We start from the raw sequence: 56,744 nt of genomic DNA, 5'->3' as shown, positions 1-56,744 counted from the left end.
CGAGACCGTGCCGGGAGCCAGCCTCGTCGTGGTGCCGGAGGCCTCCCACCAGGTCCCCGTGGCGGCCCCGCAGCAGGTCGCCGACGCGTTGACGACGTTCATGGATCGGGTGCTGCGTCCCAGGCGGGGCCAGGCCGACGACTGACGGCCCGGCCGTGGCCGCCCGGACTGGTCAGGACTGGAGCCGGGCGAGCCAGGCCTCCACGTCGTCGGGGTGACGGGGCAGACCCGCGGACAGGTTCACGGGATCCCCGTCGGTGATGAGGATGTCGTCCTCGATGCGGACCCCGATACCGCGGTACTCCTCGGGGACCAGCAGGTCCGTCGACTTGAAGTACAGCCCCGGCTCCACCGTGATGACCATGCCGGCCTGCAGCGTCGAGTCCCGGTACAGCTCACGCCTGGCGTGGGCGCAGTCGTGGACGTCGAGGCCCAGGTGGTGCGACGTGCCGTGGACCATCCAGCGGCGGTGCTGGCCGCCGTCCTCGGACAGGGACTCCTCGACGCTGCACGGCAGCACACCGAGTTCGGCGAGGAACTCCGCGATGACGCGGATGGCGGCCCGGTGGGTCGCGGTGAAGTCGTTCCCGGCGCGGCAGGCCTCGATCCCCGCGGTCTGGGCCGCCAGCACGGCCTCGTAGACGCGCCGCTGGGCCGGGGAGAACCGGCCGCTGAGCGGCATGGTGCGGGTGACGTCGGCGGTGTAGAGGGAGTTCACCTCCACCCCGGCGTCCATGAGGAGCAGGGCACCCGAGTCGAGGTCGCCGTCGTTGCGGATCCAGTGGAGGGTGTTGGCATTGTCCCCTCCCGCGACGATGGAGTCGTAGCCGACGGCGTTGCCCAGATGACGCGCGTGGAGCCCGAAGATGCCCTCGACCCACCGTTCACCGCGGGGCTTCGAAGCGGCGTTGGGAAGCTCCCGCGCCACGGCCTCGAAGCCGATGCGGGTGGCCTCGCAGGCCCGGCGCAGCTCGTCGATCTCGAACTGATCCTTGATGAGACGCAGTTCCGAGAGGGTCTGCAGCAGCTCGTCGTCGCGTTCCGCGACAGAGCCGCGCAGCCGGTCGACGACCCCGGTCACGCCCGGGTCGGACTCCCGCACCACCAGGAGATCGGCCGCCCCCTGCAGGTCGGTCTCCAGATCACGGATGTCCCGGCACTCCAGGCCGGTGCGGGCCGACATCTCCTCGAGGGAGTCGCGCTGGCCGACCCACATCTCGCCGTAGCGGCTGGAGGCGTAGAACTCCTCGTCGGTGCGGGGGCAGCGGGGCCGGAAGTACAGCACCGTCGCCTCCGGGGACACCACGACGACCGCGTCGGGCTCCCGGTCCTCTCCGAGGCCGGTCACCCACGCGAAGGTGGAGTGGGGGCGGAAGCGGTAGTCGCAGTCGTTGGAACGCACCTTGTAGGGGCCGGCCGGGATGACGAGGGTCGCACCGGGGAACGCCTCCCGCAGCCTGTCCTGGCGGGCGGCGGTCCAGTCGGCCGCGGGGAGCCGCTCAGGCGGGGTGTCGCTGTAGGGGGCCCAGTCGGCGACGATGAACTTCTTGAATGCCTCCGAGAAGGGGGATTTCCGGTTGTCGGTGCGGTCCTTGGCTTCGTCCGCGGTCAGCTCCTGCTCGTTCATGGCTGCCGAGTGTAATGACCCGGTAGATTGGCGCTGAAATCCGTTGGAAGGACCAGCATGCTCGCCGACCCCGCTGATCAGCAGCGCCTCCTCATTCTCGCCGATCTGGATGCCGAGTACGGCAGGCTCCAGCACGCGGCGCGGTCCCTGCCGCAGCACGCACGGATCGCGGAGCAGATGAAGCAACGCCAGGTCATCGTCGAGGACCTGACCCGCGCGACCACGAGGGTCGACGACCACGCCGTCGCCCTGAAACGCGCCGAGTCGGACCTGGTGCCGGTCAGGGCCCGGCTCGAGCGCGAGGAGAAGCGGGTTGCGGATGGTTCCGTCACCGATCCGAAGGTGCTGCGTGGGCTGACCCAGGAGGTGGAGCGCATCCGCAAGCGCATCGAGGAGCTGGAGGACGCCCAGCTCGAGGTGATGGATCTGCTGGATGCGGCGACGGCCGAGCGCGACGACCTGGCGCAGCGGAAGGCCGCCCTCGAGGAGCGGATCCGCGGGGACGTGGCGACGCGCGATGCCGAGGTCGGCAGGTTGAGCGCCCAGGCGAAGGGGGTGGCCGAGGAGCGCGGGGCGGAGGCGAAGCGGGTCCCGGCGGCGCTGCTCTCCCTCTACGAGAGGCTGCGGGAGCACAGCGGACTCGGGGCGGCGAAGCTGCACCGGGGGCGCTGTGGCGGCTGCCAGCTGCAGGTCAACGTCGCCGATCTCGACACCTACCGCAAGGCGCCGGCGAACGAGGTGCTGCGTTGCGTGGAATGTGACCGGATCCTGGTCCGGACCGCGGATTCGGGGCTCTGATGCCCAGCCGTCGACTGCGGTTGACCGAGGTCCCGGACGAACTCGTCGAGGGGATCCATCGGCTGCAGCGTTCCCTGGAGGTGCGGGCCGAGTTCCCCGCCGAGGCGTTGGAGCAGGCGGCGGGACTGAGGCGCGACCAGCCCGGATTCCCCGGCCACGAGGACCGCACCGACATCGAGTTCGTCACGATCGACCCCGCCTCGTCGAAGGACCTCGACCAGGCGGTGTGCATCGAACGGCGCGGGGACGGGTACCGGGTCCACTACGCCATCGCGGATGTCGGCGCCTGGGTGGAGCCGGGCTCCCCGTTGGACGTCGAGGCGCGGCTCCGCGGTGAGACCCTCTACGCGCCGGGGGCGCGGGTGCCCCTCCACCCGGCGGACCTGGCGGAGAACGCCGGCTCCCTCCTTGCCGACGACCGGCCGCGGCCCGCGATCCTGTGGACCCACCACCTGGCCGCCGACGGCACCGCGACGGCCGTCGAGGTGTCGAGGGCGATGGTGCGGTCCCGCGCGAAGCTGTCCTACGAGTCGGTGGCGCAGGACCTCGCGGCGGGGCGGACCCATCCCAGCGTCGCGCTGCTGCCGGAGGTGGGGAGGCTCAGGCTGCGGCTCGAGGCCGAACGCGGCGGGATCTCCCTCAACCTCCCGGAGCAGGAGATCGTGGCCGAGGGAAACACCTGGAGCACCCGCTTCCGGACCCTCTCCCCGGTGGAGGATTTCAACGCCCAGATCTCCCTGATGACGGGCATGGCCGCCGCCGACCTCATGCTCGGGGCCCGGGTCGGGATCCTGCGCACCCTCCCGACGGCGGGGGAGCGTGAGATCGACCGGTTGCGCATCACCGCGCGGACCCTCGGCGTGCCGTGGCCCGAGGAGATGGACTACCCGCAGTTCGTGCGCGGTCTCGATCCCGCCGATCCGCGGCAACTGGCCGTGATGGTGCGCTGCACCTCGCTGTTCCGGGGAGCCGGCTACCAGGCCTTCGACGGTGAGCTGCCCGACGGGTATCTCGGTCACGCCGCCCTGGCCACGGAGTACACCCACGTCACGGCCCCGCTGCGCCGTCTCGTGGATCGGTTCAGCTCCGAGATCTGTGTCTGTCTCTCCCAGGGTGAGCCGATCCCCGACTGGGTGAAGGAGGCGCTCCCGGAGGTTCCGGAACTGATGGCAGTCAGTGGTCGCCGCGCCAAGGCGTGGGAACGTGGGGTCGTCGACCTGGCCGAGGCCCTGGTGCTGCAACCCCTCGTGGGTCGGGTCTTCAATGCGGTGCTGACCGATGTCAGCCCGAGAACCGGACTCGGCACCTTCCAGATCGCGGACCCCGCCGTCGAGGCCCGATTGCCCGCCAAGGGGCGCAAGCCGGGGACCGAGCTGCGGGTGCGGCTCGACAAGGTTGACCTGCGCGACGGCGAGATCCAGTTCTCCCACCCGAACTGACCCTGCGGACACGCGATAGACTCGGTCGTGGACGAGTCGGCCGGATGACCGCGGCCCGGGCAACCGGGCTGAGGAAAGTCCGGACTCCGCAGAGCAGGGTGGTGGGTAACGCCCACCCGGGGTGACCCGCGGGACAGTGCCACAGAGAACAGACCGCCCGGCTCAGGCCGGGTAAGGGTGAAACGGTGGTGTAAGAGACCACCAGCGTCCCAGGTGACTGGGACGGCTCGGTAAACCCCACCCGGAGCAAGACCAAGAAGGCCGGTCCGCCGGCCGCGGACGCCGTTGGAGCGCTGCTCGCGCGAGGCGCCCGGGTAGGTTGCACGAGCCCGTCGGCAACGGCGGGCCTCAGATGGATGGTCATCGACAACAGAATCCGGCTTACAGGCCGACTCGTCCCCACGACGGAAGGCACAGGCGTTCGTTAGGGGTCAGATATCCGTTTTGGCAACGCAGTTTGCCGATGTTGTGAATCGTCTCGAAATGTTCCAGAACATTCTGAGTCGCAGGCCCCGAGAGGCCCCAGATCGAGGCCCTCGGCGGTGCATGGGCGATGGAGGTGGGGACCGGGATCTGTCGCTGGGTGAGGCCAGCCAGCTGCTGTGCCGTGGTGGTCTGGGCAGTTGCGTAGACCTGAATCGTTTCTCCGCTGGTGGAGCCGGACCGCGAGCATCGCGAGCCTTCCGTGTCGAGACCTCCGCAAGGGTTCCTGCGGACTCTCACCGGGTCTCGACACGGGTCCCTTCACTTCGTTTCGGGTCCCGGCTCGACCAGCGGGAGGAGCGGAGTCCCCTCAGTTCGACCAGTGGGGGCTGGGTGGAGCAGAGGTGTTCAGTGGAGGGCGTATTGGACCCATTCCCAGGCCTCGGACTCGACTGGTCTGGTCTCCGGGGGTTCTGGTGGGTCGAGCCAGGGCGGGGGTGGCTCTTCCGGTCTTGGTTCTGGTTTCGGAGTGGAGAGGCAGATGGTGCCGCCGGTGGTGTGGACGAGATACTCGAACCCTGCGGGGGAGCGCCAGTGGAACCAGCCGGGTGCTGGTCGGGTGAGTGTCCAGCCGCCGAAGGTCTTTGCCCGATGTGACTTAGAGGGCGCGCGGATAGGCGAATCTACTGCGGTCGCCCCGGTGACCCCCTGGCTGCGGACCTCCTCGAACGCACGATCCAGTGCGCTCTTCGTTGTCCGCCTTGCCATGAGGGCACCGTGCCGATCCTCGCAACGATCCCCCTATCCGCGCACCCTCCCGCACCGTCCCGATCTTCTCCAAGGCCGCTTCGGGGGAGATCTGCAGGATTCAGCCGAGTTCGTGGGCGAGGAATTCACCCACCGATGGGGTACCGTCCCCGCCGGGCTCGAGGAACCCTTCGACAGCCTCCGTCACCGCAGCATCGTCGACCTCATAGAGTTCGGCTGCTTTCGCGATGCCGATGATGAGGGCCACCTCCGCCGCCCGGGCGTGGGCGTCGGCCTCGTGGATGGCCAAGTAGGCCTCGGTGAGGGTGGCGGGGAGTGGGTTCATGACCCCATTGTAATCGAATGAGCGTTCTAGTGCAAGGGGTTGGGGAGAACTTTTCCCTCGGTTTCTGTTGGTCGAGCCGGTCCCCGGAACGTAGTGGAGGGGCCGTGTCGAGACCCGGTGAGGGTTCGCTGGGATGGTTGCGGTGGTCTCGACACGAGGCCTGCGGCCTCGGCTCGACCAGCGGAGAGAAGGCCACCCGGATGGCTCGGCCCGCGGAGAGACCTTCAGTCGAGGTCGACCATGGCCCAGCCGTTGACCAGGCCCAACGCCACGCCTCCCCCGGGCACCGCACCCATGTCGTGGACCTCGTCCTCCTCCTTACCCTGAACCGGGTAGCTGATGCTGACCGGGTCGAACCAGCGGCCGCTCGTCAGGTCGAGGACATGGAGCTCTCGGTCGAAGAGGCAGACCCACCTCCGGGCACCCTCGGCGTTCGTGCACGGCAGGACCCGCCACAGGTCAGCTGCCGGAGGATCCACACTGAGCAGAACCTCCCCGTCGGACAACCGACGCGCCTGGAACCGGCCGTCATCCATCACCACCGCGACCGAACCGAACCCATCAGCCTCCGCGAGAACGAAGAATCCGGACGCCTCCCATGCCTCCAACGCCTCACCGGTGAGCAGACTCCGACGCTCCAGACGTCCACCGCTGCACGCCGCGGCCAGGCACGGGGCTCCACCGTCACCAACGAAACCCAGCACCTGCTCGACATCAAAACCGAGGGGCACCACCTCAGTCTCCACCAAGGACATCGTCTCGGCCTCCCATGCGACGACCTCACCGCGCCACGTCACAGCAGCCAGCAGCTCCTTCTCCCCGGGCACAAGGGCGATCTCCTCCAGCCCCGTCACGGGGGACTCCGCCGACGGTTTCACCGCCCGCCCGGTCAATGGGTCGATGACATGGACCCAACCGTCGTCCGTCGCGAAGGCCACCTGCCAACGACCCTCCGTCGCGGGCCGCACCAGCAGGGATTGCAGCCAGACCCCGGGCTCCTTCCGCACCCGGTCCGGCGCGTCACAGCGTTGCTGCCCGGTCCGCAGATTCCAGCACTCGACATCCCCGAAGAACGCACTCACCACGACGTGCGGATCACCGTCGATGACCACGCACTCCAGAAAACTGGACCAGTCCTGAGCCCAGTACGTCGATTCATGAGCCGTCGACCCCAGCGGCTCCCGCACGTCCACACCACTGACCGGATCCAGCACCCGGATCCGCCCCGCCAGATTCATCGTCACCACACACGCGCGGCCATCCAGCACACACGACGAGACACTCGTCACCTCCGTGACGTAGCCGTCCGAAAGCTGTTCCGACGACGCAACCACCGGATCCTGAGCGAAGTACCTGATCCTCACCCCGACAAGGATAAGACGCCGTTTCCAAACGGTGTGTCGTTGGCGGGTGTGGGTGGGGGCGGGGTGAAGGAGTCGTTGTCGTCCCATCGTCGTTTCCCGGTCCGCCTGCCTCGGAGCGGCCCACCTTCTGAGGCATGATGACGCATGCCCACCTCTCGATACCCCCGCCCGGAGCTGATGGCGTACCGGACCTACGGCGGCTGGTCCGTCCAGCGGCCCGAGTTCGGGACCCTCGGGCGCTACAGCCCGGACATGACCCGCCTGCTCGGGGACGGACGGACCTTCGAGCTGCGGCTGCGGCTCGACCGTGCCGCCTACGATCTGCACCGTGAGGCCGGGGTCGATCATGAGACGGCCCTCCACCACGCCCTGCTGTGCCCGTCCTGGGCGGGGCTGCACAACGCGCCCGCATTCGGGCTCTGGGAGATGGAGCTCAAGGCGCCGGCGACCGATCGCGTCGAGATGGTGGCCATGCTGTGGCCCGAGTCGGACGAGGAGTGGCCCGTCGGTGAGATCAACCTCATGGAGGGTCGGGTCGGATCCGGCCGGACGATGACGAACCTCCACTGGGCCGACCCCGACACCAGCCGTCCCGCCCATGATCCGGAGGTGATCCCCGTCGACGTCTCGCAGTGGCACCGCTACCGGGTCGAGGTCCTTCCCGACGCGGTGCGGTGGAGCATCGACGGCGCCCTCGTCCGGGAGCTCCGGACGGAGCACTCGCCCTACACCGTGCCCGTACACATGGTGGTCCAGGCCGGGGTGAACCGGGCGTTTCTCCGGGACTGGCACCCGGACATCGAATGGGAGGAGCGGATCCTGTTCCGCCCCCTCCGCGCGCCCCAGGACAGCCGCGACGGGATGGGGCGGCGCGCCCGCCCGTCGGGGGATTCCTGAGGCCCGATCAGGTCCGGGGGGCGGTGATGATCTCCGCCCCGGAGTCGGTGACGACGATGGTCTGCTCGAACTGGGCGCAGCGGGAACGATCCAGGGTCACCACGGTCCACCCGTCGTCCCACACCTCGGAGTCCTGCTGGCCCAGGGTGAGCATCGGTTCGATGGTGAACGTCATCCCCGGCCGCAGCAGGGTCTCGTAGCGGGGCTCGTCGTAGTGGAGGATCACCAGGCCGGAGTGGAACACGGTGTGCACACCGTGCCCCGTGTAGTCCCGCACCACGCCGTAACCGAACCGTTTCGCGTAGGACTCGATGACGGTGCCGATGACCGAGGTGGTGCGTCCCGGCTTCACCGCCCGGATGGCCCGGTTCATCGCCTCCTGGGTCCGCTCCGTCAGCAGCCGCGACGCCTCGTCCACCTCCCCGCAGAGGAAGGTGTGGCAGTTGTCCCCGTGCACCCCGTTCTTGTAGGCGGTCACGTCGATCTTGACGATGTCGCCATCCTCGAGGGGGCGCGCATCGGGGATGCCGTGACAGATCACCTCGTTGACCGACGTGCAGCAGGACTTCGGGAAGCCCCGGTAGCCCAGCGTCGACGGGTAGGCGCCGTGGTCGAGGATGTATTCGTGGACGATGCGGTCCAGCTGATCGGTCGTGACGCCGGGCGCGACGGCCTTCCCCGCCTCGTGCATGGCCTCGCAGGCGATGGCCCCGGCCTCCCGCATCGCCTCGATGACCTCGGGAGTCTGGACATCGTCACCCCGGTAACGCTCCGGGGACTTCCTGCCCACATAGGGGGGACGCGCGATGTGTGCCGGGACGTCGAGCCTGGGGGACACGGGATGTGGTGCAACGGGGTTCACGCCGCCACAGTGTAGTGGTCGACGACCTCCGCCAGCGCCGAGGCAGCACCGAGACCGGGCAGGAGGGCGGCCCCGGCGAGGCCGTCGCCGAGGGGCTCCCGGAGGTCGATCCCGGGAACGAGACGCTGCATCTCGGTGGTGAAGCTCTCGGCGATGACGGGGTTTCTGAAGACGTTGCCGACGCGGCTGGCCACGGCGTCCGCACCGACGGCGCGCAGTCCCGCCGCCACGGACTCCGCGAGTCTCGCCCCCGCGCGGTGGGAGATGTCGGCGCTGACCGGGTCGGTCGCGGCGTGCTCGGCGACGTGCCGTCCCCAGGCGGCGATCCTGGACACCCGATCCGGTGCGGCCTGGATGGTGAGGTACAGGCCGTCGAGGTCCCCGAACTCCCTCTCGGCGACATCGCTGAGGGAGGTGGCGGGCCCACGGCCATCCCAGGCGCGGAGCACCGCCGACAAGGCCTCACGACCGATCCAGAACCCCGCACCCTCGTCGCCGAGCAGATGGCCCCAGCCGTCGACGCGTCGCACCCCACCAGGCCCCGCGGCCAACGTGACGGCCCCCGTGCCGGCGGCCACCACGGCACCGGAGACGTCGCCGAGGGCGCCGAGATAGCTGGTCACCGAGTCGTGGGCGATGTGGACCGAACGGACCCGCCCCGGCAGCAGATCGGCCAGGGTGCGCGCGGAGTCGGCCGCCCCGAGGCCCGAGGCCCCGATCGAGACGGCCGCGATCGATTCTCCGTCGGCGAGGGTGGCGATGTGTGCCGCGACCTGCGGGAGCAGCGGCTGCGTCGCGACGATGCCCGGCAGTTCGGCTCCGGGACGCGTCGAATCCGCCACCGTGAGCAGGGAACGCACCCCCGTCTGTCCCACGTCCAGGGCGAGCACGTCAATCATCTGACCTCCATCGTCTCCAAGCGGTCCCCGCGATGTCAGGGTCCACGTTCCCGTAGAGGGTACGCGGTGGCGTGGATCGGCAAGGGGATGGCGCTCAGGAGCGCTGCAAGGAGTCGAGGCAGGCGGCGACCTTCTCCTTGCGGGCGGGGTCCTCGATGGGGGCCTGGGTGTGGAAGAGGGTGAAGTGGCCCTCGTTGCCGTCATCGAGCATGAGCACCACGACCTCGTCCCCGCTCACCTCCTGCGTCCCGGGTTCGTTCCAGAAGTTGGCCCGGATCAGCCAGCCGGTCACGCCGTCCTTCGTGACGTGTTCCCGGTCCTCCAACGTCTCGACGCGGCTGAGGGTGCTGTAGTAGTAGGAGGTCGAGAGGCAGGAGACGAGCTGTTGGGCCGCGGTCCGCGCATCGTTGGAGAAGTTCTCCTTGGAGATCTGACCGATGGCTGTGACCGCCACCCAGCTGCCGGTCACGCGGTCGGTCTGTCCGGAACGCTCCGAGGCGAAGTCGATGGACCAGGATCCCCGCGACGACCAGCCCGGCACGCCCCGGTACTTCATGCCCTTCGAGACGTACCACTCGCCCTGGGGGAGCAGGTCGTCGCTCTCGACGATGGGGCACGCCACCGGGCGTCCCAGCCCGTCGGTCGGCTGCGGTGACGTGGGGGTCTCGGAGGGTTCGAGCTCATCCCACTGATCCCCAGAAGGCATGGCGGAGTTCGTGTCCGTGGGCAGGGCGGAGGAACTGTTCCGCCACGGCTGCCACACCATCGCGGCGACGATGACGGTCGCGATGAGGATCCCGGAGATGAGCGGCCACAGCGGTTTCTGGGTGTCCGGGCGGCCTTCACTGCGGTCCGTCCACTGCTGCCCGTCCCAGTAACGGGGCTCGTCGGAGCCCTCCGGGTCCGGGTACCATCCGGGTTCTGCCATGCCGACCATTATGCGGCTGACAGGGGCCGCCCGCTCTCCGCGGGAGGGTTCTGGGGCAGACTGGGCACATGGACAGGCAAACGGAGTACGTCCTGCGTCAGATGGAGGAGCGGGACATCAGGTTCGTCAGGCTCTGGTTCACCGACGTGCTGGGGTCGTTGAAATCCGTGGCGATCGCCCCGGCGGAGGTGGAGGGGGCCATCGCGGAGGGCGTCGGCTTCGACGGTTCCGCGATCGAGGGGTTCGCGCGGGTCTACGAGTCGGACATGGTGGCGCACCCGGACCCGTCGACCTTCCAGCTGCTGCCGTGGCGCCAGGCGGAGCAGGGCACGGCGAGGATGCTGTGCGACATCCAGCTCCCCGACGGGTCGCCGAGTTTCGCCGACCCTCGCTACGTCCTGAAGCGAGCGCTGCGCAAGGCCGCCGACATGGGGTTCACGTTCCACGTCCACCCCGAGATCGAGTTCTTCCTCCTCAGCCAGCTCAACCCCCCGGTGCCCCTCGACGACGGTGGCTACTTCGACCACACCACGATGGGCGACGGCACCGATTTCCGGCGGGACGCGATCACGATGCTGGAGGCGATGGGCATTCCCGTCGAGTTCAGCCACCACGAGGCGGCGCCGGGCCAGCACGAGATCGACCTCCGCCACGCCGACGCCCTCACCATGGCCGATCACATCATGACGTTCCGTGTCGTCATCCGTGAGGTCGCGGTGTCGCAGGGCATCCACGCGACGTTCATGCCGAAGCCGTTCTCCCAGCACCCGGGGTCGGGGATGCACACCCACATGTCGTTGTTCGAGGGCGACACCAACGTCTTCCACGACGGCGCCGACGAGTACCGGTTGTCGCGAACGGCCCGACAGTTCGTCGCGGGGCTGCTGCACCACGCCCCGGAGATCACCGCGGTCACCAACCAGTGGGTGAACTCCTACAAACGACTCATGCACGGCTCGGAGGCACCCACCCACGCCTGCTGGGGCAGATCCAACCGGTCGGCGCTGATCCGGATCCCGCAGTTCTCGCCGGGCAAGGTCAGCTCGGCCCGGGTGGAGTACCGGGCGGCGGACTCGGCCTGCAACCCGTATCTCACCTTCGCCCTCCTGCTGAACGCGGGACTCGCGGGCATCGAGAACGAGTACCCGCTGCAGGAGGAGACCGAGGACGCGGTGTGGGGGCTCTCGGAGCGGGAGCTCAGGGCCCTCGGCATCGAGGCGCTCCCGCGCAGTCTCGACTCCGCCCTGCGGCTCATGGAGAACTCCGAACTCGCGGCCGAGACCCTGGGGGAGCACGTCTTCGAGTACTTCATGCGCAACAAGCGGGCCGAGTTCGAGGCCTACCGGCAGCAGGTGACACCGTGGGAGGTCGAGCGGCACATCACGGTGCTGTGACCGAGGGAACCGGGAGGGGGAACACCTCGGCCAGCCGATGGGTGTGGACGCCCGAGGCATTGGGCCTCGCCGCCTCCCAGGTGGTCCGGCCGACGGTGAGGTCGAGCAGGGTCGTCGCATCCAGCTCCACGACGTTGGGTGGCGTCCCCCGCGTGTGGCGGGGGCCGTCCCCGAAACCGAGTTGGACGGCCGTGAACGGCGGCACCCGCAGCTCGACGGTGCCGCCCGGGTGGAGCGTGGCCAGCCGGGCCGCGACGGCACGACAGGCGGCACCCAGCAGCGGCGCCCCGAGTCGGGGCTCGTGACGGGCTGCCACCAGCAGAACGTCGGTGAGGTCTGGCCGCTTGGCGGCGAGTGCGCAACGGATAGCGGCCTCCACCTCGGTGGCCGCGTCCTCCGGGAGGGCTCGGGCAAGGTCCTCGAGGGCGGTCACGACGCGCGGGTCCGGGCGGAACATGTCCTCAGGATAGGAGATCCCGGCAGCGCCAGCTCAGGGGCGCCCCCGGATAGGCTGGGCCCCGTGAGCAGGGTGACCAGTACCGTCGGTGACTTCGCCCGGCGGGGGTTCGAGACGCCGAGCGCCGCCGCCCGGGTGTGGCAGGAATGGGCCTCCCGCCGCGGCGCGGCTCCTCCCGTCGACCTGGCCGCCTTCGAGGTCGCGGCGGATCGGGACCACGCGCTGGACGCGCTCACCCGCATCGACGATGCCCGTCCCGACCTCATCGACCACATGGTCGCTGAACCGGGCTGGCTCGACCGGGTGTTGCGGGTGGTGGGGGCCTCCTCCATCCTGGCCCGCTTCCTCGCGCGCCGTCCGGAGGAGCTGGAGGCCCTCGCCACGGCCCCCCAGGTGCGCGGCGAGGCGTGGCTGCCGGAACTTCGCGCCCGGATGCGCCGCCCGGACGGAACCCCCGACCCGGATGGCCTGCGCCGCGGCTACCTGGCCGCCCTGACCCGCATCGCCGCCCTGGACCTCACCCATCCCGCGCCGGAGGACATCGTCGACGAGGTCGCCGCCGAGCTGACCCACCTGGCCGATGCGGTGCTGGAGTGCGCCCTCGAATGCGCCCGGCACGAGACCCCCGGACACGAGCAGGTCCGGCTCGCCATCCTGGCGATGGGCAAGGCGGGGGCGGGGGAACTCAACTACGTCTCCGACGTGGACGTCATCCACGTGGCCGAACCCGCCGAGGGGGTCAACCCCGACGAGGCGATGCGGATCGGCGCGCAGCTGGCCGCCGCCCTGGCCCGGATCTGCTCCGCCCACACCGCTGAGGGCACCATCTGGCAGGTCGACGCGGCACTGCGGCCGGAGGGCAAGGCCGGCCCCCTCGTCCGCACCCTCTCCTCCTGCGGCGCCTACTACCGCACCTGGGCGAGGAACTGGGAGTTCCAGGCCCTCCTCAAGGCCCGCCCCGCGGCAGGGGACCGGGAACTGGGGCAGGCCTTCTGCGACCTCGTCGCACCCCTGGTGTGGCAGGCGGCGGAACGCGACGGCTTCCTCGCCGAGGCCAGGGCGATGCGGCAGCGGGTCATCTCCCTCATCCCGGCGAAGGAGAAGGGCCGCGAGATCAAACTCGACGTCGGCGGGTTGCGGGACACCGAGTTCACCACCCAGCTGCTCCAACTCGTCCACGGCCGTGGCGACGACCGACTGCGGGTGAGGGGAACGTTCGACGCGTTGCGGGCCCTCGTCGATCACGGCTACATCGGGCGCGACGACGGACGAGCCATGGCCGAGGCCTACCGGATTCAACGCGTCCTGGAACACCGCGTCCAGCTGCGGCGGCTGCGCCGCACCCACCTCGTGCCGAACGACGAGACCGGATGGAGCCACCTCGCCCGCAGCCTGGGGCGCAGCACCGACGAGGTGCAGGCCGCCTGGCGGTCGTCGGTGCGATCCGTTGAACGACTCCAACGCCGCATCTTCTTCTCCCCCCTGCTCGATGCCGTGAGCGCCATCCCGTCCGAGGAACTGCGTCTGTCGACGACCGCGGCGCAGGATCGGCTCAAGGCCCTCGGCTTCACGGATCCCCGTTCCGCGCTCGGACACATCCAGGCCCTCACCAACGGCACCTCCCGTGCCGTGGAGATCCAACGGCAGCTCATGCCCGTCATGCTGGGATGGTTCGCGGAGGGACCCAACCCCGACTTCGGGCTGCTCGCCTTCCGCCAGCTCTCCGACGCCCTCGGCGCCACCTCCTGGTACCTGCGTGCCCTCAGGGACGAGGGCTGGATGGCCCAACGTCTCGCCCACATCGCCTCATCGAGTCGCTACGTCGTCACCCTCCTCATGCGCGCCCCCGAGATGGTGCAGATGCTCGCCAGCACCGACGACCTCGTGCCGCGTCCCCGCGACCAGCTGCTCCGCGTCATGTCCGGCGCGATCGGCCGGGCCGCCGACCGGGACGTTGCCATCGCCTCCATGCGCGCCCTGCGTCGCTCCGAACTCTGCCGGATCGCCCTCGCCGACGTGCTCGGCACGGCCGAGGTCGAGACGGTCGGCCGGGCCCTGTCGGATCTCGCGGAGGCCACCCTCGAGGCCGGACTCCAACTCGCCCGGGCCGAGATCCAGGCACCCGAGGTCGGGGTGATCGGGATGGGACGCTGGGGCGGGGGAGAGCTCGGCTACTCCTCCGACGGCGATGCCATGTTCGTCATCCCCGACGACGTCGATGCGTCGGGGATCGACGCGGCCACCCGGCTGGTGCGGTCCGCCTGCGACATCGTCGGCCGTCCCGGCCCCGATCCCGCATTCGTCATCGACCCCGACCTGCGCCCGGAGGGCAAGGGGGGACCGCTGGTGCGGACCGTCTCCTCCTACCTCACCTACTACGAACGATGGGTGAGCACATGGGAGGCGCAGGCCCTGCTCAGGGGACGGCCCGTCGCGGGAGAACTGGGACTCGCCCAGCAGGTCCTCGACGGCGTCGAGCCGCTCCGTCATCCCCCGGGAGGCCTGGCCGCGTCGCAACGCGCGGAGATCCGCAGGCTGAAGTCGCGGATGGAACGGGAGCGGATCCCCCGGAACCTGGATCGCGCCCGGCACCTCAAGCTCGGTCCCGGCGGGCTGGCCGATGTGGAGTGGACCGTCCAGCTCCTGCAGCTCGACCATGCCGCCGCCCACGGGGAGCTGCGCACCCCCGCCACCCTGGCTGCCCTCGACGCAGCTTGCCGGGTGGGGGTGCTGACGGCGGAGCAGGGGAGGACCCTGCGTGAGGCCTGGCTCCACGTCAGCCGACTCCGCAACGCCGTCATGCTGACCCGTGGTCGCCCGAGTGACGCCCTCCCCGTGGACTACCGGGAACTCGCCGCCGTCGCCGGCCTGCTTGGGTACCCGCCCACTGAGCATTCGAGGCTTGTCGATGACACAAGGCGGGTGATGCGGTTGGCGTCCCGCGTGGTGGACGAGGTGTTCTGGGGTGGCGGCCGATGACGGTGCGCTAGACTCGGACACGACGCATCCGGGGTCGGTGGAAGTCCGAACCGGCGGTGACAGCCCGCGAACCCGAGGGCCACCTCCTCAGGCGAGAATCTCTCGCCACGGGGACGAGGCCCGACGGCCGATCTGGTGGAAATCCAGAGCCGACAGTCAAAGTCTGGATGAGAGGCTGCGTCGTCGGTGCCGCCCGTGCCACGGGTGTGCCCCGCATGTGGCACCCCGGATCCTGAGGAAAGGACCGGGGTTTCGTGCTTCGTGAACGCAAACAACCGGCGCGGGTCATGGCCCGCGCCGGTCTCTGGTCGGCCTATCCGGCCAGGACCAGGCCGCTCAGCCGAACCGCCCGGTGGCTTCCTCCCCTCATCGCTCTCGCCGTCCTGCTCGTCGGCTGGCGACTGGCCGCCGATCTCGCCCCCGGCAATGTCGTCGCCGATCCCGTCGCCGTGGGGGAGCGGATCCTCCACTGGGTGGGATCCGGGATCGCCTGGCGTTACCTCGCCCCCACGGTGGGGGCCGCCGTGCTGGGTTCGGCCGTGGCCCTCGTCGTCGCCCTGCCGCTTGGATACGCGGTCGCGCATTCGCGTCTCCTCGCGGCCGTTGCGGAGCCGTTCATCGCCTTCTCCCAGACGGTGCCGCTCGTGGCGGTGGCGCCGCTGCTCGTCATGTGGGTGGGCTACGGGACGGTGCCCATCGCCCTGCTCAGTGCCGTGATCGCCTTCTTCCCCATGGTCACCACCACGATCGTCGGTCTGCGGGCCCTCGACATGAGGGTCATCGAGCACGCCTGGCTGGACGGGGCGAACGGCTGGCAGCGGCTCCGCCACGTGGAGGCTCCCATCGCGGCTCCTGCTGTCCTGGCCGGGGTGCGGGGCGGGGTGGTGCTGTCCATGACGGGAGCAATCGTGGGTGAGTTCGTCATGGGTGGGCAGGGGCTGGGCACCCTGCTGACCATCGCACGTGAGGCGGCCGACACGACGGGGGTCTTCGCCGTCGTCGTCCTCATCGCCCTCGCCGCAGCAGGCCTTGCCGCTCTGCTGCCGTTCGCGGAACGATCCAGTGCCCGTCGAGTGGAAGGAATCACGTCATGAGGACAGGACTCAGCCGTCGCGCCCTGCTGGTGGGCTCCGCCGTGGCCAGTGCTGCGGTCATGGGGTGTTCCCGGCCGACCGCGAGGACCGTCATCGGTCTCACCTACATCCCGAATGTGCAGTTCTGCGCGTTCTACCACGCCGTGGCTGCCGGGCTGTTCGCCAAGCACGGGCTCGACGTCGAGCTGCGCCACCACGGGCCTCAGGAGGGCCTGTTCACCGCGCTGGAAGCGGGTGAGGAACAGGTTGTCCTGGCCTCCTGCGACGAGGCCGTCGTCGCGGCCGCCGGGGGCATGGCCGGGCTCAGGGCCTTCGCCACCTGCTACACCACCTACCCCGGCTGTGTGCTGGGCGGACCCAAGGTCCATGCACTTGCCGATCTGGCCGGGCGACGGCTGGGGGTGCCGGGGCGGTACGGCTCATCCTGGTTCACGGCCCTGGCCGCCCTGGCAGAGGCTGGACTGACCGTCGACGACGTGGAGATCGTCGAGATCGGATGGACCCAGGTCGCCGCGTTGAGCTCGGGCCAGGTCGACGCCGTCGTCGGTTTCCTCAGCAACGAGGCCGTGCAGTTGGAGGCGGCCGGGGTTGGGGCCCACGTGCTCACCGTCGTGGATCCCGCCCGTCCCCGCCTGGTCGGCCCCGGGCTCATGACGATGACGGGACGGCTCGACGCCGGCGTGCTGGGGGCGATCTCCCGGGCCGTGGCGGAGGCGGAACGAGAGATCCTCGCCGACCCGACGAAGGGGCTCGTGGCGACGGAGCAGCATGTCCCCACCCTGAGCGGCCCGGAGCAGCGGGCCGTGGCCGAGCGGGTCCTTGCGGCCACCATCGAGCTGTGGTCCGAGAATGGGGAGGTGAACCTCGACGTGGACCCGCAGGAGCTGGCCGGGATGGCCGAGTTCCTCAGGGAGGTCGGGATCATCGAGCAGGTGCCCGCGGAGCTGCACCTCCCCGTCTCCTGACCCGAGGATTTGGCGAGGCCACGGTCGGACGGTACCGTGGCCGTCATGCAGCTGCTCCTGGTCACCCGCGTCTGGGTTGATCTGCGTCTGCAGGCGAGCTGCACCTGTTGAGCCCCTGCTCCAGGTCCCCGTCACGACGACCCGCCCGGGTCGGTGTCGTGCCCATTCCCATGTCATCGCCTCCCAGGAGTTCACCATGTCCTCAACCCAGACCCAACCAGCTCCCAGCACCACCCGTCCCCATCTGCTCGCCAGGTTCAGCACCCAGATCGTGCTGGGCCTGGTCGTCGGCGCCCTCCTCGGCTGGGCTGCCTTTGTCATGGGCCCTGACGGCGAACAGCCCAACTGGCTGACCGCCACTTTGTCCCAGATCGGAACCAGTTACGTCGGGTTGCTCAAGCTGCTCGTCGTGCCGCTGATCCTCACGGCCGTCATCTCCTCCATCGCCCGGCTGCGTGAGGTGACCAACGCCGCCCGGCTCGCCGTGTCCACCCTCGTGTGGTTCGCCATCACCGCCTTCGCCTCCGTCCTCATCGGTCTGCTCGTTGGACTCGTCTCCAGCCCGTGGCTGACCGCTGGGGTGAGTGGCGATGCGGCGGCGGAGCCCAGCCGGGTTGGCTCGTGGACGGCCTTCCTCACCGGCCTCATCCCCACCAACTTCCTCGGCCTCGAGGTCAACCTCAAGACCGTGGGTGACGCGGTGAGTGCCACCGTCGGCTTCAACGCCCTGCAGGTCCTCGTCGTGGCCATCGCCCTCGGGATCGCCGCGTTGAAGGTCGGCAAGCCCGCGGACACCTTCGTCGCCTTCACCGAGTCCGCGCTCGCCGTCGTCCAGAAGGTGCTGTGGTGGGTCATCCGGCTGGCACCCATCGGCACCGGCGCGCTCATCGGCAACGCCGTCGTCTCCTATGGATGGCGCTCCCTGGCCTCCCTCGGGGTCTTCGTCGTCGCCCTCCACGTCGGCCTGCTGCTGGTGTGGCTCGTGGTGTACCCGGTGATCCTGCGGATCCACGGGCTCGGCGTCACCCAGTTCTACCGGAAGATCTGGCCCGCCATCACGCTCGGTTTCGCGACCCGCTCCTCCATGGGGGTGATGCCCGTCACCGAGCGGGTCACGGAACGTGGCCTCGGGGTGCCTCGCAGCTACGCCGCCTTCGCGGTGCCGCTCGGCGCGACCACCAAGATGGACGGGTGCGCGGCCGTCTATCCGGCACTCGCGTCGATCTTCGTCGCCCAGTTCTACGGTGTCGAACTGACCATCACCCACTACCTGCTCATCGTGGCGGTCTCGGTTCTGGGCTCCGCGGCGACGGCGGGCACGACGGGCGCGACGGTGATGCTCACCCTCACCCTGTCCACCCTCGGTCTGCCGCTGGAGGGGGTGGGGCTGCTCATCGCCGTCGACTCGATCATCGACATGTCCCGCACCGCCCTCAACGTCACGGGTCAGGCACTGGTGCCGGCGGTGGTCGCCACCAGGCACGGGATCCTGGACCGCGAGGTCTACGACTCCGCTGCCGACCCCGACGACCCGGAGGTCTGATCCGCCGCCAGCCGGGACGGCCACCAGATCGCGCCGCCGATGTCCAGCCCCAGGGCGGGGACCAGGAGGGTGCGCACGAGGAAGGTGTCGAGCAGGACGCCGAAGGCCACCATGAAGGCGATCTGCAGCAGGAACAGGATGGGCAGCACCGCGAGGGCCGCGAAGGTCGCCGCCAGGACGATGCCCGCGGAGGTGATGACCCCGCCGGTGACGGCCAGGCCCCTCAGGATGCCGTCCCTGGTGCCGTGCTGCAGCGCCTCCTCCCGCACCCGGGTCATGAGGAAGATGTTGTAGTCGATCCCCAGGGCCACGAGGAAGACGAAACCGAACAACGGCACCGACGGGTCGGCGCCCGGCAGGTGGAGGACGTGGTTGAACACGAGGGCCGAGACCCCGACGGCGGTGGCGAAGCTGAGGGCGGTGGTCGCCACCAGCAGGATCGGGGCGAGGACCGACCTGAGCAGCGCGATGAGGATGAGCAGGATCACCACGAGTACCACCACGATGATGACGACCCGGTCCCGCTCCGTCGTCGTCCGGGTGTCGAGGTCGACGGCCGATGCGCCGCCGATCTCGGCCTTCCCGGCGAGCAGGTCCCGCAGTGAACGGATCGTGTCCAGCGCGGCGTCACTGTCGGGGGCGTCGGTCATGGTCGCCAGCAGCATGACCTCCCCGTCGATGACGGTCGGGGTCGGGGCGGGTGATCCCGGGGGCCCCAGGGGCTGGATCCCGTCCGCCGTGACGGGGGCGTTGCCCGACGGCGAGTCCTTCGAGATGACGGCCACCGAGTCGATCCCCGGGGCCTCCAACAGCAGGTCCGCAACCTCCTGGAGCTGCGTCTGGCCGGTCAGGACGTAGGCGGGGGAACCGGATCCGGCGGGGAAGTGCTGCGCCAGTCGTTCCTGGCCCTCGCGGGCATCCGACGCGCCGAGCACGAACTCGCTCACGGGTACGCCCTGGGCCTTGAGGGTGGGGGAGAAGGCAGCGCCGAGGGCGAGCAGGGCGATGCAGGCCAGCCAGACCCGACGGGGGCGGGCGGCCACCCAGGAGCCGATGCGGGCGTAGCCCCCCTTCAGCGATCCCTCGTCCTGGGACTCGGCGCCGTACCTCGGCGTCCTCGGCCAGTAGGCCCTGCGGCCGAGCAGCAGACCGAAGGCAGGGAGCAGTGTGAGAGCCGCGAGCATGGCGAAGGCGATGCCGATGGCGGCGACGGGGCCGAGGGAACGGTTCGAGCCGAGGTCGCTCAGCAGCAGGCACAGCAGACCCGCGATCACGGTGCCCCCCGAGGCCAGGATGGGTTCGAGGGTGCCCTTCCAGGCCGCGCGGGTTGCGGCGAGCCGGTCCTCGTGGCGTTTGAGTTCCTCGTGGTAGCGGGCCGTGTAGAGCAGGCTGTAGTCCGTGGCGGCGCCGATCACGAGGATGAAGAGGATGCCCTGGGTCTGCCCCGTGATGGTGAGCAGCCCCCACTTCGCGAGCCACCAGTTGGTCAACAGGGCGACGGCCAGGGCGAAGACACTGGTGAGCAGCACCACGATGGGCAGGAGCACGGCCCGGTAGACCAGCAGCAGGATCACCAGTACGACGGCGAGGGTGACGATGAGCAGCAGCCCGTCGATGCCGCTGAACGCGGCAGCGAGGTCGCTGGACAGGCCGGCGGGCCCCGTGATGTTGAAGTTCACCCCGTCAGGGAGGCCCTCCTTCAGCTGTGTCCGGAGCAGGGCGACGGAGTCGCCGATCTCCGCGTCCTTGTCGATCCCGACGAAGACCTGGGCGGCCAGACCGTCCTGAGAAGGGATGGGAGGCGAGACGGAGACGACACCCTCCACCTCACCGAGCGCCTCTCCTGCCTCCGCGAGGGCCCCCAACTGCTCGGGGGAGATGGCCTCATCCGCGTGGAGGACGACGAAGGCCGGGACCTGGTCGTCGCCGACGAACTCCCGGTACCTCTCCCCGACGATCGTTGCCTCGGCACTGACGGGGAGGAACGCGGCGGCGTCGTTCTCCGCGACCTCCGACACCCGACCGAAGTAGGGCCCTCCCACGCCCGCTGCTGCGAACCACAGGATCACGATAAGAAGAGGGATCAGGGTTCGTGGCAGACGGGTGCGCATGGAAGAACACTATTGCAGTCGCGACCCTGACGGGGTGAGGTGGGCAGCCATCGGTGACCTCACAGCGCGTAGTAGAGCTCGAACTCGTAAGGATGGGGGCGCATGGCGATGGCCCGGATCTCGGCCCGTTTGAGCTCGATCCAGGTCTCGATGAGATCAGGGGTGAACACGTCCCCGGCCAGCAGGAACTCGTGATCGTCCTCCAGGGCGTCGAGCACGGAGCCGAGGTCGCCCGGCACCGTCTGGACCTGGGCGTGTTCCTCCGGCGGGAGCTCGTAGAGGTCCTTGTCGATGGGCTCCGGTGGTTCGATCCGGTTCTGCACCCCGTCGAGTCCGGCCAGCAGGATCGCCGGGAAGGCCAGGTACGGGTTGCTGGAGGGGTCGGGGCAGCGGAACTCGATGCGTTTGGCCTTCGGGTTCGACCCGGTGATCGGGATGCGGATGCAGGCCGAACGGTTGCGCTGCGAGTACACGAGGTTCACGGGCGCCTCGAAACCGGGGACGAGCCGGTGGTAGGAGTTCACACTGGGGTTGGTGAAGGCCAGCACCGCGGGGGCGTGCCGGAGGATCCCGCCGATGTACCAGCGGGCGAGGTCGGACAGCCCCGCATAGCCGTTCTCGTCGTGGAACAGCGGCTGGCCGCCACTCCACAGCGAGGAGTGACAGTGCATCCCGGAGCCGTTGTCACCGAAGATCGGCTTCGGCATGAACGTTGCGGTCTTGCCCGCCTCCCACGCGGTGTTCTTCACGAGGTACTTGAACTTCATGACGTCGTCAGCGGCTTTCAACATCGTGTCGAAGCGCCAGTTGATCTCCGCCTGCCCGGCGGTGCCGACCTCGTGGTGGGCCCGCTCCACGACGAGGCCGGCGCCCTCCATGTGGCGCACGATGTCGTCACGCAGGTCACCGAAGTGGTCGACGGGGGCGACCGGGAAGTAACCACCCTTGTACTTCACCTTGTAGCCGCGATTGCCGCCGTCCTCGACGCGGCCCGTGTTCCAGGCCCCGGCCTCGGAGTCGATGTGGTAGTAGGACGAGTTCGAGGTGGTGTCGAAGCGGATGTCGTCGAACACGTAGAACTCCGCCTCGGGCGCGAAGAAGGCCGTGTCGGCGATGCCCGTGGAGGTCAGGTAGGCCTCGGCCTTGCGGGCGATGTTGCGCGGGTCGCGGCTGTAGGGCTCCTTCGTCAGCGGATCGTGGACGAAGAAGTTGAGGTTGAGGGTCCGCGAGCGCCGGAACGGGTCCACGAAGGCTGTGGTGGGGTCGGGCAGCAGCGCCATGTCCGACTCGTGGATCTTCTGGAAACCGGCGATGGAGGAGCCGTCGAAGCTCAGACCCTCGGTGAACACCTCGGGCCCGAAGGATCCCGCGGGAACGGTGAAGTGCTGCATCACGCCGGGCAGATCACAGAACCGGCAGTCGATGGTCTCGATGCCCTCCTCCTTGACGTAGGTCAGGAGTTCCTCGGCGCTTTGGAACATGTTTCCTCCAGATCGGATGGGCGGCTGGGCTTCACCCTAGCGTCGTGCAGTGGGATCATCCCTGCATGATCGTAACCGGGACCGTGCCTGATGGCGCAGTCCGAACTGGTCCCCGGGCCGGTTAGAGGGTGCGCGGATAGGGGGATCGTCACGAGGATCGTCACGGTGGCCTTCTGGCGAGGCGGACGACGAGGAGCGCACTGGATTGTGCGTTCGAGGAGGACAACGCGGCCAGGGGGTTCACCGGGGCGACCGCAGTGGATGCGCCTATCCGCGCACCCTCTTAGTGCTCGCCGGTGAGGCTGCGTTGGATCACCGGGCCGAGGAGGTCGACGACCTCCTCGGAGCTGAGCCGGGCCAGCGGTTCGACGCCGACGAGGTGTCGCGCCACGATCATCCCGATGAGGTGACTGCCGACGAGGGCGGCCCGGCGACTCGCCTCGGGTTCCGGCAGGTCGAGCTGCCGCGCCATCGGGGCGAGGATGGTCCTGGTGACCCATGGGCGCAGGGGGGAGCGTGAGTCGGACAGGGCACGTCGGATGAGAGCCCTCAGGGCTGGTGCGGCGGGGGAGGTCCAGATGCGTTCCATCACCCTCACCACCGTCACGCCCCAGTCCTCCCGGGGCTGGGTGGTGACCTGGGCCACGACCGCCGCCGGGTCGACCCCCTCGGCCATCACTGCGTCGAAGAGGCCCTCCTTGGAGCCGAAGTAGTGATGGATGAGAGCGGCGTCGACCCCGGCACGGGCGGCGATGGCTCGGGTTGAGACCGCGTTGAACGATCGGGAGGCGAACAGCTCGGCCGCCGCATCCCGGATCCTCCGCCTGGTCCGCTCCGACTTCGAGTCCTCCCGGGGGCTCATCGGGTCCTCCGGGGCATGGATGCCGCGGCGAGGCCGAGGGCCACGAGTGCTGCTGCGGTCAGCGCCGCGAGACGCGTCCAGGAGTCGGTTCCGAGGGTCGGCTCGTCGAGGAGCTCGCGGACGACATCCACCGCCCACGTCATGGGTAACCATCCCGCGATGGCGTCGAGCAGGTGGGGCATCTGCTCCCGGGGTACCAGCAGTCCGCACAGGAACACCTGCGGGGTGATGAACACGGGCATGAACTGCACCGCCTGGAACTCGGTGCGGGCGAATGCGGAGGCGAGGAGCCCGAACGAGACCCCGATGATCCCCGACAGCAACGCCAGCACGAGGAACGCCCAGACCGGGCCCTCGATGTGCACCTCGAGGGGGCCGAGGAGGACGGTCACGAGCATGCCGGCCTGGAGCACGGCCAGCGTCCCGAACACCAGCGCGTAGGAGGCCACGAGGTTCCAGCGGTGCAGCGGGGTGGTGAGGATCCGTTCCAGGGTGCCGGAGACCCGCTCCCGCAGCATCGTGACGGAGGTGATGACGAACATGAGGAACATCGGGATCACCGCGAGCATGATCGGTCCGATGGTTTGGAACGGCGTGGCGCCGTCGGGAGCTGGGGGAACGTCGACGAACACCTGGTGGAGCAGGAGCAGCAACAGGGGTGGCACGACGAGGATGAGGCCGACCGCGCGAGGGTCCCCCCTCAGCTGGGAGCTGATCCTGGCCGTGGTCGCGAGCGCCGCCGGACGGGTAAGGGTCCTGGTCATGCGGCCTCCTCGATGAGGGCGAGGAAGGCCTCCTCCGGTGAGGAGGTCCCGGTCCGCTCCTGCAACCGGGCGATCGGCTCGTGGGCGAGGAAGCGGCCGTCACGCATGAACAGCACCGCGTCGCAGCGTCGTGCCTCGTCCATGACGTGGCTGGAGACGAGCAGGGTCGTTCCCGCGTCCGCCAGCTCGCGGAAGAGGGTCCACAGGGCCTCCCGGGTGAGGGGGTCGAGACCGACGGTGGGTTCGTCGAGGATCAGCACCTCCGGGTCGCCGACCAGGGCGCAGGCCAGGGAGGCGCGGCTGGCCTGGCCTCCCGAGAGGCGATCGACGCGGCGCCCCTCGTGCCCGCTGAGCCGGACCCGCTCGATGGCGTGGGCGGCCGCGTCGCGTCCCGCCCCGACGAGCCGGGCGAAGTAGCGGACGTTGGCCAGGACGGTGGCGTCGCCGTAGATGCTCACCGCTTGCGAGGTGTAGGCGACCCGGCGTCGGAGCTCCCAATGGCCGACGGGAAGTCCGAGGACGCGGGCATCACCGGAGGCGATGCGCTGCACCCCCATGAGGGTGCGCATGAGCGTGGTCTTGCCGCAGCCGGAGGGTCCGATGAGGCCGGTGATCGAGCCCCTCTGGAGGGCGAGGTCGAGGTCGTGCAGGACGGTGACGCGCCCTCGGGTCACCGTCAGTGCGGTCGTCTCCACCACCGCACACTGATTTTTCATCATGTGATGAATTCTACGCCGGTGGTGATCCGGGACGCGGTGGGGGAGGATGGGGGCCATGATGACCGAACCACGACTTCGTCCCCTGCGGGCCACGGATGCGGCCCGGGTGCTGGAGGCCTTCGCCGAGGCGGACATGGCCCGGCAGGGGGACGTCACCGACCTGCCGGGTGCGGAGCGTTACATCGAAGGCCTCAGCAAGGCTCACCGTGCCTTCGCCTTCGTCGATGAGGCCGATCAGCTGCTCGGTGTGGTGGCACTCCTCGTCGACGACGCCAACCGCAGCGGCTGGTTCTTCTACTGGACCCATCCCGAGGGTCGCGGCCGGGGATGGACCGGACGTGCCGCCGCCACCGTCGCCTCCTTGGCGCTCACCGACTGGGGGCTGGAACGACTCGAACTCGGCTACCGCGCCAACAACCCCGCCTCGGGTGGGGTGGCCCGGGCCGCAGGCTTCGTTCAGGAAGGACTCGAACGTGGCAAGTTCCTGATCGACGGCGAGCGCGTCGACGTCGTCACGTGCGCCCGCCTGCTGAGTGACCCCGAGCCGGACACCCTCCTCCTGCACTTCGCCTGAATCGCCGCAGGGCATTCCTCGCATTCCCGGCGGGTTCAGGCGGTGTCCGCAACAACGGTTGTGTAGGTTGATGAAGCAAGAGTGAGTTCACTCCTGTCCGAAGCCCTCCTTGAGTGATGCCTGCAGGAAAGCCTCCACTGTCTCGGGGGTTGGCTCGAGTTTCCTCCCATCGATCATTCTCCCGCGAGCCACACGTCTGGCGCCTTCGAAGAACTCGATCTCGGGCCCGAGGTGCTCAAACTCTGCTTGGTAGTGGACGGCGTCCCAGGCTACAACCCTGACCAGGACGGTTTTGCCCAGAGGAATGGCGTCAGGATCATCGAGAGGGAGTTCTTGGGGGTCGAGCGCAACCAAGTAGCAGGATGTCTGAATTGGCGGCACGCTCAACTGGCTCACTGCAGGGTTGCGTGGCGACCGTCTGCGTCCCCCCTCGTCCTGTTTCAAGAATCTCACGTGCGCCAGAAATGAGTCAGCGATGGACAACTTCAATCCCTCCTTGGAGCGCTTGGTTCGGGGCCTCCAGTTGCTTCAGGAACAGTGATAACTCCTGACTCAAAGTGCTAGGCATCAATGGTGTACCCAAAGTGGGTTCCGTTGAGGGTGGAGCGAGGAACCGGAGTCCTTGCTATGGCCTCACAAGAGCTTCTCCAACGAGGGCCTCGGCACTATCTCCTCCATCTTTAAGTCCAAGCGGCTTTGCCGCATGCTGAGGTGGGTTTCTACTGGCTCGCTCCTGCGGATGGTTCTTTGTGCCCATGGAGGCCAATGAATCGTCAGATGAAGCAACCCACTGGCGTCCGAACTCAACATTGGCTCCCCTTCTCATCGAGGATACCCGGTCAGGCGGGGATGATGTGGGCCGGTGGTTGGTAGAAGTCCTCGCGCCAAGGATCCAGCCCGACCGCCTCCGCGTAGGCGCGAAGCATGTCGTTGGTGAAACGCTCGTCCTGGTGGGGGTGGTCGTAGCGGGCGATGTCCTCGAAGGGCTGAGGCTCACCATGGTGATCGAAGGTCCACGATCCGGCGGGGCACTCGACGGTCGCCACCCGTCGAAGGATGCCGGTGGGCGCTTCGGGGCCGAGGACGAAGAAGTGTCGTGAACCCCGCGTCTCATGTTGCTGGGCCCAGGGCGGGATGGATCTGACCGCGTAGCCGCGGATCTGAAGCCGACGGGCGAGGTCGGCGGCGATGGGGACGACTCCCTCTCCCGCAGGAGTGTTGTCGAACAGGGCTGTCCATCCGGGAATGGCGGTTGCGGTGACGAGAACATGGGTCGCGCCCAGGGCGTGGGGCGGTTCCAATGGGAGGATCAGGTCGCGCAGGTCCCCGGTGGGGATGGTGCGGGTCCGCCGGTTGAACCAACCCCGCTGGTGGCGGGGGAGGGCGTGGAGGACCTGCTCGAGGGGCGTGCGTAGGAACCCGATGGTATGGGTGAGGGGCTCGAGTTCGCCGCCGAGAAGCCGTGGCGGATCCGCGTTGCCGCCGTGGTCGTCGCGGTTGGGCGGGGGATCAGGCCAGAACAGCAACCGGTGTTTGGGGATCTCGAAGAAGTGGCCCAGTTGGATGATCCTCAACGTGTCCTCCGGCGATGGGGTGACCTCGTGGTCGTACAGCGCGTCGAGCAGGAACTCGAGAGCCAACCCCGCCTCGCCATGTTGGACAAGATCTTGGATCTCTGAAGCGGCCCCTGGAGGTAGTGCAGTTTCGGCTCGCCTGGTCAATTCAAGTATTGCCTCGGCTGCCTCGGTGTAATTCTTGAACTCCATTATATTTCGTGATAGTTGTCAGTCGTGCGACGGTCGACGAAATAGTCGCTCATCTTTGAATGCTTCCCAGAGCGCCATCTTGTTTCATGGCGACCGTAGAGGTTTATTCAGGGATCGATGAAGCTCCTAACCAGAGCCACCTTGGCCGCCCGCCTGAATTAGCTTCATAGATCTCGTCAGGTTCGTCACTAACGTCAGTGATCAGGGGGACGGGAACCGCATCCAAGGCTTGGAGGGGGTGTGGGTGTTGTGTCATCAGTTGGGGAGTCCGAGTTTGGTGCGGGCCTCGGTGAGGGAGTAGGTGTGGTGGGGTTGTTCTCCGTTGGTGATCAGGTAGTAGGGGGCGGTGTAGAAGTTTTCGTCCCAGGGGTGGAGGCCGACGGCTTCGGTGTAGGTGATGAGTGTCTGTTCGGTGAAGCGGTCAACTTTGCGGCGTCGTGTGTATGTGTCGAGGTCTTCGTAGGGTTGGGTGGGGCCGTGGAGGTGGAACTCCCACTTTCCTGGGTAGTTCTCGACGAGGTCTATGCATCGTACTTGGCCTAGTTCGGATTCTGGGCCGAGGACGTGGAACTGTCGAGCGCCGAGGGGGGAGCCGTTTGAGGCTGGGGGGATGTCGGCGATGAGGTAGCCGCGGGTTTTCATGGTTCGTGCCATGTATGCGGTGAGCTGGCCGATGCCTTGGCCGGTGGCGTGTCCGTCGAACAGTGCGGTCCAGCCTTCGAGTTTGGTTCCGGTCAGCAGGGTTCGTGGTCTGACGGTGGTGGTCAAGGGTTGGAGGTGGAGGAGGTTGTCGGTGAGGCTGCCTTGGAGTTGGGTGGCTTTCCCGCCGAAATGGACTCGTCGGAAGAAGGCGGTCATGCCCTTCGCCACCTGTTTTGCGGTGGCTTGGAGGAAGCCGATCGAGTACGTGAGTGGGGCGTATCTGTCGTCGAGTAAGGTCGTCAAGGTTCTCATCCTAGTCTACGGTCCAAAGATAGACGGTGCCATCAGGGTCGTTTGCCAATATGCGATTGGCGTGACCGGGCCCTCTGGTCGATACGTTCGTGTCGACTTCTTCGTAGTATCTTCGCCCATGCCAAGTGTACTGAAGGTCTGGACGGTTCTGGCCGACGCGCTCAGCATTTACGTTCACTTGATGTTGGTCGACGCGAACGTCTGTAGCGCCTCGTGCTTGAAGGTCCGCAACCCGTGCTTGGGCCCACGCGTTCTGTGTGGAACTCCTGCTGATGTCGCGAGGTAGGGGAAGGGGCGCTGGGGGGCGGGGGTCTAGCCCTATATCCCGGCTGTTGCGGGTAGCAGTTGTGGTGGTGCGTATCTGTGCTGTCGCACCACGGAATTCAGTGGGAGGTTGAGGAGTGGGACTGGCCGGGCGAGCCATCGCGCCGCCAGCGAAGCCGCTGACGGCTCCGTCGCGGAGGCCTCGCCAGGCGCCGTCCCAGAAGCTGCCTCCAGTGACGGCGCTTGCGACTCCTCCGGTGATGAAGCCGGATGCCCCGCCTGCTGTGGCGCCTGCGGCGCCTTGGATGAGTCGTTGTGCGATCGGTGAGTTGCCGAATCGGGACAGGGCGTTGCTGGCGGCGGGGCCGATGAGTCCACCGGCCGCTGCGCCGATCCCGCCGCCGAGGCCGCCAAAGACTCCACTGAGCCCGACCTGTTTCCAGTCGATGGGGTAACCGGTGCAGGCCTGGTCGATGAGGTTGCCTCCTGCTCCCAGCGCCGCGCCGATTGCGATCGCGGCCCCGATGCCTGCCGGGCCGCCGACAACCGCCAATCCGACGCCTGCGACGATGGCCAGCGCGGTGCCCCATTTGGGGGAGTTGGCTTTGCGGTAGGCGTCGAGTTGTTCTGTGGTGAGGGGTTGGAGACCAGAGGGGTCGTGGAGGTTGACGGGGTTGTTGCCGGCGTAGCTGTAGGGGTTGCCGGCCCAGGCGGCTCCGGTGATCGGTGGGAGGGGGTCGGGGGAGAGGAAGCTACGGCTGTTGGGGTCGAGGATGCGGGCGCCGAGCCATTCCATTCCTGCGATGTGGATTTCGCCGCGTGGTCCCAGGTCGATCCCCGCACCCAAGGTCGCCTGGGCGATCGGGGGGAGGTAGGGGTTGTGCGGTTGGGTGTCTCGGTCGGGGCGCCACGACGGCTGCAGCCAGCCTGTTGACTGGTGGGCTGTCAGTGGTCCGGCGGTGATGATGGCGTCGTCGCCGACCTGTAGCGGTCCGCCGTCAACGTGGTCGAAGAAGAGCTGCTCGTTGTCGACGCGGGCAAGTTGGCCGAGTGCGTCGACGACGGTGGTGGTGCGGTGAACCTGGTCGCCGTGGTGGTCGGTGATGGTGGCGAGCCGCCACAGCCCCGTCCATTCGAAGTCGCGGCGGCTGCCGTCGCTGTGCTTCTGGGTGGTGCGGCGCCCTGAGTGGTCGTAGGTGTAGGTGATGGTTGCCTCGCCGCTGGCGGCCTTGAGCAGCTGTCCTGCAGCGTTGTAGGTGCGTTCCCACGTGATGCCGTCGACCTGTTCGGTGACCAGTCGACCGGCGAGGTCGTAGGTCCAGGTGTTGACCCCGGTGGGGGTGGTGGCCTCGACCATCTGGGCGGCGTCGTCGTAGCGGTACCGGGTCCGGGTGCCGTCGATGGTCACCGAGGTGAGCTGTCCGTCGTCGTTGTACTCCATGGTGGCTGTGCCGTGACGGCCGCCACCGGTGGCGCTGTGGCTGGTGATGAATCCGCCGCTGTAGCCCCACTCGTGGATCAGGTCACCGGCGGCGGCCCTGGTCACCCGGCCCACCTCGTCGCGGTCCAGAACCGCAGTGGCCAATCCGGGATGCTCCACCGCCACCACGTCCCCGGCGGAGTCGCGTCGGTAGGCCGTGACCGCACCGTTGGGGGCGACGATCTGGGTGGTGAACCCGTCGGCGTCGTAGCTCCACCGGGTGCTGTGGTTGCCTCGATCATGCTGGACCAGCAGGCCACGCGGGTCGAAGACCATGCTGTGTGTGACGGGACGTGCCGGGTCGGAGAAGTCCTCGACGGTGCGGCGACGTGTCGCCGGGTCGCGGGAAATGCGGGAGAAAAGTGCTCCGTCAACGGTGGTGCTGGTTTCCAGACCCGCCTCGTCGTAAGCCGTTTCGACGATGTGACCATCGGCGTCGACGCTGTTGATCAATCGCCCGGCCCGGTCGTAGGTCCACTGGTTGGTGGCCCCCAGCGGATCGGTGGTGCTGGTGCAGCGGTTCATCGCGTCGAAGGTGTGACGGGTCACACCACCCAGCGCGTCGGTGACGGTGACGGCGCGACCATTGGCGTCATGGTCGTAGCGGGTCACCCCGCCGTTCCCGGCGACGGCGGCGACCAGCTGATCGGCCTCGTCGTAGCGGAACTGCCGCAGCCCGTTCTTCGGGTCCTTCGTCTCGACGACCCGTCCGGCCAGGTCGTAGACCCACCGGAAGGAGCCCGCGCCGGGGGAGAACCGGGCCGTGAGGCGGCCACACTCGTCGTAGCGGCTCCAGCCCTTCTCCCCCGTGGGCCACAGCTCCGCCACCAGCTGCGAATCGACGTCGTAGTCCAATTCGGTGCGGAATCCCAACTCGTTGCGAATCCCTGCGACGCGGCCGCATCGGTCGTAGTCGTAGCGTAGTGACGCTCCCGAGGGGCGGCGGATCCTCACCGGCCGGCCAGCCGGGTCACGTTCGATGAGGGTACTGCCACCGGCCGCATCCACGTACTCGACCGGGCGGCCGCTGCGGTCGTACCGCGTCACCACCTCGGAGCCGTCCGGCAGCACGGTGGCCACCTCGCGCCCCCACTTGTCCAGCTTGACGGTGCTCGAGGAATGGGCATCACCGACGGTGATCTCACCCGCGCTCATGTTGTGGCGTTGGAACGCCCGCACCCCCGTCGGGTCGACGGTTTCGTTCAGCCGGCCGAACTGGTCGTAGTGGCGCTGCCAGACTCCACCGGTGGGATCAATCGTCTGCCGCAGCCTCGACATCGCGTCGTGGCAGAACTCCCACGTGGCTCCGTCCGGCAGCTGGACCCGGCTGACGTTGCCGAGGTCGTCGAACTCCTGGGTGACACGACGCCCCAACGGGTCGATCGTGGCGCTCAGTTCACCATGCGTGCCGTATTCCATCGTGGTGCGGGCACCCAACGGATTCACCAGGGCGGTCAACCGGCCCCCGGTGCTGTACTCATAGCTCCAGCGGGCTCCATCGGGGTCGACCCGGGCGATGAGCAGTCCGGCCTCGTTGTGGATGAACCGGGTGGTGGCCCCTGAGGGCTTGATCATCTCCAATGCCCGACCCGAGGCATCCCGCACGATCCGGGTGGTGTTGCCGTCGGCATCGGTGGAGGAGATCAGGTCGCCGCGGGAGTCGTAGCCGAACTGCATGGTCACACCGGTGGGGTCGGTCACCTCCAGCAGCAGACCGGCGTCCCACACCATCCGGGTGTGGCCGCCCTCACCGTCGATGATCTCGCACGGCTGCTGCTGCTCGCCCCTGTAGGACATGCTGGTCCGGGTGACCTCGACGTCATCCTCGACAGAGATGATCTCGGTCAACCGATCCAACTCGTCGTACACCAAATCAGTTCTTGCGCCCGTGGGTGATTGTTCGGTGGTCAGCCGGCCCCGCTCATCAAAGGCCCGAGCCGTCACCCGGCCCTCCGGATCCGTCGCGAGCACCTGATTGCCCCACTGGTCATACGCCATGCTGGAGCGGTTCCCATCCGAATCCGTGATCCCGACCAGACGACCCCGGGCATCCGCCAACCACGTGTTCGACCTGGTCCCGTCGGTATCGGAGACCACCGTCACCCTGCCCGGCAGATACGCAAACCGCGTGACCCGGCCGAACGGTGAGATCTGGGAGACCACCCTGCCCTTGTCGTCGTAGGTGTTACGGACCTCGACCACCCCGTCGGCGTCGATCACGGCACCAATGAGGCCGTTGTCACCCCACTCATAGCGACGCGACCCGAGCGGGCCGGTCGCCTCCACCAGGCGTCCATCCTCGTAGCGGTAGGTGACCTGACGCCCGTCGTCGGCCTCGACCTTGACGATCCGGTCCGCCTCCCAGTGCACCCGCAGCTCGTGGCCACGGATGTGGCGGATCCGACCCAAGCGGTCGCCGTCGTAGGAGAACTCGACGGCGGCGCCGTCGGTGAGGGTGAACGAGGTGGGGCGTCCGGCTCCGGAGAAACACCACTGGGCGCCGGTGTTGTTGGCGACGGTGTAGCCCTGGTCGTTGGCCGACAGCCAGTAGTTCTCGTGCTCGGCGCGGTCGAAACCGTCGCCCAGCCGCGGGAAGAACACCTCGCGGCCATCCAGCATGGTCCATGTGGCACCGTCGTCGGCCACACGCAACCCGCACCCGTCGAAGGAGGCCCAGCCGGGGCCGTGCCCGCCGACCTTCGGGCTCAGCGACGAGTACGACCGGGCCCAGCCCAACAGTGAGGTCGCCCCCTCGAAACGCAGATCCTCTTCGTTCTCGACGAAGTTACCGGTGGCGGTGTTGACCGGATCATTTGCATAACCCGATGTGGGAGGATTCCCGATCGCCTGCACATCCGGGATCGTCAATTCAGGACGCTGCTCGGAGATCCCATGTGCGGCGAGACTCTGGGCGATGGCGTCATTCGACACCGTCGACACGACCCCACTGCCCCCAGCGGCCTCGAAATTCGCGGCGACGATGTCGGTGCGGGTGCAGTCGGTGTCGTTCGAGGTGATGTAGGTGCTGAACCCCGTCAGAACCGGCTCACACGACAGCTGCCCCCACTGGCACGACGCCCGGAATGACTCGACCAGCCCCTGCAATGTCGCCGGAGTGTCACGGATGGTGTCCGTGGCGGCCCGCTCCTCCTTGGTGAAACTGCGCAGATCATCCGGCAGGGCCGAACTGAGCCCGGTGTTCTTGTTCCCCACGAACGGTTTCCGCTCCCCCTGCGAGGGCGACGGGTAGGTCTTGTTCATCTGAGGGATCGGCTCAATCCTCGGCGGCCGGGCTTCCCCATGGAACAGGTGGAGGACGTCAACCGTCTCGAAGAACTTCTCCACATCCGATCGGGCATCCCGCTGCCGCTTCCACTCCCGGGCCGCGTTGATCCGCTCCTGCTCCGCCTTGGCGTCGGCCTCCAGGTCCCGCACCCCCTGGGCGACATCACGTAACCGCGAGGCCAGCAGCGTCGCATCCCGGTTGGCCGTCTCGATGTTGTGGGCCCACAACTCGGAGTAATAGCCCTGGAAGTGGGTGCCATGGGTGTTCTTGCGGGCGTTGCGAGGGGCGATCTGGTTCTCGACGGCGGTGGCGGCGGCATCGAGCTTCGATGCCAAATCCTGACTCACCTCGAAATCCCACACCACGTCCTTCCCGGCATTCAAATCATCCAAGCTGTAATCACCCATGACCACTCCAGACAGTAGTTCCCGACGCCAGTCAGGCCAGCATAACTCCGGCCGTGGTCGGCCCCGAACCCCCTGCCAGGAAGACGACAGCATGGGGCAGGTTCGGTGCTGGTGGCGATGGCTGCCTCCTCTCGGGGTGCCTACTCGGCGGCCTCCAACCAGGCGTCCTCGAGGGTGGCCTTGGTCTCCAGCGCGCTCCGCAGGTCGGCATCGAGAGTGGCCAGCTTCTCGTAGTCCGTGGCGGCCTGGGCCATCTCGGTGTGGAGTTTCTCGATACGCTGCTCGACCTTGGTCAGCTGTGACTCGATGCGGGCCAGTTCCTTCTTCCGTGCCCTGGCGGCTGCGGCATCGGATCTGGGTTTCACCGTCGGTGCAGTGGGGGAGGGGGCCTCCGTGGTGGCGCGTTTCCGTCGCTCCAGGTACTCCTCGACGCCACCGGGCAGCAGGACGCAGGAGCCATCACCGAGCAGGGCGTAGGAGTGGTCCGTGACCCGCTCCAGGAAGTAACGGTCGTGGCTGACGACGATGAGGGTGCCCGGCCAGGTGTCGAGGTGGTCCTCGATGACGGTGAGGGTGTCGATGTCGAGGTCGTTGGTGGGCTCGTCGAGGATGAGGACGTTGGGCTCCTCCAGCAACAGCCGCAGGAACTGCAACCGTCGACGTTCCCCGCCGGAGAGATCCCCGATCCGGGCCATGAGCTTGTCCCCGCTGAAACCGAACTCCTCCAGCAGGTTGCTGGCGGAGGCGTCGCGACCCGTGGCGAGCTTCGTCTGCTGCTTCAGCCGCGTCACCGACTGCAGCACCCGGTCGTCATCGTCGAGCTCACCGACGCTCTGCGACAGGTAGCCGATCCGCAGCGTGACGCCCCGCTTGATCTTGCCTCCCTGGACCTCCCTCACCCCGGCGAGGAGGTCCAGCAGGGTGGTCTTGCCGGCGCCGTTGACGCCGACGAGCCCGATCCGGTCGCCGGGGCCGATCGACCAGGTCAGCCGATCCAACAGCACGCGGTCGCCGACCCGGTGGTCGACGTTGATGAGGTCGAAGACGTCCTTGCCGAGCCGGGAGACCGCGAACTTCTCCAGGGCGAGCTTGTCGCGGGGCGGGGGGACGTCGCTGATGAGCGCCTCGGCGGCATCGATGCGGAACTTCGGTTTCGAGGTGCGGGCGGGCGCCCCGCGACGCAGCCACGCCAGTTCCTTGCGGGCGAGGTTTCGGCGCCGCGCCTCGGCGGCAGCTGCCTGGCGCTGCCTCTCGACCCGGGCCAGCACGTAGGCCGCGTAGCCGCCGTCATAGGCGTCGACGACTCCGTCGTGGACCTCCCAGATCCGGGTGCACACGGCGTCGAGGAACCAGCGGTCGTGACTGACGACGAGCATCGCGAGACCCGCCCTCGTGCGGGAGCGGAGGTGCTCGGCGAGGAAGGCGATGGCCTCCACGTCGAGGTGGTTGGTGGGTTCGTCGAGGACGATGAGGTCGTGCTCGCCGAGGAGCACCTCGACGAGGCCGACCCGGCGTCGCTCGCCACCCGAGAGGGTCTCGATGGGGCGGTCGAGATCGACCCCGGACAGCAGCGCCTCGACGATGGCGCGGCGATCCGCCTGCGCGGCCCAGGTGTGGTCGGCGGCCCCGTCGAGCACCAACTCACGGATGGTCTCGCCCGGGGTGCCCGCCTGGTGCTGGGTCAGCACGCCGATGGAGGCCGACTTCGCCACGGTCACACGGCCTGAGTCGGGGAGGAGGTCCCCGGTGAGGATCCGCAGCAGCGTCGTCTTGCCGTCCCCGTTGCGGCCGACGACCCCGATCACCTCGCCGGCACCCAGACCGAGACTCACCCCGTCGAGCAGGGTACGGGTCCCGAAGGCGTGCGAGACGTTCTCGAGATTGACCAGGTTCGCCACGAATCAGCGACCGCGCATCGCCTGACGGGCACCCTTCATGGCACCCTTGCCGGTCGGCATGGGGCCCTTCGGCATCGGCAGCTTCGGGCGCATCGCATCCAGGGCCTTGAGACGGGACTCGACCTCCACGACCTTCGCGTCGTTCATGGCCTTCGGCAGCTTCTTGATCTCATCGGCCAGCTTGTCCAGGGGCACCTGGCCGCCGCCCTTGCCGACGACGAAGGTGACGACGTTGACGCCGTAGGCGACCTGCTCGTGCTTCCTCTTCTCCGAGGCGAGCAGCGTCTTCAGGTGCTTGGGGTCACCCTCCCCGATGAGGACGAGGCCGCCCGGGCCGATGGCGCGGTGCACCACGTCCGCCGAGTCGCGGTTGCGGGTGGCCGCCACGACGGCGGTGTACTTCCACTTCTTGCCGAGCATCTGCATCGCCAGCTCGGCCGATCCCACCTGGCCGTCGTAGCGGGCGAAGGCGGCGCGCTTGGCCCGCCGCACGAAGATCCACATCGCGACCGTCAGGCCGACCATGAAGCCCATGATCCCCCACAGGATCGGGGCGTGGAGGAGGAAACCGATGACCAGCAACACCACGAACGGCACCGCGGCAGCGGCCAGCAGCACCCACGGCAGTTTCGGGTCGTGCTTGCGGGTGAGCTTGTAGGTCTCGCGGATCTGCCTGATCTGTCCCCAGTCCGCGGGGTCGTTGGAGTTCTTGCGACGGAGCTTCTCGGCCCTGGCCTGCTCCTTCTGCTTGCGCGCGAGCTCCTTGGCCCTCTCACTACGTGCCATCACTTGACCTCGGTCTTCCGCGCAGCCTTCGTGCGCTCTTCCATTGCCGTCCTGTACAGCCGGCCCGCGCGGTACGAGGAACGCACGAGCGGCCCGGACAACACGCCAGAATATCCGATCTCCCTCGCCTCCTCCGCGAGCTCGTCGAACTCCTGGGGCGGCACCCAGCGGGCGATCGGGTGGAGGGTGGGGCCGGGGCGGAGGTACTGGGTGATGGTGATGAGTTCGGTGCCCGCGTCGTACAGGTCCTGCAGGGCCTGGGAGATCTCCTCCCGGGTCTCGCCCATCCCGAGGATGAGGTTGGACTTCGTCACGAGCCCCGCCTCACGACTCATGGTGAGGACCTCGAGGGAACGCTCGTAGCGGAACCCGGGACGGATGCGCTTGAAGATGCGCGGCACCGTCTCGACGTTGTGGGCGAACACCTCGGGACGGGTGTCGAGGACCTGGGAGACGAGGTCAGGTTTGCCGGAGAAGTCGGGCGCGAGCATCTCCACTCCGACCCCCGGGTTGACGGCGTGGATCTGGCGGATCGTCTCCGCGTACAACCAGGCGCCCTCGTCGGGAAGGTCGTCACGGCACACCCCGGTCACCGTGGCGTAGCGCAGCCCCATCCGCTTCACCGACGCCGCGACCCGCATCGGCTCGGCGGGGTCGTAGCCCTCCGGCTTGGCGGACGTGATCTGGCAGAAGTCGCAGCGACGAGTGCACTGGTCGCCGCCGATGAGGAACGTGGACTCGCGGTCCTCCCAGCACTCGAAGATGTTGGGGCAGTTCGCCTCCCGGCAGACGGTGTGCAGGTCGGCGGTCTCGACGATCTCGTGCAGATCCTTGAAGTTGGGGCCGGTGCGGGCGGTGGTGCGGATCCACTCCGGCTTCCGTTCGATCGGGGTCTCCGCGTTCTTGGCCTCGATGCGGAGAAGCCGGCGCCCGTCAGGGTGTACTGCAGTCACCTGCGCGATCCTACCTGTTCCAGCAGCGGCTCCAGGTGACGACGCAGGTGGGGTTCGAGGTCGTGTGCCACCTGCGCGACGTCCCAGGCGCCGGGACGCTCCTCCGCCAGCGAGGTGACGCCCGCGTCGCTGATCCCGCAGGGGATGATGTTGCCGAAGGCCCCTCCGTTCGGCAGCACGTTGAGGGCGAAACCGTGCATCGTCGTGCGGCGCGCCACCCGGATGCCGATGGCGCAGATCTTCCGCTCCGGGCGTCCGTCGGTGGCGGGGAACCACACCCCGGTGCGGCCCTCGATGCGCACCGCCGACAGGCCCTCCTCCTCGAGGAAGTCGATGACGGCCGCCTCGAACCGTCGCACGGGCTCAACCACCCCCACGCCCTCCGGAAGCCTCAGGATCGGGTAGCCGGTGAGCTGCCCGGGACCGTGCCAGGTGATCCTCCCGCCCCGATCCACGTCGATGACCGGGGTGCCGTCGAAGGGGCGCTCCACCGGGAGGGTGGCCCGGCCGGCGGTGTAGACGGGGTGGTGCTCCAACAGGATGACGTGACCGGGACGTTCCCCACGCGACACCGCGGCGTGGATCCCCCGTTGCAGCTCCCACGCCTCCTCGTAGTCGCTGAGGAAGCGATCGGGACCCAGACCGCGGTACTCGAATGTCAGCACCCGCGACATGGTACGCGCCCCTGACCGACCCCGACGGAGACCCCGCGCAGGGCCTGTGCACAATTGGCCCCATGACCAGAATCGTCGAACGTGACCGCTGCCCGGGCCTGCTGCGCCCCTACCGCACCGTGGACGGGAACATGATCCGGCTGCGGTTGCCCGGCGGCCTGGTCAGCTCCGCCCAGCTGATGGAGGTGGCCGAGCTGGCCCGTGCGTTCGCGAACTCCGAGGTGCAGATCACCAGCCGGAACAACCTCCAGATCCGTGCCCTGCCGGACCCGATTCCGTGCGAGTTCACCGAGGCGGCCTTCGCGACGGGGCTGATGCCCTCCCCGGCCCATGAGCGGATCCGCACGGTGGTGTGCTCCCCGCTGACCTCGATCGCCCCCGTGCACGCGGATCTGTCACAGCTGGTGCGCGCCCTGGACGCCGCGATCATCGCGGATCCGGAGCTGCCGGGACTGCCCGGACGTTTCCTCTTCGCCCTCGACGACGGTTCCGACGACGTGCTGGGGGAGGACTTCGACCTCGGCTACCGGGCGCTGCCGGACGGGCAGGCGGTGGTCTTCGTCGGGGGCTGTCCGGAGGGCCGACGCATCGCGGCCGAGGATGCCGTGTCGACCCTGTTGGAGCTGGCCCACCGGTTCCTCGCCGTCGCGGAGGCCGGGGAGAAACCCGCCTGGCACATCCGCGAGCTGCCGAACCCTGCCGATCTGCTCGACGGCATCGGGCAGCCCTGTGACCTCCGACGCCCCGCCTCGGAGCACCCCTTGCCGTTCGGGGCCGTTGCAGGGGCCGCCCACGTCGGGATCCCCCTGGGCATGCTGGACCGGGCCCAGGCGGCGACGATCCACCACCTCGCCCCCGAGTGCGGCAGCGGTCAGGTCGTGGTCACCCCGTGGCGTTCCGTGCTGATCCCGGGAGCCGCCGACCGGCTCGACGAACTGGCTGCAGCGGGGCTGGTCACCAGCACCGGTTCCGTGTGGCAGACCCTGACCGCCTGCTACGGCAAGCCCTGCAACAACGCACTCGTGGACACCCGGGACATCGCCTGGGCCGTGGCGAGTCAGCACCCGGAGGCCTTTCCGGAACTCGTCCACCTGTCAGGCTGCGACCGGGTGTGCGGGGAACCGGGGGGTGAGCACGTCGGCCTCGTCGCGCCCAGGGACGCGGCAGCGGTGCTCGAGGCTGTCGTAGGGTGACCCGCATGACCACGCGCCCCACCCGCCGCTACGAGTACGTCACCAACGGTTCCGCCATCTACACCGAGTCCTTCCGTCGGATCCGTGAGGGGGCCGATCTCAGCGCCTTCTCACCGGAAGAGGCGCAGGTGGCGGTGCGGATGATCCACGCGGCCGGTGATCTCGACCTGCCGTCGGCCATCGCCTTCCACCCCGATCTCGTCGACGCGGCGCGGCGGGCCCTGCGCTCCGGGGCCCCGATCTTCGTCGACGCCCATATGATCGACTCGGGCATCACCCGGCGACGGCTGCCCGCCGACAACGAGGTCCGTTGCCTGCTCCGCGACGACCGCGCCACGGCGCTGGCGACTCAGTGGGGCACCACGAGATCCGCGGCGGCCGTGTCCCTGTGGGGTGAGGCGCTGGCCGGCGCGGTCGTCGCCATCGGCAACGCGCCGACCGCGCTGTTCCACCTTCTCGAGATCATCGCGGACGGTGGCCCGCGGCCTGCGGCGATCATCGGGGTGCCCGTCGGGTTCGTGGGTTCCGCGGAGTCGAAGCAGGCCCTCGTCGACAGCGAGCTCGGGGTGCCGTGGCTCGTCGTCCACGGCAACCGCGGCGGGTCCGCCATGGCCGCGTCAGCCGTCAACGCGCTCGCCAGCGAGTCCGAGCTGTGAGCGGGATCCTCTGGTCGCTGGGTGTCGGCCCGGGCGACCCGGAACTCCTGACCCTCAAGGCCGCCCGGCTGCTGGGGGAGGTGCGCGCGGTGGCGTGTTTCAGCGGTCCCGGCCGCCCGTCGAACGCGTTGCGAATCGTCCAGGATCACGTGAGGGTGCCGGTGGTGACCTTCGAGTACCCGGTGACGACGGGAACGACGCAGCATCCCTTCGGCTACGACGGGGCGATGACGGAGTTCTACGACGCCGCGGCGGTCCAGCTGCGGGAGCTGCTCGCCGAGGGGGACGTGGCGCTGCTGGCGGAGGGGGACCCGCTGTTCTACTCCACCAACATGTACCTGTTGGACCGGCTCGCGGATCTGGACTGCCGGGTGGTGCCGGGGGTGACCTCGGTGCAGGGGGCCACCGCGGCGGCGGCCAGGTCGCTGTGCCGCCACGAGGACGTCGTGACGATCCTGCCGGGCACCCTGCCGGAGGCGGAGCTGGCGTGGCGTCTCGCCCAGACCGAGGCCGCCGTCGTCATGAAGCTGGGCCGTAACTTCCCGAAGGTGCGGGCCGCGCTCGCCGCCGCCGGGCTGCTGGAGCGGGCCGTCTACGTCGAGCGGGCCACCTGGGACGCCGAACGGGTGCTCCCCGTCACCGAGGTGGATCCGGGCAGCGTGCCCTACTTCGCCCTCGTTCTGGTACCCGGCGAGGACCGCCGTGCCGACGACGCCGGGCGACACATCGCCCCCGAGGCGGTTCCTGCGGCACGGGGCGACACCGTCGTGCACGTCGTCGGGCTGGGGCCGGGGCCCGACCGGTGGCTGAGCCCCGAGGCCAGCCAGGTGCTGGCGGAGGTCGACGACGTGTTCGGTTACGCGCCCTACGTGCGTCGAGTGCCCGCCCGGCCGGGGCTCACCCTCCACCCCTCCGGCAACACCGTCGAGGTCGAACGTGCCCGGGAGGCCCTCGATGCCGCCCTCACCGGGCGTCGGGTCGCAATCGTCTCAGGCGGTGACGCCGGGGTGTTCGCGATGGCGGCGGCGACGTTCGAGGCCGCCCAGGACGAGCGGTACGCCCGGGTCGGGATCCGTGTCGTCCCGGGCATCACGGCGGCCCAGGCCGCATCGGCCCTCGCCGGGGCGCCCCTCGGTGGGGACTTCGCCTGCGTCTCCCTGTCGGACCGGCTCAAGCCCTGGCAGGTCGTCGAGGACCGGCTCAGGCATCTGAGCCGGGCGGACATGGCGGTGGCGATCTACAACCCCAGGTCCAACGCCCGCCCCCAGCAGCTCCACGACGCCAGGCGCATCCTGCTCGAGGAACGCGACCCACGGACGATCGTCGTGCTCGCCCGTGACGTGGGACGCGGGGAGGAATCGGTGACGGTGACCACGCTGGCGGAGTTCGATCCCGATGTGGTGGACATGAAGACCCTCGTCATCATCGGTTCCTCGACCACGAGGCGGACCCCGGACGACAGGGTCTGGACCCCGCGGTTCGTCACGGCTGCACAGAATCCGGGCATGACCTCCTGAGGCTGCTGAGCTGCGATACGCTCACCGCAAGCGTGGGTTCGTCACGAGGAACCCGGTGTGAATCCGGGGCTGTCGCGCAACTGTGAGCCAACCCCGGCGAGCCAGGAACTCGTCCCGCGCACCTCAGGCGAGGCGCCGGACCTCGCAGAAGGAGTGCATCATGCACATTGCCGAGGGGTTCCTACCCCCGATCCAGGCCGCGGCATGGTTCGCGGCATCCGCCCCCTTCGTCATCCACGGCGCGACGGCGGTCGTCAAGCAGGTCCGCAAGGACCCCGAGTCGAAGCTGCTGCTCGCCGCCGCCGGGGCCTTCACCTTTGCCCTGTCCGCCGTGAAACTGCCCTCGGTGACGGGTTCGTCGTCCCACCCGACCGGGACCGGGGCCGGCGCAATCCTGTTCCGCCCGCCCGTCATGGCATTCCTCGGCACGATCGTGCTGTTGTTCCAGGCGATCCTGCTCGCTCATGGCGGTCTGACGACGCTCGGCGCGAACGTGTTCTCCATGGCGATCGCCGGTCCGTGGTGCGGCTACCTCATGTGGGTGCTGTTCCGGAGGGTCAACAAGATGCTCGCGGTCTTCATGGCCATGGCGATCGCGGACCTGTCGACCTACGTCGTGACGTCCTTCCAACTCGCGATCGCCTACCCGGGTGCCGAGGGTGACTTCATGGCCTCCTTGGCCAAGTTCGCCTCCGTGTTCGCCCTCACCCAGATCCCCCTCGCCATCGCGGAGGGTGTGCTCGGGGTGCTCCTGTTCGCCTTCCTCACGAGGGTGGCGGGTCCGGAGCTGACCCGACTCGGTGTGTTCACGAAGAAGGAGATGGAGGTCGCGGCATGAGGCTCGGCAAGTGGGGCGTCCTCGGCGCCGTCGTCATCCTGGTGGTGCTCTTCTGCATCCCGTTCTACACCGCACCCAAGGACTCCGAGTTCGGGGGCACGGATGCCTCCGTCACCGAGTTCCTCGAGGAACAGGGGGCCGAACCCTGGTTCCAACCCATCGCGCCCCCCGCCGGTGGTGAGATCGAGTCCGGGCTCTTCGCGATGCAGGCCGCCATCGGTTCCGGAATCTTCTTCTACGCGCTGGGCAGGCTGTCCGGCAAGCGTCGGGCGGAGAAGGAACTGAACCAGGCTCCCCTTGAGGGTTAGCGGCATCGACGAGGCCGCCTGGGGTAGCCCGTGGCGGCACATTCCCGTGGGGGCCAAGGCCGGCTTGACGATCGCGCTGGTGCTGGTGGCGCTCGTGGCCCGGCCCTGGCCCACCGCCGTTCTCATCCTGGGGCTGTGCCTCGTGACGCTGGCGGCGGCGCGGATCCCCGCCCGGTTCGTCGCGGTGGCGCTCAGCGCCCCGGGGACATTCATCGTCGTGGGTGCAGTCTCCGCGATGGTCACCGTCGGTGACTTCGCAGGACCCGGGTGGCGTCTCGGCCCGCTCGGGATCCGTGCCGACGATGTCTGGCTGGGGCTGGGACTGATGCTGCGCGCCCTCGCGGGCACCTCGGCGATCCTCGTGCTCGCCATGACCACCCCGATGGTGGACCTCCTGGCCTGGTTGCGGCGGCTCCGGGTGCCCGATCCACTCATCGAGGTGGCTTCACTGATGTACCGGATGATCTTCACGGCGTGGAACTCCCTGCTCCAAGTGCGTCACGCACAGCGGCAACGACTGGGCGGGACCGGGTCGCTGCGACGACGGCTCGGGGAGACGAGTCAACTCGTCGGGGCGGTCGCGGTGCGAACCTGGCTGGGGTCGAAACGTCTCGCCGATGGGCTCGCCATCCGTGGGCACGAGTCGGCCTTGGCGACGCTGCCGCCGCGTCGGCGGAGTCGTCCGCTGCCTTGGTGGAGCGTTGTCACTGTTGGTGTGATCGTGGGGGTGGCGTGGTGGACACGGTGAGGATGCAGGCCTGTGGGCTCGTCGCCGGATTCGAGGGGCACGAGGTGCTCCGCGGCCTCGACCTCGTGGTCCCGGCAGGGGCGAGGCTCGCGCTGCTGGGGGCCAACGGCTCGGGCAAGACCACCCTGCTGCGCTGCCTCGCCGGGGCCCACCGTCCCGGCGCCGGTCAGGTGCTGCTCGACGGTGAGCCGCTCCGTTTCGACCGGTCGGGACTGAGGGCCCACCGTCGTCGGGTGCAGCTGGTCCTCCAGGACCCCGATGACCAGCTGTTCTCCGCGGATGTCCGGCAGGACGTCAGTTTCGGACCCCTCAACCTGGGGCTCACCGAGTCGGAGGCCGCCTCCGCGACGGACGCGGCCCTCGAGGCCCTCGGCATCACCCATCTGGCCGACCGCCCCACCCATCAGCTCAGCTACGGGGAACGCAAACGTGTGGTCATCGCGGGCGCCCTGGCGATGCACGTCGACGTCCTGCTCCTTGATGAACCCACGGCCGGGCTCGACCCCGCCGGTGTCGAGGCCCTCCTGGCGACGCTGCGTCAGGTCAACGAGGCCGGGACCACCCTGATCCTCTCCACCCATGAGGTGGACAACGCCCTCGCGTTCGCCACCGACGCCGCGGTCATGACCGACGGGACGCTGCGGCAGGGCAGCGTCGTCGACCTGCTCCGTGACGAGGACCTGCTGGCCCGCGCCCGACTGCGGCAGCCGATCCTCCTGGCGCTGGCCAACGAACTCGGCTGGGAGACCCCCGCCACGACCGTCACCGAGGCGGCTGCTCGACTCAGGCCTCCGGACGCCTGAGGGCAGGAAGGGAGTCCTCGTCGACGGGGCGGAATCCGGTGAGCCGGGTGAGGGGGTTCTCCCATCGCTTGCCCCGGTGCGCCTTCACCGCGGCCACGATCGTCAGGGCGGCCCAGGTCAGACCCCACACCACCCGCGGCGCGCCGAGGCCCAGCCAGCCCAGCAGCATCGTCGCGACGAAGATCCCCACCGAGAGCAGCTGGAAGTTCAACGCGTCGGTGGAGGCGCGGCGAGCGGGGCTGCCCGGTTGGGAGGCCAGGTGGGCCACGCCGGGCAGGATCGGTCCCGAGATCAGACCGGACAGGTGGATGAGGGCGCTCGCGGGATGGTCCTGATTCCTGACGGGTGCGGGGGTCGCTGCGGGAACGGGGGCGGCGGGGAGCCCCTCGAGGGCCAGCCGGAGCTGCGCATGGCCTGTGGCGGTGAGGATGAGGTCGAGCCGTCGCTCCAACTCGGGCTCGTCGATCCGCCCGTCCACGAAGGCCTGCTGCACCCGGTCGACGGCGACGTTGATGGTGCTCTCATGGAGGATCTCGATCATGGATCCAGCGTGCTCCCGTCGCGGGCCGCGCCGCCTCGGGGAACGGCCCGGAGAGACCCCGGATCAGGCCCCGGGGCCTCCCCGATCCGTCAGCGTTGCTGACCCTCGACGACGGAGCGCAGGTCGGCCTCCGCCCGGGCCGAGACGGGCAGATCCTCGATGCCGATGATCCCGAGGAAGGAGGTCTCGTAGCGGCCCTCCACCTCCACCCGGATGGTGGTGCCGGAGGTGAGTTCCGCCGACGCCGTCAACCCCGTCGCGGAGGCGTAGGCGGTGGCTGCCCGGCGGGCGGCCACCGGGTCGAGGATCATCCTTCCGGAGTCGATGCGGACCTGCTGGCCACCCGCCCGTGCCGCCTGGGCCGCGATGGCCCGGGCCTCCGCGGCCCGGCCCGCGTGCCCGGCGAGATCGACCCCGAGCCCCACGGCGACGATGAACCCGATGAGGGACACGGCCGCCCACACGGCGATCGCGCCACGTTCATCAACCCGGCGTGACATGGCGTCCCTCAGTGGGTCGGGGCGCACCGGGAGCTGTACAGGTGGGACTCCACGAAGTCCTCGGCCCTCAGCGCCTCGCCCACGAGGATGATCGCGGCCTGCCGCAGCCCTGAGGCCACCGCAGCCTCGTGCATACCGTCGACGGTGGTGCGCAGCACCGTCTGATCCGGCTGGGTGGCGTTGCCGACGATGACGACGGGGCAGTCCGCGCCGTAGTGGGGGAGCAGCTGCTCCCGCAGCCGCTGGGTGTGGCGGATCGCCAGGTGGATGGCCAGCGTCGCCCGAGAGGCCGCGAGGTGCTCCAGCCGCTCCGTCCCCGGCATCGCCGTCGAGTCCTTCTGCGCCCGGGTGAGGATGACCGTCTGCGCCACCTCCGGGACGGTGAGCTCCCGGCCGAGGAGGGCCGCGGCCGCGGCATAGGCGGGCACCCCGGGCGTGACGTCCCACGGCACCCCGGCCGCATCCAGACGGCGGGTCTGCTCGGCGATGGCCGAGTAGATCGACGGGTCACCCGAGCACAACCGGGCGACATCCTTGCCCTCGCGGTGGGCCCTCACCAGGTGTTCGGTGATGGCGTCGAGGTTGAGGTGCTGCGTGTCGATCCGCTCCGCGTCGGGGGAGCAGTGGGCGAGCACCTGGTCGATGTAGGTGCCGGCGTACAGACACACCTGGGAGGATCGGATCAGCTCCGCCCCACGCAGGGTGAGCAGGTCGGCGGCTCCGGGGCCCGCGCCGATGAAGTGGACGGTCATGGATGCTCCTTCTCAGGACTGTTTCGTGAGGCTGTAGCTGGTGACGTAACGACTGGGTTGCCAGCCGCGGAAGGACCCGAGCGGCCGGGCGTACTCCATGTGCATGCGGATGAGCTCGCCGCCGTGCTCCGCGTGCAACTCGGCCAGCAACGTCTCGGTCTCCAGGGTCACGGAGTGCACGACGAGTCGGCCGCCGGGGGAGAGGGCGGCGAGCGCGGTGGCGACGGAGGACCGGTTGCAGCCGCCGCCGAAGAACACCGCGTCCGGGCGGGGCAGGCTCGGGTCCTCCAGCAGTGAGTGGGCGTCGCCGACCCGGACCTCGAGGCGGTCGGCCACCCCCAGACGGGTGGCGTTGCCCCTGGCCCTGGCGGCTCGGTCGCCGCGTTTCTCGAAGCCGACCGCCCTGGCGCGGGCAGCGGCACGACACCAGGAGATGGCGATGCTGCCCGAACCGAGGCCCACATCCCACAGAACCTGTCCCGGGGCGGGGGCGAGGGCCGCCAGGGCGACGAGCCGCAACGGCTGCCGGGTGAGCTGGCCGTCGTTGGTGAAGGCGTGATCCGGCAGCAGCGGTCCCGGCACCACCGCCCCGAGGGGCCGGGAGAACTCGACGGCGACGACGTTGAGGCGCGGCAACTGCGGGGTGAGCGCCGTGAGCTCCGTCGCCGTGAACTCCGCGCGGCTCTCCCGCTCGGTCCCCAGGTCACCGAGCACGGTGAGTCGGGACTCCCCCCAACCCTCGGCGGTGAGGATGCGGGCCAGCTCGGCCGGGGTGTGCTCGTCGGCGGACAGGACCAGCAGCCTCTCCCCCGGAGCGGCGAACGCGAGGACACGGTGCGGATCGCGCCCGACGAGGGACAGCCAGGACGTGCTCTCCGCCGACCACAGCATGCGGGCCCTGGCCAGGGTTTCCGACGAGAGCCCGGGGTGGACGCGGATCCGCTCGGCGCCGAGTTCCTCGATGAGAGTCGTCGCGACCCCGGACAGCAGGGGATCCCCTGAGGCGAGGACCACGACCTCGTCGCCGAGACCCTCGAAGAGGGGACGCAGCCCGCTGCGCAACGGCTTCGGCCACGGGACTCCACGGTCCGGGTCGGACAGCATGGCCAGATGACGGGCTCCACCCACCACCACCGGGGCCGAAAGCACCAGATCACGCAGCGGGGCAGGAAGGTCGGCCAGGCCCGTGGCGGGGACTCCAACGACATCGATCACGGTCGGCAGCCTATCCCGTGTCGCCACCCCCGTTTCCGGGTGTGGAAGAATGACCCCGTCGGGTGAGGAATGCGGTGTGAATCCGCAGCGGTCCCGCCACTGTGAACCCCAAGGGGTGAGCCAGGTCATCCGCCCGGCCGAAACTGTCGTGGGCGCGGACCCACAGGAAGGCTCAGATGAAGTTCCCATTCACGGCGGTCCTCGGGGCCGACGACATGGCCCGTGCCCTGATCCTGGCCAGCATCTCCCCGGAGATCGGCGGCGTCCTGGTGCGTGGCGAGAAGGGGACCGCGAAATCCACCATCGTGCGCGGTCTGACGGAGGTGCTGCCGGAGCAGCGCGTCCTGGTCGGGTGCCGGTTCCGGTGCGACCCGGATCATCTCGACGCCGACTGCATGGACCTCGACGTCGCCGGTCGGGAGGTGGCCACGGTGGCGGTGCCGCTGGTGGAGCTCCCGGTGGGTGCGTCCGAGGACCGGGTCACCGGGTCGCTCGACCTGCAGGCCGCGCTCGGCAAGGGGGAGACCGCCTTCGAGCCGGGGCTGCTCGCCGCCGCCCACCGCGGCATCCTCTACGTCGACGAGGTGAACCTCCTCCACGACCATCTGGTGGACCTGCTGCTCGATGCCGCGGCCATGGGACGCAACACCGTCGAGCGTGACGGGGTGTCGGTCTCCCATGCGGCCCGGTTCATGCTCGTGGGCACGATGAACCCCGAGGAGGGGGAACTGCGTCCCCAGCTGCTGGACCGGTTCGGGCTCACCGTCGAGGTCCACGCCCCCCGCGACCCGCAGACCCGAGTGGGGATCGTGCGTCGCCGGATGGCCTTCGACGCCGATGCCGCGGGGTTCAGGGCGACCTACGCCGAGCAGCAGGAGGCCCTCGCCCGGAGGATCGCCGCCGCCCAGCGTCTCGTCGGGCAGGTCGAATTGAGCGATGCGATGCTCGCGAAGATCGCGGAGGTGTGTGCGGCCTTCGACGTCGACGGCATGCGCGCCGACATCGTCACGGCACGGGCGGCCGTCGCCAATGCCGCCTGGGAGGGACGCTCACGGGTGACGAAGGCGGACATCCGGGTCGCGGCCCTGCTGTCCCTCCCGCATCGCCGTCGCCGCAAGCCCTTCGACGCCCCCGGACTGGACGAGGAACTCCTCGATCAGCTGCTGGGCGACGACGAGCCGGAACCTGAGCCCGAACCGCCGACGGATCCCGACCAGGGGCCGGATGAGGACTCCCCGCGCCCCGGCGACGCCACCCCGGAGCAGCCGTCGGAGCCTCCCGCCCCCGAAACGCCGGAGCCCCCGGAACCGCAGGATCCCGGTCGATCCGACACCCCGGAGCCCCCGGAACCGACCGGGCTCGCCCCCGTGGGGCTCGCCACGGCGGACGCCCCGTTCCGTCCCCGGGTGCTGCGTGCCAGGGGGCTCGGCGAGGGCACGCCGGGGCGCCGCTCCCGAGCGCTGACCAGTCACGGCCGCGTCGTCGGGGTGGATCCCAGGGCGAGGGCCGGGGCGTGGCACGTGCCCGCCACGATCAAGGCCGCGGCTCCCAGGCAGGCGGAGCGGGGCAAACGCGTCGGGCAGCCGCTGCGCATCCAGGGCGACGACGTGCGTCGCGCCAGACGCGAGGGGCGTGAGTCGAATCTCGTGCTGTTCGTCGTCGACGCGTCCGGATCGATGGGGGCCAGGCGGCGCATGGCGGCCGTGAAGACGGCGATCCTCTCCCTGCTGCTCGACGCGTACCAGCGCCGTGACAAGGTGGGCATGGTCACCTTCCGTGGTGAGGGCGCCGAACTCGCACTGCCCCCCACCACCTCGGTGGAGGCGGCGGCCGCCCGGCTCGACGAGCTGCCGCACGGCGGCCGGACCCCGCTTGCGGAGGGACTCGAGTGCGCCGCCCAGGTGCTCGCCACCGAGGCCGTGAAGGATCCGACGAGGCGTCCCATCGTCGTGCTGCTCAGCGACGGACGGGCCACAGCGGGCAAGGGCGCCTTGGCGCGCTCCCGTGCCGCCGCCGACGCGCTGGCGATGCAGGGGCTCGACTGCGTCGTCATCGACTGCGAGTCCGGCCCCATGCGGCTCGGCCTCGCCGGGGATCTGGCCGCGCGTCTCGGCGCGGAACTGGTCCCGATGGCTGAACTCGATCCCGCCGCGATCACCGACGTGGTCCGCGGCCAGTACCAGGAGGTTGCGTGATGGCACAGGGAACCCCGACGACGGTGCCGGACGACGGTCTCACCACGAGGCAGCGACGCAACCGGCCGCTCGTCATCGTCAACCAGGGCGAGGGCAAGGGCAAGTCAACGGCCGCCTTCGGGCTGGCGCTGCGTGCCTGGAACCAGGGATGGAGCATCGGGGTGTTCCAATTCGTGAAGTCCGCCAAGTGGCGGATCGGCGAGCAGAGCGCCCTGGAGGCCCTCGGCAGGCTCCACGACAGCACCGGCGAGGGCGGCGCCGTCGAGTGGAACAAGATGGGATCCGGCTGGTCCTGGACCCGCAAGGCCGCCGACGAGGACCCCGCCGAGGCCGCCCGTGACGGCTGGGCCGAGGTGAGACGTCGCCTCGCGGAACAGACCCACACCCTCTACATCCTCGACGAGTTCACCTACCCCATGGAATGGGGGTGGATCGATCCCGAGGAGGTGGCCCGGGTGCTGGCGGAGCGACCCGGCTTCCAGCACGTCGTCATCACCGGCAGGCGCTGTCCCGAACCGATCCTCGAGGTGGCGCAGCTCGTGACCAACATGACCAAGATCAAGCATCCCTTCGACGAGGGCCAGAAGGGCCAGAAGGGCATCGAGTGGTGACCCTGCCCCGGTTCGTGGTGGCCGCGGCCGCCTCAGGTCAGGGAAAGACCACCATCACCACCGGGATCATCGCCGCCCTGGCAGCGCGAGGGGTGACCGTCCAGGGCTTCAAGGTCGGCCCCGACTTCATCGACCCCGGATACCACGCCATGGCCTCCGGGCGGGTCGGTCGCAACCTCGACCCCTTCCTGACCGGCGAGGAGCGCATCGCCCCGCTGCTCGCCCACGGGGCCGGCGGCGCGGACATCAGCGTCATCGAGGGGGTCATGGGGCTCTTCGACGGCCAGCTCGGCACGTTCGGACTCGGCTCCACGGCCCACGTCGCCGCGCTGACCTCCTCGCCGATCGTCCTGTGTCTCGACGCCTCCGCCACCTCCCGGTCCATCGCGGCCGTCGCGCTCGGGCTGACCCACTACGATCCGTCGCTGCGGTTCGCCGGCGTCATCGTCAACAAGGTCGCCACGCCCCGGCACCGCGCTGAGGTCCTCTCCGCTCTTGACGGGCTGGGCCTGCCGATCCTGGGGGTGCTGCCCCGGGACGCCGCCATCGAGGCACCCTCACGGCACCTCGGCCTCGTCCCCGTCGAGGAACGGGGTGACGCCGAGGCGACCATGCGTCGTCTCGCCGAGCAGGTGGCGGCCCACATCGACCTCGACGCCCTCATCGAGGCGGCCGGGACGGCGCTGGAGCTGGACGTCGAGCCCTGGCGCCCGCACGCGGTGGTCACCCCACCCTCACCGCGACGCCCCGTCGTGGCGGTGGCGGGCGGACGGGCCTTCACCTTCCGTTACGCCGAGACCGTGGAACTGCTGGAGGCGGCGGGCTGCCGCCCCGTGATCTTCGACCCCGCGGTGGACCAGCAGCTGCCGGAGGGGACCGCGGGCATCTATCTCGGGGGTGGCTTCCCTGAAGTGCACGCCGCGGCCATCAGTTCCCGGGAGAGCCTGCTGGCCGACATCCGTGCCCACATCGCCGCGGGGGTCCCCGTCGTCGCGGAGTGCGCCGGAATGCTCTACCTGTCGCGCAGCGTCGACGGTTCCCCGATGGTCGGCGCCGTCCCGGGGGTCGCGGCGATGGGGCCCCGTCTCACCCTCGGGTACCGCCGGGCCACGGCGGTCACGGACGGCTTTTATGCCCGGGAGGGGGAGGAGATCACCGGGCACGAGTTCCACCGCACCACCACACAGTTTCCCCCGGGCGACCCCGGTGGCTGGGCGTGGACCGGACCGAACGGCTCCTGGGTCGACGGTTGGGCCAGCGGGAACGTCCACGCCTCCTACCTGCACGTCCACTGGGCCGGGCAACCGCACCTGGCCCAGCGATTCGCCGACGCTGTCCACGCGTTCCGGGGAGTGGTCCCCTCGGTGGAGTCGGCGGCGGCCCCGCAGCGAGCCGTCGAACCGGACCTCCACCACCACGGCGACGCCGAGCTGAGCCCCGGCGTGGTGGACCTGGCCGTGAACGTGCGACTCCCCGAACCCCCGAGCTGGCTGCTGGCGCGGATCCAGGCGACCCCGCTGGCCCCCTACCCGGACAGCCGCGAGGCGACTGCCACCCTCGCCACCTGGCACGGCGTCGATGAGGAGAGCGTGCTGCCGGTCGCCGGGGTGGCCGAGGCGTTCACCCTCATCGCGCGGGGACTCACGTACCGGCATCCCGTCGTCGTCCACCCGCAGTTCACCGAACCCGAGGCGGCATTGCGGGCGGCCGGTGCCGTCCCGCAACGGGTCCTCACCTGGCCGGAGGACGGGTTCCGGCTCCATGCCGACCGGATCCCGCCCGGTGCTGACCTCGTGATGATCGGCAACCCGACGAACCCCACGGGGGTGCTGCATCCGGCCGAGACGATCCGGCGGATCTGCCGACCCGGCCGGGTCGTCGTCGTGGACGAGGCCTTCATGGATGCGGTGCCGGGGGAGTCCGAGTCGATGCTCGTCGGCGGGCTGACGGGGGTGCTCGTGCTGCGGTCGCTGACCAAGACGTGGGGGCTGGCGGGGCTGCGGGTCGGCTGTGTCATCGGGGATGCGGATCTGGTCGCCCAACTGCGGCGGGTGCAGACCCCATGGGCGGTGAGCTCCCCGGCTCTGGCGGCCATGACCGCCGTGTGCTCGACGGAGGCCCACGACGAGGTCTCCCGGTGGCGGGAGCAGCTGGGTCGTGATCGTGACGCACTCGTCGATGGGCTTCGCGGCCTCGGGCTCCACGTGGTGGACTCCGCAGCCCCCTTCCTCCTGGTGAAGGGGCCGGTCGGGCTGCGCGAGAGGGTGAGGGCGCGTGGTCTGGGGCTTCGGAGGGGTGATACCTTCCCGGGGCTGGGTGAGGGCTGGTTCCGGGTGCGGATTCCCGGAGCCGAACTCCGCACCCGATTGCTTGACGTCGTGAAGGAGGAACTGGCATGAGCGGACGCGTGGTCCTGGTGGGAGCCGGGCCGGGTGATCCCGATCTCATCACCGTCGCCGGTCTGAAGGCGCTGCGTGAGGCGGACGTGGTGGTCACGGATCGGCTGGTTCCCCTGGAGTTGTTGACGGAGGTCCGTGAGGGTGCGGAGGTGATCCACGTCGGGAAGATCCCGCGCGGCGAGTTCACCCCCCAGGAGACCATCAACCAACTGCTCGTGGATCACGCCCTGGCCGGGCGCCACGTCGTGCGGTTCAAGGGCGGCGACCCGTTCGTCTTCGGGCGTGGTTTCGAGGAGTGGCAGGCCTGCGAACGGGCCGGGATCCCGGTGACCTACATCCCGGGGATCTCCTCCTCGATCGCCGGTGCCGGGCTCGCGGGCATCCCCGTCACCCATCGGGGTGCGGTGCAGGGCTACACCGTCGTCAGCGGGCATGTGCCGCCGTCGGATCCCCGGTGCGACATCGACTGGGACCACCTCGCCACGTCGGGGCTGACGATTGTGGTCATGATGGGGGTGCAGAACCTACCGGTCATCGCGCAGCACCTCGTGGGTGCCGGGCTCGCCGCCGACACCCCGGCCGCCATCATCGAGAACGCCGGCCTGCCGTCGATGCGGGTGCTCCGTGCCCCGATCACCGAGCTGCCGCAGGTCGCCGAGGAGGCGAAGGTCCAACCGCCCGCGGTGACGATCATCGGGCAGGTCGCGGGTCTGTCGGGCTGATCGGCGGGGGGTTCCGCTTCAGCCGCCCTTGACCGCGCCGGTGTTTCGGTTCGCCGGCCCTATTCCGGTTTCGCCTGTCTTGTCCCGGGTTCGCCTGTGTTGGGTGTGGCTGCCTGCCTTGACGGCGCGGCGGTACCACGGAGGAAGGAGGAACCGAGGGAACCAGATGAGACTTCCAACGAGGAAGATGATTCCGCTGATCAGCCAGATGATGCTGGCCGCCTGCATGAGGACCTTGGGGGCGTCACACACATCATCGCCTCCCTCGACTCGTCAGGTGCAGGACACTACGAGGCCCCACCGACGAGGAGAACGCCTCGCGCGAGTCGCAAACGAGGGATGCTGTCCGTCGGATGGGCGACGGGCTGCCCCGGCGTGGTGTCAGACCCCCGTGGCCTCGACCCGCAAGGGCACATGGCAGACGTCCTCGCCGACGACCAACTCACCGCAGGCCACACGTGAACCGCTGAGGAAACCCTCGAGAAGGCCCTGATGCACGGCGCACACCAGGGGCAGGAGCTCCGGATCGACGTTGTTGCGGAACGGGCAGCGCAGGAAGCACAGGGTCCCCTCGTCCTGGAAGGCCGTGAACCCCCGTTGTCCGAGTAGGGTCACCAGATCCGTGATGGTCTCCTCCGGCTGCTGCTCGGCTGAGGAGTCCCTCGAGGCCAGGCGGCGTCCCCACAGCTGCCCGGCCTGTTTGGCCGACTCCTCCGGTTCCGGGGCGGTTTCCCTGATCTGGCCCAACAGGGTCTCGGTCAGTTCGACGAAATGGGTGTGCTGCAACTCCGGGGCCCGGGTCGTCGCATGGTAGAGCGTCGGTGGGCGTCCGGGACCCTCCGTCGCCGCCGGGCCTCGGGCGGCGTAACCGGAGGAGACGAGGGCCTCGAGGTGGAAACGTGAGGAGTTCGGGTGCAGGTCGAGCCGCCCCGCGACCTCGGTGATGGTCACCGGTGCCGCGGAGGTCTGGAGCACGGCCAGCACCTTGGCGCGCGTTGGTCCCAGCCCATGGGCGAGTCTCGTCACGGGTCCATTGTTGCAAGTCGGGGGCCATGTAGCATTTTCACCATGCGCTTGGTGAAATTGCTCGACGCTCACGGTCGTGTCGCCGAGGACCTGCGGGTGTCGCTCACCGATCGCTGCAACCTCCGGTGCACCTACTGCATGCCCGCGGAAGGAATGCAGTGGTTGCCCACGGAGCAGACGCTGACCGACGACGAGGTGATCCGACTGATCCGGGTGGCGGTGTCACGCCTCGGGGTCCGGAGTGTCCGATTCACCGGCGGTGAACCCTTGTTGCGAGGAGGGCTGGAGGACATCGTCGCCGCGACCAGCGCGATGCACGGCCCCGACGGAAGGCCGGAGGTCTCGCTGACCACCAACGGACTCGGCCTGGACAAACGGATCGACGGCCTGGTCCGCGCCGGACTGGACAGGGTCAACATCTCCGTCGACTCCCTGGACCCGGTCCGCTACGCCCGGCTGACCCGGCGCGATCGGCTGCCGGACCTGATGCGCAGCATCGAGGCCATCGAACGGAAGGGGCTTCGCCCCCTGAAACTGAACTCGGTCATCATGCGCGGACTCAATGAGGACGACATCCTCCCGCTCGCCCTGTTCGCCCTGCAGCGGGGCCATGAACTGCGTTTCATCGAGCAGATGCCCATCGGGCCGAGGGATGGCTGGCGCCGTGAGGACATGGTGGCCGCCGAGGAGATCCTGGCGGTCCTGGGGGGCCGGTTCGCGATGGTCCCGGAGGGCGGGTCCCGGGGGAGTTCGCCCGCCGAGATCTGGCGGGTTGAGCCCGATGCCGAACAGCCGGGCGGGAGGCTGGGGGTGATCGCCTCGGTCACCAACCCTTTCTGCGGGGCGTGTGACCGCACCCGGATCACATCGGACGGTCAGGTGAGGACCTGCCTCTTCGCCCGGACGGAGACCGACCTGCGGGGAATCCTGCGTGGTGGTGGCGGTGACGACGACATCGTCGCCGCCTGGGTGGGGGCCCACCTCGCCAAGCCCCGGGCCCATGGGATCGACGAGGCGGGGTTCGTTCCGCCCGAGCGGACGATGAGTGCGATCGGTGGCTAGCCCGAGGTGGCGGGGACATCCGGCGCTCGCGGGGCCCTGACACGATGGGGTGAACATGACCCGTCACCCGGCGGTCATGGAGGAGAGAGGAAGTGATGATGAAGGTTCGGTTCTTCGCGGCGGCGGCGGAGGCGGCGGGTACGGATGAGACGGAGCTTGATGCCACCGGTTTGACGCTGGCCGAGGTGCAGCAACGCCTGGGGGAGGGCAATTCACGGCTGTCCGAGGTCCTCGCGGTGAGCTCCATGTTGGTTGACGGCAGGCGCGTCAGCGATGCGACCGTTCGTCTGGGTGACGAGGAGCAGATGGATGTGCTGCCTCCCTTCGCGGGCGGGTGAGTCCCGGATCGGTGTGGTGCTCGCCGGGGGGCGGTCCTCCCGGATGGGCGTCGACAAGCTCGAGCTGAGTCGGGAGGGGGAGACCCTGCTCCAGGGGTGCGTGACGGCCGCTCTCGACGTGTGCGAGCGTGTCCTGATCGTGTCCCCGGACCGCCCCGGGTTCCGTGACGACCGCGTCGACTTCCTGCTGGAGGATCCTCCGCACGGCGGCCCGGCTGCCGGTCTGGCGGCCGCGGTGGCAACGCTCGAGGGATCTCCCGATGACACCGAGGTCCTTGTTCTTGCGGGGGACCTCGTCGATCCCGCCGCCGTGGTGGGTGCCCTGACGGACGCCGCGTTCGGCGGAGACGGGGTGGTGCTGGAGGACGAGGAGGGCTGGCCGCAGTACCTCGCCGCACGGTATCGGCTCCTTTCCCTGCGCCGAGTCCTCGAGGCATGGGGACATGCGCGGGGCCTGTCCGTTCGGCGCGTTCTGAAACCGCTGAATTTGGAAAGAAAAAACGTTTCAAATTCTGTGACGATGGACCTCGACACCCCCGATTTGGCCCGCAGATACGGGTTCATGGCGCCGTGAAGCCCGCGGATGCGGATTTGACCAAAACTATGTGAAATTGTGTGGAAGTCATGCCAAGCTAAGCCCATGAGCACCGATGCAGCACGCTTGGACGGCCCCGCCTCAGAGGCCCTGTTGAAGGTAGGGAAGTTCTTCACCCGGTGGGAACAGACCGACGATGGCAGGGCCGTCTTTCGCGAGGGAGATCGGGCCGGGGACGTCTTCTACCGGGACCGCTGGAGTCACGACAAGGTTGTCCGTTCCACCCATGGCGTCAACTGCACCGGGTCCTGCTCCTGGAAGGTCTACGTCAAGGACGGACTGATCACCTGGGAGTCCCAGCAGACCGACTACCCCTCCACCGGACCCGATCGCCCCGAGTACGAGCCGCGCGGCTGCCCGCGTGGGGCCTCCTTCTCCTGGTACACCTACTCGCCCACCCGGGTGCGGTACCCCTATGCCCGCGGTGTGCTCGTCGAGATGTACCGGGAGGCGAAGGCCCGCCTCGGCGACCCCGTGGAGGCCTTTCGTGACGTCGTCAACGATCCGGTCAGGCGGCGCCGCTACCAGCAGGCCCGCGGCAAGGGCGGACTGGTGCGCATCTCCTGGGAGGAGGCGTTGGAGATCGCGGCCGCCAGCTACGTCAACACGATCCAGCACTACGGCCCGGACCGCTGCGTCTCCTTCTCACCGATCCCGGCGATGAGCATGGTCTCCCACGCCATCGGTACCCGCTTCACGCACCTCATCGGTGGGGCCATGACCAGCTTCTACGACTGGTACGCGGACCTCCCCGTCGCCAGTCCCCAGGTGTTCGGGGACCAGACGGATGTCTGCGAGTCCGGGGACTGGTGGGACGCCACCTATCTCATGATGTGGGGCTCCAACGTGCCCGTGACCCGGACCCCCGACGCGCACTGGATGGCGGAGGTCCGCTACCGCGGGACCAAGGTCGTCACCGTCAGCCCTGACTACGCGGACAACGTCAAGTTCGCCGACGAGTGGCTGCCCGCCCAGGCGGGCACG

Annotated in this window: 50 protein-coding genes, 1 other RNA gene and 3 riboswitches (2 of these 54 running past the window's edge); of the genes, 26 read left to right on the top strand and 25 right to left on the bottom strand. The window is 69.1% G+C overall.

Translation table 11 applies throughout. The features are described 5' to 3' along the window. A protein-coding gene (locus EII35_RS00515) for an alpha/beta fold hydrolase (RefSeq protein ID WP_125226502.1) crosses the window boundary here: on the top strand, window positions 1–145 show its final stretch. It extends 674 nt beyond the left edge of the window; the window shows 145 of its 819 coding nt (coding positions 675–819); its start codon lies beyond the left edge, outside the window; it ends in the stop codon at window positions 143–145. A 27-nt stretch (window positions 146–172) separates the two neighbouring features. Here EII35_RS00515 and EII35_RS00510 read toward each other — a convergent pair whose 3' ends face one another. Then, window positions 173–1,627, bottom strand: a complete 1,455-nt coding sequence (locus tag EII35_RS00510; protein ID WP_125226501.1) for an aminopeptidase P family protein — start codon at window positions 1,625–1,627, stop codon at window positions 173–175. Between the two features lie 57 nt (window positions 1,628–1,684). On the opposite strand from EII35_RS00510, the gene EII35_RS00505 reads away from it, so the two are divergent. The 3 genes from EII35_RS00505 to rnpB all read left to right on the top strand — a co-directional run bounded on the left by EII35_RS00505 (window position 1,685) and on the right by rnpB (window position 4,264). Continuing rightward, on the top strand, window positions 1,685–2,425 hold the full coding sequence (locus EII35_RS00505) for a zinc ribbon domain-containing protein (RefSeq protein WP_125226500.1): 741 nt from the start codon (window positions 1,685–1,687) through the stop codon (window positions 2,423–2,425). Beyond that, the gene (locus EII35_RS00500; protein WP_125226499.1) at window positions 2,425–3,864 is read left to right on the top strand and encodes an RNB domain-containing ribonuclease; all 1,440 of its coding nucleotides are present in this window, start codon (window positions 2,425–2,427) and stop codon (window positions 3,862–3,864) included. Before EII35_RS00505 ends, EII35_RS00500 begins: the two co-directional genes overlap by 1 nt. Window positions 3,865–3,896: 32 nt before the next feature. Next, an RNA gene (rnpB, locus tag EII35_RS00495) (RNase P RNA component class A) lies at window positions 3,897–4,264 on the top strand. Window positions 4,265–5,155: 891 nt separating this feature from the next. On the opposite strand, the gene EII35_RS00490 is transcribed toward rnpB, so the two are convergent. Further along, entirely contained in the window at window positions 5,156–5,380 is a 225-nt protein-coding gene (locus EII35_RS00490) for a hypothetical protein (RefSeq protein WP_125226498.1), read from the bottom strand. A gap of 224 nt (window positions 5,381–5,604) precedes the next feature. After that, the gene (locus tag EII35_RS00485; protein WP_125226497.1) at window positions 5,605–6,744 is read right to left on the bottom strand and encodes a WD40 repeat domain-containing protein; all 1,140 of its coding nucleotides are present in this window, start codon (window positions 6,742–6,744) and stop codon (window positions 5,605–5,607) included. Window positions 6,745–6,888: 144 nt separating this feature from the next. On the opposite strand from EII35_RS00485, the gene EII35_RS16600 reads away from it, so the two are divergent. Further along, window positions 6,889–7,641, top strand: a complete 753-nt coding sequence (locus EII35_RS16600; RefSeq protein WP_125226496.1) for a glycoside hydrolase family 16 protein — start codon at window positions 6,889–6,891, stop codon at window positions 7,639–7,641. A 7-nt stretch (window positions 7,642–7,648) separates the two neighbouring features. Here EII35_RS16600 and map read toward each other — a convergent pair whose 3' ends face one another. The 3 genes from map to EII35_RS00465 form a co-directional block, all read right to left on the bottom strand. After that, window positions 7,649–8,503 carry a type I methionyl aminopeptidase gene (gene map, locus EII35_RS00475; protein ID WP_125226495.1) on the bottom strand — a complete coding sequence of 285 codons (855 nt, stop codon included), beginning with the start codon at window positions 8,501–8,503 and terminating at the stop codon, window positions 7,649–7,651. Continuing rightward, complete coding sequence (locus tag EII35_RS00470) at window positions 8,500–9,402, bottom strand: N-acetylglucosamine kinase (RefSeq protein ID WP_185744085.1); 903 nt, start codon at window positions 9,400–9,402, stop codon at window positions 8,500–8,502. The genes map and EII35_RS00470 overlap by 4 nt, the downstream gene beginning before the upstream one ends. 94 nt (window positions 9,403–9,496) lie before the next feature. Further along, window positions 9,497–10,330 (bottom strand): DUF2510 domain-containing protein, encoded by an 834-nt coding sequence (locus tag EII35_RS00465; protein ID WP_185744084.1) that lies wholly within the window; start codon window positions 10,328–10,330, stop codon window positions 9,497–9,499. Between the two features lie 101 nt (window positions 10,331–10,431). Here EII35_RS00465 and EII35_RS00460 point away from each other — a divergent pair, with 101 nt between their 5' ends. Next, a complete protein-coding gene (locus EII35_RS00460) occupies window positions 10,432–11,724 on the top strand; it encodes a glutamine synthetase family protein (protein ID WP_185744094.1) in 1,293 nt (430 codons plus the stop codon). Here the strand turns inward: EII35_RS00460 and EII35_RS00455 are convergent. Further along, window positions 11,711–12,181 carry a sterol carrier family protein gene (locus tag EII35_RS00455; RefSeq protein ID WP_125226491.1) on the bottom strand — a complete coding sequence of 157 codons (471 nt, stop codon included), beginning with the start codon at window positions 12,179–12,181 and terminating at the stop codon, window positions 11,711–11,713. The genes EII35_RS00460 and EII35_RS00455 overlap by 14 nt on opposite strands. Before the next feature lie 63 nt (window positions 12,182–12,244). Here EII35_RS00455 and EII35_RS00450 point away from each other — a divergent pair, with 63 nt between their 5' ends. The 4 genes from EII35_RS00450 (at window position 12,245) to EII35_RS00435 (ending at window position 18,762) form a co-directional block, all read left to right on the top strand. Further along, window positions 12,245–15,160, top strand: coding sequence for a bifunctional [glutamine synthetase] adenylyltransferase/[glutamine synthetase]-adenylyl-L-tyrosine phosphorylase (locus EII35_RS00450; RefSeq protein ID WP_125226490.1), 2,916 nt, complete (start codon window positions 12,245–12,247; stop codon window positions 15,158–15,160). Window positions 15,161–15,180: 20 nt separating this feature from the next. Beyond that, a riboswitch (FMN riboswitch) is annotated at window positions 15,181–15,343 on the top strand. A gap of 71 nt (window positions 15,344–15,414) precedes the next feature. Beyond that, entirely contained in the window at window positions 15,415–16,254 is an 840-nt protein-coding gene (locus EII35_RS00445; RefSeq protein WP_125226489.1) for an ABC transporter permease, read from the top strand. Then, window positions 16,251–17,219 (top strand): ABC transporter substrate-binding protein, encoded by a 969-nt coding sequence (locus EII35_RS00440; RefSeq protein WP_125226488.1) that lies wholly within the window; start codon window positions 16,251–16,253, stop codon window positions 17,217–17,219. The genes EII35_RS00445 and EII35_RS00440 overlap by 4 nt, the downstream gene beginning before the upstream one ends. A 196-nt stretch (window positions 17,220–17,415) precedes the next feature. Continuing rightward, on the top strand, window positions 17,416–18,762 hold the full coding sequence (locus tag EII35_RS00435) for a dicarboxylate/amino acid:cation symporter (RefSeq protein ID WP_125226487.1): 1,347 nt from the start codon (window positions 17,416–17,418) through the stop codon (window positions 18,760–18,762). On the opposite strand, the gene EII35_RS00430 is transcribed toward EII35_RS00435, so the two are convergent. From EII35_RS00430 to EII35_RS00410, 5 genes are all read right to left on the bottom strand, one after another. Further along, window positions 18,723–20,873: an MMPL family transporter gene (locus EII35_RS00430; protein ID WP_125226486.1), complete on the bottom strand. Its 2,151-nt coding sequence runs from the start codon at window positions 20,871–20,873 to the stop codon at window positions 18,723–18,725. The two genes, EII35_RS00435 and EII35_RS00430, sit on opposite strands and share 40 nt — an antisense overlap. Window positions 20,874–20,932: 59 nt before the next feature. Next, window positions 20,933–22,354 carry a type I glutamate--ammonia ligase gene (gene glnA / locus EII35_RS00425; RefSeq protein ID WP_125226485.1) on the bottom strand — a complete coding sequence of 474 codons (1,422 nt, stop codon included), beginning with the start codon at window positions 22,352–22,354 and terminating at the stop codon, window positions 20,933–20,935. Window positions 22,355–22,637: 283 nt separating this feature from the next. After that, entirely contained in the window at window positions 22,638–23,216 is a 579-nt protein-coding gene (locus tag EII35_RS00420; RefSeq protein WP_125226484.1) for a TetR/AcrR family transcriptional regulator, read from the bottom strand. Next, window positions 23,213–23,980, bottom strand: a complete 768-nt coding sequence (locus tag EII35_RS00415; protein ID WP_125226483.1) for an ABC transporter permease — start codon at window positions 23,978–23,980, stop codon at window positions 23,213–23,215. The genes EII35_RS00420 and EII35_RS00415 overlap by 4 nt, the downstream gene beginning before the upstream one ends. Continuing rightward, complete coding sequence (locus EII35_RS00410) at window positions 23,977–24,699, bottom strand: ABC transporter ATP-binding protein (protein ID WP_125226482.1); 723 nt, start codon at window positions 24,697–24,699, stop codon at window positions 23,977–23,979. The genes EII35_RS00415 and EII35_RS00410 overlap by 4 nt, the downstream gene beginning before the upstream one ends. Before the next feature lie 55 nt (window positions 24,700–24,754). On the opposite strand from EII35_RS00410, the gene EII35_RS00405 reads away from it, so the two are divergent. Further along, window positions 24,755–25,273 carry a GNAT family N-acetyltransferase gene (locus EII35_RS00405; protein WP_260464963.1) on the top strand — a complete coding sequence of 173 codons (519 nt, stop codon included), beginning with the start codon at window positions 24,755–24,757 and terminating at the stop codon, window positions 25,271–25,273. Window positions 25,274–25,360: 87 nt separating this feature from the next. Here the strand turns inward: EII35_RS00405 and EII35_RS00400 are convergent, their stop codons facing one another. From EII35_RS00400 to lipB, 8 genes are all read right to left on the bottom strand, one after another. After that, entirely contained in the window at window positions 25,361–25,756 is a 396-nt protein-coding gene (locus tag EII35_RS00400) for a hypothetical protein (protein WP_125226481.1), read from the bottom strand. Window positions 25,757–26,112: 356 nt separating this feature from the next. Beyond that, on the bottom strand, window positions 26,113–27,039 hold the full coding sequence (locus EII35_RS00395) for a MafI family immunity protein (RefSeq protein WP_125226480.1): 927 nt from the start codon (window positions 27,037–27,039) through the stop codon (window positions 26,113–26,115). A 255-nt stretch (window positions 27,040–27,294) separates the two neighbouring features. Continuing rightward, window positions 27,295–27,984 carry a hypothetical protein gene (locus EII35_RS00390; RefSeq protein ID WP_125226479.1) on the bottom strand — a complete coding sequence of 230 codons (690 nt, stop codon included), beginning with the start codon at window positions 27,982–27,984 and terminating at the stop codon, window positions 27,295–27,297. 10 nt (window positions 27,985–27,994) lie between these two features. Beyond that, window positions 27,995–33,430 (bottom strand): DUF6531 domain-containing protein, encoded by a 5,436-nt coding sequence (locus EII35_RS00385; protein ID WP_125226478.1) that lies wholly within the window; start codon window positions 33,428–33,430, stop codon window positions 27,995–27,997. A 140-nt stretch (window positions 33,431–33,570) separates the two neighbouring features. Further along, on the bottom strand, window positions 33,571–35,328 hold the full coding sequence (locus tag EII35_RS00380; RefSeq protein WP_125226477.1) for an ABC-F family ATP-binding cassette domain-containing protein: 1,758 nt from the start codon (window positions 35,326–35,328) through the stop codon (window positions 33,571–33,573). Window positions 35,329–35,331: 3 nt separating this feature from the next. Further along, window positions 35,332–36,114: a DUF4191 domain-containing protein gene (locus EII35_RS00375; RefSeq protein WP_125226476.1), complete on the bottom strand. Its 783-nt coding sequence runs from the start codon at window positions 36,112–36,114 to the stop codon at window positions 35,332–35,334. Beyond that, window positions 36,114–37,067 carry a lipoyl synthase gene (gene lipA / locus EII35_RS00370; RefSeq protein WP_125226475.1) on the bottom strand — a complete coding sequence of 318 codons (954 nt, stop codon included), beginning with the start codon at window positions 37,065–37,067 and terminating at the stop codon, window positions 36,114–36,116. Before lipA ends, EII35_RS00375 begins: the two co-directional genes overlap by 1 nt. Further along, window positions 37,064–37,741 carry a lipoyl(octanoyl) transferase LipB gene (gene lipB, locus EII35_RS00365; protein WP_125226474.1) on the bottom strand — a complete coding sequence of 226 codons (678 nt, stop codon included), beginning with the start codon at window positions 37,739–37,741 and terminating at the stop codon, window positions 37,064–37,066. The genes lipA and lipB overlap by 4 nt, the downstream gene beginning before the upstream one ends. Window positions 37,742–37,803: 62 nt before the next feature. Between lipB and EII35_RS00360 the strand changes: the two genes are divergently transcribed. The 7 genes from EII35_RS00360 (at window position 37,804) to EII35_RS00330 (ending at window position 43,804) form a co-directional block, all read left to right on the top strand. Further along, window positions 37,804–38,934 carry a precorrin-3B synthase gene (locus tag EII35_RS00360; protein WP_185744083.1) on the top strand — a complete coding sequence of 377 codons (1,131 nt, stop codon included), beginning with the start codon at window positions 37,804–37,806 and terminating at the stop codon, window positions 38,932–38,934. 5 nt (window positions 38,935–38,939) lie between these two features. After that, window positions 38,940–39,590, top strand: a complete 651-nt coding sequence (locus EII35_RS00355) for a precorrin-8X methylmutase (RefSeq protein ID WP_125226472.1) — start codon at window positions 38,940–38,942, stop codon at window positions 39,588–39,590. Next, a complete protein-coding gene (gene cobJ, locus EII35_RS00350) occupies window positions 39,587–41,107 on the top strand; it encodes a precorrin-3B C(17)-methyltransferase (protein WP_125226471.1) in 1,521 nt (506 codons plus the stop codon). The genes EII35_RS00355 and cobJ overlap by 4 nt, the downstream gene beginning before the upstream one ends. Further along, window positions 41,103–41,238, top strand: a riboswitch (cobalamin riboswitch). Its footprint overlaps the gene before it by 5 nt. A gap of 29 nt (window positions 41,239–41,267) precedes the next feature. Beyond that, window positions 41,268–41,945, top strand: coding sequence for an energy-coupling factor ABC transporter permease (locus EII35_RS00345; RefSeq protein ID WP_125226470.1), 678 nt, complete (start codon window positions 41,268–41,270; stop codon window positions 41,943–41,945). Then, complete coding sequence (locus EII35_RS00340) at window positions 41,942–42,253, top strand: energy-coupling factor ABC transporter substrate-binding protein (protein ID WP_125226469.1); 312 nt, start codon at window positions 41,942–41,944, stop codon at window positions 42,251–42,253. The genes EII35_RS00345 and EII35_RS00340 overlap by 4 nt, the downstream gene beginning before the upstream one ends. Further along, entirely contained in the window at window positions 42,243–43,001 is a 759-nt protein-coding gene (cbiQ, locus tag EII35_RS00335; protein WP_125226468.1) for a cobalt ECF transporter T component CbiQ, read from the top strand. The genes EII35_RS00340 and cbiQ overlap by 11 nt, the downstream gene beginning before the upstream one ends. 2 nt (window positions 43,002–43,003) lie before the next feature. After that, the gene (locus tag EII35_RS00330) at window positions 43,004–43,804 is read left to right on the top strand and encodes an energy-coupling factor ABC transporter ATP-binding protein (protein ID WP_185744093.1); all 801 of its coding nucleotides are present in this window, start codon (window positions 43,004–43,006) and stop codon (window positions 43,802–43,804) included. Here the strand turns inward: EII35_RS00330 and EII35_RS00325 are convergent. The 4 genes from EII35_RS00325 to cbiE all read right to left on the bottom strand — a co-directional run bounded on the left by EII35_RS00325 (window position 43,785) and on the right by cbiE (window position 46,812). After that, window positions 43,785–44,345 carry a DUF1707 and DUF4870 domain-containing protein gene (locus tag EII35_RS00325; RefSeq protein WP_125226466.1) on the bottom strand — a complete coding sequence of 187 codons (561 nt, stop codon included), beginning with the start codon at window positions 44,343–44,345 and terminating at the stop codon, window positions 43,785–43,787. The genes EII35_RS00330 and EII35_RS00325 overlap by 20 nt on opposite strands. Before the next feature lie 89 nt (window positions 44,346–44,434). After that, window positions 44,435–44,845 carry a pilus assembly protein gene (locus EII35_RS00320; RefSeq protein ID WP_125226465.1) on the bottom strand — a complete coding sequence of 137 codons (411 nt, stop codon included), beginning with the start codon at window positions 44,843–44,845 and terminating at the stop codon, window positions 44,435–44,437. Between the two features lie 8 nt (window positions 44,846–44,853). After that, window positions 44,854–45,597, bottom strand: coding sequence for a precorrin-4 C(11)-methyltransferase (gene cobM, locus EII35_RS00315; RefSeq protein ID WP_125226464.1), 744 nt, complete (start codon window positions 45,595–45,597; stop codon window positions 44,854–44,856). 12 nt (window positions 45,598–45,609) lie between these two features. Beyond that, window positions 45,610–46,812 carry a precorrin-6y C5,15-methyltransferase (decarboxylating) subunit CbiE gene (gene cbiE / locus EII35_RS00310; protein WP_221739635.1) on the bottom strand — a complete coding sequence of 401 codons (1,203 nt, stop codon included), beginning with the start codon at window positions 46,810–46,812 and terminating at the stop codon, window positions 45,610–45,612. A 23-nt stretch (window positions 46,813–46,835) separates the two neighbouring features. After that, a riboswitch (cobalamin riboswitch) is annotated at window positions 46,836–46,963 on the top strand. Between the two features lie 25 nt (window positions 46,964–46,988). Between cbiE and EII35_RS16595 the strand changes: the two genes are divergently transcribed. Genes EII35_RS16595 through cobA form a run of 4 tightly spaced genes read left to right on the top strand, consistent with a single transcriptional unit; the run spans window position 46,989 to window position 52,739 of the window. After that, entirely contained in the window at window positions 46,989–49,007 is a 2,019-nt protein-coding gene (locus tag EII35_RS16595; RefSeq protein ID WP_125226463.1) for a magnesium chelatase subunit D family protein, read from the top strand. Continuing rightward, window positions 49,007–49,618 (top strand): cob(I)yrinic acid a,c-diamide adenosyltransferase, encoded by a 612-nt coding sequence (cobO, locus tag EII35_RS00300; RefSeq protein WP_125226462.1) that lies wholly within the window; start codon window positions 49,007–49,009, stop codon window positions 49,616–49,618. Before EII35_RS16595 ends, cobO begins: the two co-directional genes overlap by 1 nt. Beyond that, window positions 49,615–52,017, top strand: a complete 2,403-nt coding sequence (locus EII35_RS00295; protein ID WP_125226645.1) for a cobyrinate a,c-diamide synthase — start codon at window positions 49,615–49,617, stop codon at window positions 52,015–52,017. The genes cobO and EII35_RS00295 overlap by 4 nt, the downstream gene beginning before the upstream one ends. Then, window positions 52,014–52,739 (top strand): uroporphyrinogen-III C-methyltransferase, encoded by a 726-nt coding sequence (cobA, locus tag EII35_RS00290; RefSeq protein ID WP_125226461.1) that lies wholly within the window; start codon window positions 52,014–52,016, stop codon window positions 52,737–52,739. Before EII35_RS00295 ends, cobA begins: the two co-directional genes overlap by 4 nt. A 381-nt stretch (window positions 52,740–53,120) precedes the next feature. On the opposite strand, the gene EII35_RS00285 is transcribed toward cobA, so the two are convergent. Beyond that, a complete protein-coding gene (locus tag EII35_RS00285; protein ID WP_185744082.1) occupies window positions 53,121–53,765 on the bottom strand; it encodes a helix-turn-helix transcriptional regulator in 645 nt (214 codons plus the stop codon). 42 nt (window positions 53,766–53,807) lie between these two features. On the opposite strand from EII35_RS00285, the gene moaA reads away from it, so the two are divergent. The 4 genes from moaA to EII35_RS00265 all read left to right on the top strand — a co-directional run. Then, complete coding sequence (gene moaA, locus EII35_RS00280) at window positions 53,808–54,827, top strand: GTP 3',8-cyclase MoaA (protein WP_125226459.1); 1,020 nt, start codon at window positions 53,808–53,810, stop codon at window positions 54,825–54,827. Window positions 54,828–54,922: 95 nt separating this feature from the next. Continuing rightward, complete coding sequence (locus EII35_RS00275; protein ID WP_125226644.1) at window positions 54,923–55,165, top strand: MoaD/ThiS family protein; 243 nt, start codon at window positions 54,923–54,925, stop codon at window positions 55,163–55,165. Further along, window positions 55,137–55,739: a molybdenum cofactor guanylyltransferase gene (gene mobA / locus EII35_RS00270; RefSeq protein ID WP_125226458.1), complete on the top strand. Its 603-nt coding sequence runs from the start codon at window positions 55,137–55,139 to the stop codon at window positions 55,737–55,739. The genes EII35_RS00275 and mobA overlap by 29 nt, the downstream gene beginning before the upstream one ends. Window positions 55,740–55,805: 66 nt before the next feature. Beyond that, on the top strand, window positions 55,806–56,744 hold the beginning of the coding sequence (locus EII35_RS00265; protein WP_125226457.1) for a nitrate reductase subunit alpha. Its footprint extends 2,775 nt past the window's final position; only the first 939 of its 3,714 coding nucleotides appear in the window; it begins with the start codon at window positions 55,806–55,808; the stop codon falls past the right edge of the window.

The organism is Arachnia propionica (assembly GCF_003932785.1).
Classification (GTDB): domain Bacteria; phylum Actinomycetota; class Actinomycetes; order Propionibacteriales; family Propionibacteriaceae; genus Arachnia; species Arachnia propionica_B.
Note: the sequence above shows the minus strand (reverse complement) of the source record. Positions and strands in the feature narration are given on the sequence as shown.

Bases quoted from the DNA above. Each gene is read 5' to 3' on its own strand.
- EII35_RS00510 (WP_125226501.1), bottom strand. From the start codon at position 1,627: ATGAACGAGCAGGAGCTGACCGCGGACGAAGCCAAGGACCGCACCGAC.
- EII35_RS00505 (WP_125226500.1), top strand. From the start codon at position 1,685: ATGCTCGCCGACCCCGCTGATCAGCAGCGCCTCCTCATTCTCGCCGAT.
- EII35_RS00500 (WP_125226499.1), top strand. From the start codon at position 2,425: ATGCCCAGCCGTCGACTGCGGTTGACCGAGGTCCCGGACGAACTCGTC.
- EII35_RS00490 (WP_125226498.1), bottom strand. From the start codon at position 5,380: ATGAACCCACTCCCCGCCACCCTCACCGAGGCCTACTTGGCCATCCAC.
- EII35_RS16600 (WP_125226496.1), top strand. From the start codon at position 6,889: ATGCCCACCTCTCGATACCCCCGCCCGGAGCTGATGGCGTACCGGACC.
- EII35_RS00470 (WP_185744085.1), bottom strand. From the start codon at position 9,402: ATGATTGACGTGCTCGCCCTGGACGTGGGACAGACGGGGGTGCGTTCC.
- EII35_RS00465 (WP_185744084.1), bottom strand. From the start codon at position 10,330: ATGGCAGAACCCGGATGGTACCCGGACCCGGAGGGCTCCGACGAGCCC.
- EII35_RS00460 (WP_185744094.1), top strand. From the start codon at position 10,432: ATGGAGGAGCGGGACATCAGGTTCGTCAGGCTCTGGTTCACCGACGTG.
- EII35_RS00455 (WP_125226491.1), bottom strand. From the start codon at position 12,181: ATGTTCCGCCCGGACCCGCGCGTCGTGACCGCCCTCGAGGACCTTGCC.
- EII35_RS00440 (WP_125226488.1), top strand. From the start codon at position 16,251: ATGAGGACAGGACTCAGCCGTCGCGCCCTGCTGGTGGGCTCCGCCGTG.
- EII35_RS00435 (WP_125226487.1), top strand. From the start codon at position 17,416: ATGTCCTCAACCCAGACCCAACCAGCTCCCAGCACCACCCGTCCCCAT.
- EII35_RS00430 (WP_125226486.1), bottom strand. From the start codon at position 20,873: ATGCGCACCCGTCTGCCACGAACCCTGATCCCTCTTCTTATCGTGATC.
- glnA (WP_125226485.1), bottom strand. From the start codon at position 22,354: ATGTTCCAAAGCGCCGAGGAACTCCTGACCTACGTCAAGGAGGAGGGC.
- EII35_RS00420 (WP_125226484.1), bottom strand. From the start codon at position 23,216: ATGAGCCCCCGGGAGGACTCGAAGTCGGAGCGGACCAGGCGGAGGATC.
- EII35_RS00415 (WP_125226483.1), bottom strand. From the start codon at position 23,980: ATGACCAGGACCCTTACCCGTCCGGCGGCGCTCGCGACCACGGCCAGG.
- EII35_RS00410 (WP_125226482.1), bottom strand. From the start codon at position 24,699: ATGATGAAAAATCAGTGTGCGGTGGTGGAGACGACCGCACTGACGGTG.
- EII35_RS00405 (WP_260464963.1), top strand. From the start codon at position 24,755: ATGATGACCGAACCACGACTTCGTCCCCTGCGGGCCACGGATGCGGCC.
- EII35_RS00395 (WP_125226480.1), bottom strand. From the start codon at position 27,039: ATGGAGTTCAAGAATTACACCGAGGCAGCCGAGGCAATACTTGAATTG.
- EII35_RS00385 (WP_125226478.1), bottom strand. From the start codon at position 33,430: ATGGGTGATTACAGCTTGGATGATTTGAATGCCGGGAAGGACGTGGTG.
- EII35_RS00375 (WP_125226476.1), bottom strand. From the start codon at position 36,114: ATGGCACGTAGTGAGAGGGCCAAGGAGCTCGCGCGCAAGCAGAAGGAG.
- lipB (WP_125226474.1), bottom strand. From the start codon at position 37,741: ATGTCGCGGGTGCTGACATTCGAGTACCGCGGTCTGGGTCCCGATCGC.
- EII35_RS00360 (WP_185744083.1), top strand. From the start codon at position 37,804: ATGACCAGAATCGTCGAACGTGACCGCTGCCCGGGCCTGCTGCGCCCC.
- EII35_RS00355 (WP_125226472.1), top strand. From the start codon at position 38,940: ATGACCACGCGCCCCACCCGCCGCTACGAGTACGTCACCAACGGTTCC.
- EII35_RS00345 (WP_125226470.1), top strand. From the start codon at position 41,268: ATGCACATTGCCGAGGGGTTCCTACCCCCGATCCAGGCCGCGGCATGG.
- EII35_RS00340 (WP_125226469.1), top strand. From the start codon at position 41,942: ATGAGGCTCGGCAAGTGGGGCGTCCTCGGCGCCGTCGTCATCCTGGTG.
- EII35_RS00330 (WP_185744093.1), top strand. From the start codon at position 43,004: ATGCAGGCCTGTGGGCTCGTCGCCGGATTCGAGGGGCACGAGGTGCTC.
- EII35_RS00325 (WP_125226466.1), bottom strand. From the start codon at position 44,345: ATGATCGAGATCCTCCATGAGAGCACCATCAACGTCGCCGTCGACCGG.
- EII35_RS00320 (WP_125226465.1), bottom strand. From the start codon at position 44,845: ATGTCACGCCGGGTTGATGAACGTGGCGCGATCGCCGTGTGGGCGGCC.
- cobM (WP_125226464.1), bottom strand. From the start codon at position 45,597: ATGACCGTCCACTTCATCGGCGCGGGCCCCGGAGCCGCCGACCTGCTC.
- EII35_RS16595 (WP_125226463.1), top strand. From the start codon at position 46,989: ATGAAGTTCCCATTCACGGCGGTCCTCGGGGCCGACGACATGGCCCGT.
- cobO (WP_125226462.1), top strand. From the start codon at position 49,007: ATGGCACAGGGAACCCCGACGACGGTGCCGGACGACGGTCTCACCACG.
- cobA (WP_125226461.1), top strand. From the start codon at position 52,014: ATGAGCGGACGCGTGGTCCTGGTGGGAGCCGGGCCGGGTGATCCCGAT.
- moaA (WP_125226459.1), top strand. From the start codon at position 53,808: ATGCGCTTGGTGAAATTGCTCGACGCTCACGGTCGTGTCGCCGAGGAC.
- EII35_RS00275 (WP_125226644.1), top strand. From the start codon at position 54,923: ATGATGAAGGTTCGGTTCTTCGCGGCGGCGGCGGAGGCGGCGGGTACG.
- mobA (WP_125226458.1), top strand. From the start codon at position 55,137: ATGTGCTGCCTCCCTTCGCGGGCGGGTGAGTCCCGGATCGGTGTGGTG.